This is a genomic window from Prevotella sp. P2-180 (genome assembly GCF_002251435.1).
Lineage (GTDB): Bacteria > Bacteroidota > Bacteroidia > Bacteroidales > Bacteroidaceae > Prevotella.
Genome location: NZ_NPJI01000029.1, coordinates 1 through 57671 on the forward strand (window position 1 = coordinate 1; position 57671 = coordinate 57671).

The window sequence follows — 57671 nt, forward strand, 5'->3', positions numbered from 1 at the left end:
GAGAGGTCAGACTCCAAGGTTATGTCTATGCACAAAGAGTTGAGTGTGAAGAGCCGTGTGAGGGGAGACTTTCACGCACGGTTCTGTGAGAGGGTGAGGGTGAAACTCCCTCGCTCTACTCGACCTACGACCCTCTTTTTTATATTATTAATTGGAGTTTTGGACGTAATATTCGTCCTGAAAGGTAGGGCGCAATAAGACAAACGTAACTTGAATTGGAAAAATAAAAAGTTGCAAAACGTCTGTCACTGTCACCTTGATTTTTTAAACTCTTGTTTATCAGTGTGCTGACTTTCCGTTGTGGTGACAGACGTTTCGAAAAAGGGGCTAAGACCGCATCGTTATAGGGCTTTTTGGTGACGATGATTATGCTTTTTTTGCCCTTTTTCTTGCATTTCCGCTGTTTTTGGGGACTATTTTCAAGGAAAAAGACTCTATAACCTATGGAAAATAAGGAATATCAGAAACGCATTACTGCAGTGTTCCGAAAGTATGGCTATGACAAAGACAATCTTTTCGACGAATACGTCCTTGGTTATTAATCCGCAAGGAACGCAGTTGAGACGGCCGTTCCATAACTGTTGAGACGGCTGTTCCATAATTGTTGAGACGGCTGTTCCATAACTGTGGAACACTCGTGACCATAATTATGGAACGGTTGTCTCATACAGTATGGAACAACCGTGATATTGACTATGGAACAAGTGTCCCATTCCTTTCCTATGTTATTGTACAACCGCAAACGTAATTGGTTGACTTGCGAAGTCCGGGTGCTTCCTACTATGTGAATGGCATCAAGGAAAGGTGACAGAGGAAATCGTCTGTCACCTTTCTGTCACTACATCAAACTACTGTATATCAAGTTATTATACCGATATGGTGACAGATGACAGATAAAACAAAACATTTCACGCAATAAAAGAGTTTCGGAAGTTACTTTCTCGTTTATTGCTATCGTATTTCTTGACAAGCCCCTGAAGAGGTCAGTAGAAAGGAGATCGCACAATAGTGAGAAAATGACAGTAGTGCCAATAGAAGTTACATGATAAGGTATTTCATTTACTGATAATTCCAAGTTTTTGCCTTAAGGCATTGTTATTTTGAAAAAATATAGTAACTTTGCATCAGGAATAAACAAATAACAACTTAACGGCGTGATATGCAGATAAAAACGAAGGCGATAGTGCTTCATTCATTCAAGTATAACGACAATCGTATTATAGTCGATTTCTACACTCTCGACTGCGGAAGATTGTCGGTTGCCGTTACTGTGTCGAACAGCAGGAAGGCGAAGTTTCGAAAGACACTGTTCTCACCGCTCACACTATTAAATATTGAGGTCGATGTGCGCCAGCGGGCTGGACTGCAGAAACTCATCGACGCTTCCATTCTCTGCCCCATGTCGTCCATTCCATTCCAACCGGAGAAGACGGCAATAGCCCTCTTCGTGGCGGAGTTTCTGTCCCATGCCCTGAAGGGCGAGCAGGCAAACATGCCTCTTTTCGACTATATTGCTGACGGAATACAGTTTCTCGACCTTGCCGACGACGGCTTTGCAAACTTCCATATCGTATTCCTGCTTCGCCTGCCTCTCTTCCTTGGCTTTATGCCAAATCTCGACGACTACACCGAAGGCGACATCTTCGACCTTCGCGGCAGCACCTTCGTCAGCGTTGTTCCTTCCCACAAGGACTTCCTCAACGTGAGCGAGTCGGCACTGATAGGAACAATGATGCGAATGAATTTCCGCACCATGCGTCTCTTTCGTCTCTCCCATGCCGACCGCAACAGGCTTCTCGACATCATTGTAGTCTATTTCCGTTGCCATCTTCCCGACTTCCCCGACCTCAATTCCCTTCCGGTGCTACGGGAGTTGTATAGAGTTTAGGACTCAACTTTAGTATTTAAAGAAGTTTCTTTTTCACTCTGTCAGGTTGCGTTTGACAAATTCTGACGGGGGCATTCCGAACTCTTCTTTGAAACACTGCCGGAAATAGGCTGGTGTGCTGTAGCCAAGGCGGAAGGCTATTTCAGAGATGCTCAGCTTGCCTTGGATGAGCATTTCTTCTGCCTGTTTCATTTTCACCTTGTTGATAAACTCGTTTGGTCCCATTCCCGTCAGCGATTTCATCTTGCGGTAGAGCGACGAAGTGCTCATGTTCATCTCGCCGGCGATGAAGGAAATGTCGAGACGACCCGACGACAGGTTGTCGCTGATGATGGTGGCGACCTGACGAATGAACGAGTTTTCGTTCTCCTGCAGGTATTCCTGCGCCAGTCGCCGTTTCTCCTCGTTTTCGTCGCGCGCTTCCTTTTCCGCAAGTTTGTCGCGTGCCTCCCGTTCGGCGTTGATGTAGAACTGCAGCTTTTCTTGGTTAAGAGCCATCTCGTGCTGCTGTTTTGCTGCCTTCATGCGGTATTCGTGGCGGCGAATCATGCGTCGGCGATAGACAATGAAATTATATGCCACGATGGCTATGAGCAGGACAACATAGATTGTCACAGCCCACCATGACCGCCACAAGGGTGGCGCCACCGTGATGTGCAATGTGGCTGTCTGCTTGCTCCATTCACCGCCCTTCAGTCGGCATCGCACCTCAAGTGTGTAGCTGCCCGGTGAGAGGTTGCGGAAAGTCACCTGGCTTCCGGCAGTGACATCAAACCAGTGGGCGCCCAGTTCGCGAAGCCTGTAAGAGTATGCCACCTCGCTTTCCAAGGCGAAGTCGCGGGTGTTGAAACCTATGGAAAAGGTGTTTTGCGTGTAGTCGAGACTTACCTCTGTGGTGTTGACTATAGGAATCATGATGTCTTTCGTGGAGACGCCGCCTGCCGACACCGATGTCTCGCCGTAGATGGTCAGCGAGGTGAACTGAAGCAACAGGTCGGGATGAGGTTTGGTAATGTCGATGGGGTTGAATTTGCATATTCCGCCATTATATCCGAAATAGAGATTTCCGTTGCCGTCGGTGGTCACGGCACCGTTGCTGAACTCTCCGTAGCCGATGTAGTCGTTGTTCGGGAAGTTCATCACGCGGCGTGTCTTGTAGTCGATGTATGCCAGTCCCTTGTTGGTGCTTAGCCAGAGCAGTTGGTTGCTGTCGATGGCTATTGCCCTTATTTGTTGGTTTACAAGTCCGTCACGTTTGGTGAATGTGGTGGTTTTTCCGTTGTCGAACACCACGAGTCCTGCCGACGTCGCCACTGCCATGATGCCTCGTCCCACATGCAGGATGTGGTTGATGGCATTTGAGCAGAATCCGTTGTTGGTATGGTAGTTTTTTATCCGTTTCATCGCTGGCGAGAGAATGGACAGTCCTTGTCCGAAGGTGCCAATCCAGTAGTTGCCCTGACTGTCCCGCGAGATGCTGTGTACGTTGTCTTCCCCGATGCCGGAGTTGCGTGTGTCGTAGTGGCGTGTGAGTTGTCCCTCCTTGTCAATCACATATATTCCCGACCCTGTGCCTATGAGCATGTTGCCGTTGATGTCCTCGAAGAAGCAGCGCACATCGGCGTGTGTGTTTCCGTTTTGCGGTTCGAGTTTTATTGCCCTGAACTGCAGCGTGTTCTCGTCAGCCATGGCGACCCATCCTCCATAGCTTCCAAACCACAGTTTTCCGTCAGAACTTCTGTATGCGGTGTCGAAGGTGTTGTCGGAAGTGCCGAGTTGTTCGGTGCTCAGTGTTGCCTTGCGTTGTCCGTTCTCAATCATCACCACTCCACCTCCGTCCATTGCCGCCCAAAGCCTGTTGTGGCTGTCGAAACAGAGTCCGAGAACAGTCTTGTCGGTAAGGCTTCTTGTGTTTGACACATTGGGGTCGAAGGGGAAAGTGCTGAACATCGACGGACGGTGGCTGATGAAGTTCAGTCCTCCGCTCCATGTGCCGAGCCAGATGTTGCCGTATCTGTCTTTGAAGATGCTGCGTACTGAAGGTGACGAGAGGTCTTCCGACCGATACCAATAGCCTATGTGTTCAATCTTTGGGTGCAGGAGATTTTGGGTGTCGATGACATACACTCCGCACAGTTCCACCGCCACCCACATCTGCCTGTCAATATATGCGAGAGTGGAGATATTGCCCGATTTCAACGGTGTGGGCACGTCGTCGATGGCGTCGAACCGAAGCAGTCTGTTCTCTTGCGGGTAATATACGGCGAGTCCGTTGTTGGTGGCTGTCCACACCCGACCGTCGTCGTCAATCACTATTTTGTTCACTCCTGCCCCTGGCAGGCATTTGTCGCCATCACCTTTCTTAATATTAACAGCGTGTCGCGATCCGATGTCGATGATGCTCATTCCCTTGCTATTATGTCCCACATAGAGGTGTCCGTGGCTATCGTCGGCAATGCTCCAGACGCGGTTTTCGGGCAGTCCGCTCACGGTGGCGGTGTTGAAATGCCTGCAACTGCCGGTAGTCTTGTCAAGAAGTTCCACTCCTTGCCAAAAGGTGCTTACCCATATCTTGGTGCTGTCGGCAGTCGGGGCTATTGACGTTATGTCGTTGGTGGCAATGCTGTTAGGGTCTTTGGGATTGTGGCGATAGTAGGTGAGTTTTCCGCTTTCCACATTGTATGAAGCCAGTCCGTCGCGTTGTGCCCCAATCCACACGAGCGGTTCCTTGGCATCGGAAAAGACCACGTTGAGTGCCACGCCTTTGGTGCTATCGCGGTTGCTGTTGACATAGAAAGTGCGGAAATTGCTTCCGTCCAACGACGAGAGTCCCTCTTCGGTGGCGAACCAAAGGAATCCATGCTTGTCTTGGGTGATGCCGTTGACATAGTTGCTCGAAAGCCCGTCGCGTATATCAAATTTCTGTATGTTCCTTTGTGCCCTGCTTTTGATGCAGAACAGTGAGATGAGAATGATGGTTAGGTATTTCATAATGCGTACTGCTTGTTTCTTCTGCAAAGATAACAAAAGAAACGAAAAAACAACACATTATGGGGTAAAAATCTTGCATTTGAACGAAAAACCATTCTATTTGCACGATTTTTATACCATTATGAATTAAAAACAATAATAATTTTGCAGCCGAATCAAACGACAATGGACCAAATTTGGAAATAATGACTAACAATAATAATAATAATTAAAAACAATGAGAAAATCGAATCATTCCCTATTGGCGGCATTGCTTGCCATGACAGCTGTGACTTTTGCCACGAGCTGTAGTGATGACGACAACTTCAGCGATGTTGACGGTAAGGCTCCTACCATTGCGTTGGAGACCGACCACATACAGACTGAGGCTGGACGACAGTTTACCATTGCGGGTCAGGTGAAGGATGCCGACGGTATTCGCAGCATCCGACTCCAGAACAGCGACATGCTGCTCGACAAGACCATCAATCTGCTTGAACTTTATGGCGACTCGCTTATCTACGACTATAAGCTCGCCTATAAGTACACCTCTAAGAAAGACTGGACCGACAGCAGTTCATTTCCTGTAAACATAACAGTGGAGGACATTGGCGGACGCACCACTTCTGCCACACTTACTGTTAGTGCCGACGGCGACTTTACAAATCCGGAGTTTGCCGTTGCACCGTCGGGTGAGCTGACAGTGCTGGTGCAGAATCCTAAGCTGACTCTCGGTTTCACCGTGAAGGACAACAAACGGCTGGATTATGTCCAGGTGGAATGTCCTGCACTGGGCATCAACGACCGCATCGACGCTGCAGGACAGGCTGAGATGCAGATAAAGAAGGTTTATGACGTGCCGAGCGAGAAGCAGAGCTGCCTGCTTACGGTGACAGCCTACGACAAGTTTAACAATAAGGTGATGGCTCAGAGCACAGTGAACGTTGACGAGATGCCGGACTTCGAGAAGATGTATCTTGCCGACGTGGAATCTGCCAAGGACCTCACAAGCGACGTCTATGGCGTGCCAATGGTTATTGACCATACAGGACCATACGAATACACCGCACACTACTACAACCAGAAGGCAGGCACTAAGGTGCGCTTCATACCACAGATGACCGACTTTGAGCCAATCTGCTTCGGTGTTGACCCAAGCGACAACAGTGTGCTCATCAACGACGCGTCTTCCGCCCTCGGCATTGAGCTTAACGAGGTAGCCTACTACGAGATAAAGCTGAACATCGTGACCGGCGCATATAGCGTGAAGACCTACGAGCCGACAACAGAGAAGATGACCCTCGACGGTTCCACCACTATCGACTTCGGCGACGGTTCAGGCGCGCAACCGGCACAGATTTGTCTTGCGGGAGGTGGTCTGCCAGGCACTCCAAGCTGGACAACCAACCAGAACAACGACGCCTTCATCTTGAGTCAGGACGCCGCAAACAAGTATCTGCTCTACCGCGAGTGCGAACTTGAGGCAGGCACCGAGATAGAATATACCATTAGCCAGACACACTGGTGGGGCTGGTGGCCAGAGCCATATTGGCGCTTCGACGGTTCGGAGTTCAACGAGAAGAACGTGAAGAACGGTGGTGAAAACATGAAAAAGAGCAAGGTGCCGGCAACAGGCAAGTACCGCATAGAGTTTGACTACCACCTGCTCCGGTCAAGAATCATTCCGGTGAAGTAACACATTTTCATAATTAACAAAAACGCTAAGAACGTATGAAAAGATATATTTTGACATTCGTTGTCGCTTTGTTAGCGCTGATAGCCAATGCGCAAAAAGTGACAGTAACGGGACAGGTGACATCGTCGCTCGACAAGGAGCCACTCATTGGCGTCACCGTGTTGATAAAAGGTACTGGAACAGGTGCAGTGACCGACTTCGACGGCAACTATACCATCCAGGCGGAGAAAAACTCCACATTGGTATTCTCAATGATTGGCTACAAGACCAAGGAATACAAGGTGGGAACAACAAACACCACGTTCAACGTGGCTCTCGACGACACGAGCAACGACCTCAACGAGGTGGTGGTAATCGGTTACGGTGTAGCAAAGAAAGGCGACCTAACCAGTTCCATCTCTGCCATCAAGGGCGACAAGCTCGACAAGATGTCAACAGGTAACGTGATGAGCGCGTTGCAGGGACAGGTGAACGGTGTGCAGGTGTCAACGGCAGGTGGTCCGGGATCATCGCCACGCGTCATCATCCGTGGTATCTCAACAGTGAACGGCAGCGACCCTCTCTACGTTGTTGACGGAATGCCGGTGGGCACCAACATCAACTTCCTCAACCAGAACGACATCGAGAGCATGCAGGTGCTGAAGGACGCGTCGGCGTCTGCCATCTACGGTACACGAGCCTCCAATGGTGTGGTTCTCATCACCACAAAGAAGGGCGCACTGGGCGCGACAAAGTTCACCGCCTCGGTAAGTGTAGGTTTCCAGACTCTCGCAAAGCCTGAGATAGCGTCGGCAGAGGAATATGAAAAGGTGTATAACGCACGCTACACCAACGACGGACAGAAGTCGCCATTCACCAATGGAGGCGCAAAGACCGACTGGTGGGACGAGTGTCTCAACAGCGTGGCACTGCAGCAGAACTACAACTTCGGTTTCTCAGGAGGCAACGACAAGTTGCTCTACTCAGCCAACATCGGCTACTACCGCCAGGAATCACAGTATAAGGTGGGCGAATGGCAGAAACTCTCGGCACGCTTCTCAATGGAGTATAAGTTCAACAACATTGTGAAGGCAGGTATCGACATGACACCGCGCTACGAGCAGTGGGCAGACACCCCAAGCCTTATGGGAGCAATGATGTCGATGGACCCGACAACGCCTATCATGCGTCCTGAGAGCGAGTGGACAAGCAACCCATACAGCAACTACGCCCGTTCGGCAAACAACCAGGAGTGGAACCCAGTGGCAAACATGTACCGCATGGACACCAACTCTGACGAGTACGGACTCCTTGCCACACCATTCATCAGCATCACCCCGATAGAAGGTCTTACCTTCCGTTCGCAGTTTGGCATCAACGCACACTTCCGCATGTCAGACGTCTTTACGCCAAACTTCTTCATCGACAACCTTGAGCAGGTGGAGAAGAACAAGGCAGAGCGCAAAATGGATAACTGGGTTGACTGGAACTGGACAAACACACTGACCTACATGAAGCAGTTCAACAAGAAGCACAACCTCAACGTTATGGCAGGCTACACCATGGAACGCTTCCAGTACTACTATCTGAACGGTTCGCGCGAGCTTATCCCGTCGAATGTTGAGGACATGCGCTACGTCAGCGCCGGTACGGACAACATGCAGGTTTCGGGCTCAAACACCTACTCTTCGCTGATCTCATATCTCGGACGTGTGATGTACAACTACGACGAGCGTTACTATCTCACTGCATCAATCCGTGTGGATGGTTCGTCGAAGTTCCCTACAGGCAACAAATACGCAACCTTCCCTGCTGTCAGCCTTGCATGGCGCATCACAGGCGAGGAATTCATGAAGAAGCAGAACGTGGTTGACGACCTCAAGCTCCGTCTCGGTTGGGGTAAGGTGGGTAACCAGAACATCGACAACTCAGCCTACGTTAGCTCCATCGGCACCATGCGCTACGTGTTCGGCAACCAGATTGGCATCGGTTCGCAAATAAGCTCCATCGGCAACAGCGGCATACAGTGGGAGACCGTTGAGGACTACAACGTGGGTCTCGACATGGCATTCCTCGGCAGCCGCCTGCGCGTCACCGCAGACTGGTTTATGAAGAAGAGCCACGACATGCTCCTGAAGAAAGACAACCTGCTGATTCTCGGCTACCCGATGTGGAACGGACAGATGTGGGAGAACATCGGTGAGATGAAGGCAACTGGTTGGGAACTCGGCATCAACTGGAACGACCGTGCCGGCGACTTCAACTACGGTGTGGGCGTGAACCTCTCTTCCGTAAAGAACAAGGCAGTGACACTCAACGGTGACTACATCTACACCGGATCTCACAGCGGCGACTACATCATCCGCAACGAGGCAGGCGAGCTGCTCAGCCAGTTCTATGGCTACACCGTTGACGGCATCTTCCAGAACGAGACAGAGGTGAACTCATACACAAGCCAGTATGGCGACCTGATGCAGCCAAACGCCAAGCCAGGCGACTTCCGCTACAAAGACCTCAACCAGGACGGCACCATCGACGAGAAGGACAAGTCGTATATCGGCAATCCGTTCCCAGACCTCATGGTGGGTGTTAACCTCAACGCCTCATGGAAGAACTTCGACATCCTCGCCAACTTCTACGGCACCATAGGCAACGACATCTACAACCTGAACAAGGACCGCTACTTCGGCACCAACGGACAGAACGTGATAGCAGGCACCTACGACAAGGCATGGCGTCCGGACAACACCAACACCGACGTGCCACGCCTCTCGGTGAACGATGCCAACGGCAACCACAACAAGCCATCGACATTCTTCGTGGAGGACGGCAGCTACATGCGTCTGAAACTCTTGCAGATAGGTTACACCCTGCCAAAGAAGGTGTTCAACGACAAGCTGACGATGCGTCTCTCGCTTTCGGCACAGAACCTCTTCACCATCAGCGGATACTCAGGCATGGACCCGGAAACAGCTTCCATGGGTGGAGCCACAGAGTCGGGTATCGACTGGACAGGCTATCCTAACCCACGCACATTCCTGCTTGGTGTGAACTTGAATTTCTAATGAACGAATAACATATAAAGAAGAAATTTATGAAGAACTCAATATTGAAACTGACCATTGTGGCAGGTCTGGGAATGACAATGTCAAGCTGCTCCGACTTCCTCAACGAGCCGATACTCGGACAGCAGGACTTGACAAACTATTTCGCCACTGAAGAAGAGTGTGAGAAACACATCACTGGTTGCTACTCCTACTTAGGATGCGACGACTGGTGGCAGATATACAAGCACTACAACTCGATGAACATCTGCACCGACGACCAGTGGATGGGCAACACCACACAGGATCCGGGCGACTATCTTCACCTGGCACACTACACAGGAAACACAGTGAGTGCAGGAAACGCCGTGCAGAACTTCTGGCAGTATCGCTACAAGGGAATACTGCAGTGCAACATCGCTATAGAGAAGATTCCTAACGTGCAGTTCAACGACGAGAAACTGAAGAACCGTCTCGTAGGAGAGGCAAAGTTTATGCGTGCCTTCGAATATTTCGAACTCGCCTACAACTTCGGCGGACTGCCATTGGTAACAGGAATGCTTATGCCGGCGGAGGTTCAGGGCATAGAGCGCGCCTCGCTTGCCGACACCTACGCCCAGATAGAGCAAGACCTGAAGGACGCCATAGAGGTGCTGCCGCTCCGCTCACAGTATTCTGATTCCGACATGGGACGCATCACCAAGGGTGCCGCCCAGGGAATGCTCGGAAAGGTTTATCTCGCACAGGGGAAATATGCCGAGGCTGCCACAGTGCTGAAGGCTGTGATAGACAGCAAGGAGTATCGCCTGCTCGACGATTTCTCTAAGGTGTGGAACATGGATTACAACAACAGCGAGGAGAGCCTGTTTGAGTTCCAGACAATGTACAGCGCAAGCTACAACCTCGGAGAACGCTGGTCGGTGATATGCGGATCACGTGACGACAACGGATGGTCGTGGGGATTGCCTACAAGCAACCTGGAGAAGGCGTTCAAGGATGCCGGCGACGATGTGCGCCTGCGTTACACCATACTCCACGACGGACAAACCGACGTGCCCGGCGACCCGACATGGAACGAAGACAATCCTTACGTCATCTCTGCCAGCAAGCACAAGAGCCAGCGTTGCAACATGAAGCTCTTCATTCCTGTTGAGAAACGTCCGTCGCCATACGACGCACCGAAGATTCCTCTCAACATCCGCATCCTGCGCTATGCCGACGTGCTGCTGATGTATGCCGAGGCTTGCAACGAACAGGGCAACGACGCACAGGCACGCGAGGCACTCAACCAGGTGCGCGACCGCGTAAACCTCGACCCGGTGACCTCAAGCGGCAAGACACTACGTGACGCCATCCGCTTGGAGCGTCGTCTTGAACTCGCCTTCGAGCCTGGAATCCGCCTCTTCGACCTCCGTCGTTGGAAGGACGACAACGGCAAGCTCGCAATACAGAACGTCATGGGTCCTAACGGTTCGTTTGTGAAGTACAACCTTGAGGAGTCGGAGGACGAGTGTGAGCGAAACAACCAAAACGAGAACTCCAACAAGGGCTACACCTTCAAGGAGGGACGCGACGAGTTGTTCCCAATTCCTAACTCGGAGATAACCATGTCCAACGGATCTATAAAGCAGAACCCTGGTTATTAAACATCATACAACTCAGTTATTAGCATAAATTGATTAGGTAGTAGATTGTATTTCAGGATAACACTTTTCAACAAATAACTTGTCAACTCGTCAACTTGTCAACTCGTCAACAAAAAAAAATATGAATAAACGAATAATAACAATCCTAACCATACTGATTACGGCGGTGGGTGCAGGCGCACAGACACTCCTCGCCGACTTTGAGGACGGAACCATAGGCACAAGCCTGAAGATAAACAAGGACTACACGGGAGGTTTGTTCAGCAAGAAACCTGCCGTGATGGACAATCCGAAGAAGGACAACGTCAACCCTTCGAACAAATGTCTTGGCGCAATAAACGTAGCCGATGCCGACTGGTACAAGAACTTCCTCATACTGGAATTCACCACGCCTTTCGTAGTGGATGACTCCAACCGCATACTCACGCTGAAGGCCTACAGAAGCATTCAGCCAAAGGAAATGCGCATAGCGGTGAATGGCTACGAGGACGACAACGAGGTGTATCGTGGCATGCTCAAGGAGGACGGGAAATGGGAGACAATAACCATCGACCTCGCCGAGAAATACTACGACCGACGCGTGGAGAAAATCTATATCGTCTTGAGCTGTAACTGGAGCGACCCACGAAAAGGATGGGGCGAGGCGACATACTGCTTCGACGACATCGCGCTCTCAAATGGCGGCGAGATGCCCGTACAGGTGGTGAGCATCGATGCCACAACAAAACTGCAGACAATGAAAGACTTCGGCGCGAGCGACTGCTGGACAGCCGACTTCGTGGGAAAATATTTCAGCCAGGAGGCGAAGGCTAACGCCGCACGATGGCTTTTCAGCCGTGAGATGGACTCTGAGGGCAATCCCGAAGGCATAGGACTCTCGTGCTGGAGGGTGAACATCGGAGCTGGCAGCGCAACACAAGGAGAGGCAAGCAACATCGAAGACGAGACACGACGCGCGGAGTGTTTCCAAAACGCCGACGGCAGCTATGACTGGACACGACAGGCAGGACAGCAATATTTCATGGACGAGGCAAAACGCTACGGCGTGGAAAATTACGTATTGTTTTCTAACTCAGCACCAATATACTACACAAAGAACGGAAAGGCTAACGCCAACGGAAGCTCCATAAGCTGTAACCTGAAGGACGACTGCTACGACGACTTTGCCGACTTCCTCGTCGCCACTGCCTCACACTTCAAGAACGAAGGCTATAACGTGACATACATCGACCCCGTGAACGAGCCGCAGTTTGACTGGAAGGACGGTCAGGAAGGATCGCCATGGGAAAACCAGAATATAGCGAAACTTGCCAAGGAACTGGACAAGAGCATGGCTGCGCACAACATGGGAACAACACGTGTGCTCATTCCAGAGGCCTCATCGCTCGATTGTCTCTATGGTGGCAGCGGCAGGGCAACAAACCAGATATTCAGTTTCTTCAACACGTCGAGCGCAAACTATATCGGCAACCTTACATATATAGATAAGGTGGTGGCAGGACACAGCTACTGGACCTACTCCACCGACAGCGACCTGAAGACCGTGCGCCAAAAGACAGCCGAGGCGGCACAGGAGGCAGGCATCGACGTGATGCAGACAGAATGGTCAATGCTTGGCGATGCGCCAAAAACATCCACAGGCTTCCCGTCAAGCTACGATGCAGCCACAAAAATGGACATGGCTCTATTCATGGCAAAGGTGATATATGCCGATATTGCAATAGGCAACATGACGGCTTGGTCGTACTGGACAGCAATGGCACAGGAACGATGGAGCCAGAAAAACCGCTTCTATCTCATTCGCCTAAACTCTCTCGACGACACTGGCGACGAGAGCTACGCCGACCTTAAAAACGGCGGAAAGACAACAGCCGACAAGAATCTCTGGGCATTGGGCAACTACAGCCGCTTCGTGCGTCCGGGCTATCAGCGTGTGGCTGTGGATGGTGCCGACGACCTTACAGGACTTATGTCAACCGCCTATCTATCGCCCGACGGCAAGCAGATGGTTGTGGTGATGGTGAACATGAGCCGTGCCCGCCGCACTGCCAACCTCTCGATAACAGGCTTCGAGGCAAAGGACTTCAAGAAATATGTCACCGACAAGGACCACGACCTGAGCCTCGACAGCAGCGACAACGCCGTTAGCTCCATAGCCATTCCAAGCCGTTCGGTGACAACAGTGGTGATAAATGCCGACGGATCTTCCGACATTGAGGGCATAACCATTGTTGATAAAGAGCAACAACCCTCGCGCACCTACAACCTGAAAGGAATGGAAGTGAAGAACAATGGAAAGGGAATAGTAATAATGAACGGAAAGAAAGTAATAATCAATAATTGATTTTTATGAAAACACATCTGACGATATGCCTGACATTGGCTATGGGTTGCAATGCCGCCCTTGCAGAAGGTGAATTGAAAGCAACAATACAGACTGACAAACCACAGCAAAAGGTGCTGCACTTCGGAGCGTCAGACGCATGGAGCATGCAGTTCATAGGCAACTGGGACGAAAAGGAACAGGAGAAGGTTGCCGACTGGCTCTTCTCTACCGACAACGACAAGGACGGCAACCCACGCGGCATAGGACTTTCGGTTTGGAGGTTCAACCTCGGCGCGGGAAGTGCCGAACAGGGCGACGAGGCGCAGATAAACTTCTCGACAAGAACGGAGTGTCTGATGCGTCCCGACGGGACATTCGACTGGACAAAACAGGCAGCACAGCGCAAATTCCTGAAAATGGCAAAGGAAAGAGGAGTGCCACGCATATTGGCTTTCCTCAACTCGCCACCAGTATATTTCACACAAAACGGACTTGCCACAAACACCGGACGTGGAGGAACATACAACCTGCGTGACGACAGCTACGAGAAGTTTGCACGCTTCATGGCAGACGCCGTTCGGGGCATTGAAGAGCACGACGGCGTACACATCGACTATCTCTGCCCGGTGAACGAACCCGACGGACACTGGAACTGGACAGGTCCCAAGCAGGAAGGCACTCCAGCCACCAACAGGGAGATAGCACGCATAATACGCGCCACGGGCAAGGAGATGAAGAGACAGAAACTCACCACACAGGTGATGGCTGACGAGTCGAGCGACCTCCGCTGCCTGCTCGGCACCCATGAGACAGCATGGGACCGCGGCTACAGCCTATACTCGTTCTTCACCAAAGACAGCACCGACACTTATATCGGTGCCACACCTAACGTGCCACGCCTGATGCTTGCGCACAGCTATTGGACAAACACTCCCGTTCCTTATATGAAGGAGATACGCCTTAAACTGCGCGAAGAGATGCAGCGCATGGGAGTAGGATTCTGGCAGACGGAAATCTGCATCATGGGCAACGACGAGGAGATAGGCGGTGGACACGAGTACGACTTCTCGATGAAGACAGCTCTCTATGTGGCACGCGTCATACACCACGACCTTGTGTATGCCAATGCCGAAAGCTGGTCGTGGTGGAGAGCCGTGGGAGGAAACTACCGCGACGGACTGCTCCGCGCCTATAGCGACGAGAAGCACACCACGGGCTATGTGATCGACTCCAAACTGCTGTGGTCGCTTGGCAACTACAGCCGTTTCGTGCGTCCTGAGGCAGTGCGCCACGATGTTGTCACCTCCATGGCGGAAGACCCTTACGGAGTGATGTGCTCGGCTTTCCGCAATGCCGACGGCAGATGGGTTGCCGTGGTCATAAACTACGGCGAACAGCAACGTGACTTCAGCCTTTCCACGAGCGACGGCAAGGCACGCCGATGGACGATGTACCGCACGTCGGACATCTCGTCGGAAAGTCTCAGTAAAATAGGCACGGCTGAAGGCAAAACAAGGCTCGCCCCACGATCCATAACAACATTTGTTGAGGAAATGTAATGGCGTTTATTAAAATTTTTGTACTTTCGCACAGTGATAATAAACATTGCTCAAAAAAATACAACTTATTATGAACAAAATCCTAAAGACACTCTGCCTTGCCGCACTCATGGCGACAGCAACCACCACGGCACAAGCAGTCGAGGCGCAACACACGTTTGAGGTGGGCAAGGGCAGTTTCATGCTCGACGGCAAACCTTTTGTGGTTAAGGCAGCCGAGGTACACTATCCACGTATTCCTCGCCCATACTGGGAGCATCGCATAAAGATGTGCAAGGCTCTTGGCATGAACACCCTCTGTCTCTACGTGTTCTGGAACATCCACGAGCAGCGCGAGGGAGAATACGATTTCACAGGACAGAACGACGTGGCGGAATTCTGCCGACTGGCACAGAAAAACGGTATGTTCGTGATTGTGCGTCCCGGTCCTTATGTGTGTGCAGAATGGGAGATGGGAGGACTGCCTTGGTGGCTGCTGAAGAAGAAAGACATCAAGCTGCGTGAGCGCGACCCGTACTTCATGGAGCGCGTGCGCCTGTTTGAGAAAGAGGTGGGAAAACAGCTGTCTTCACTCACAGTGGAGAATGGAGGTCCGATAATAATGGTGCAGGTGGAAAACGAATACGGTTCTTACGGCATCGACAAACCCTACGTTTCCAAAATCCGTGACATCGTCAAGCAGTCTGGCTTCGACAAGGTAGCTCTGTTCCAGTGCGACTGGTCGAGCAACTTCATCAATAATGGACTCGACGACCTCACATGGACAATGAACTTCGGCACTGGAGCCAACATAGACGAGCAGTTCCGCCGCCTGAAACAACTGCGTCCTGAGGCGCCTCTGATGTGTTCAGAGTTCTGGAGCGGATGGTTCGACAAGTGGGGAGCACGCCACGAGACACGTCCTGCCGACGACATGGTGGCAGGCATCGACGAGATGCTCTCAAAAGGCATCAGTTTCTCACTCTATATGACCCACGGCGGAACATCGTTCGGCCATTGGGCTGGAGCCAACAGTCCCGGTTTCGCACCCGACGTGACAAGCTACGACTACGACGCACCTATCAACGAGTGGGGATTGCCTACAGGGAAATATTGGATTCTGCGCCAAACAATGGCAAAATATAACGACGGCAAGAAGCTGCCTTCCGTTCCGAAAGCCCCTATGGGCATTGTTGCCATACCGCAGTTTGAACTCACCGACTATGCACCGCTCTATGCCGGCATCAGCAAGACGGAAGAAAGCCGTAATGTAAAGACAATGGAGGAACTCGACATGGGTTGGGGTTCAATGGTGTATCAGACAACACTGCCTGCCATAGCAGCAAACACCGTCCTGAACATCAACGATGCGCACGACTTTGCACAGGTGTATGTCGATGGCAAATATGTGGGCAAGATAGACCGCGTGAAGAACGAGAAAAGCCTTCTTTTGCCTGCTTCGGCTAAGGGCGCAAAGCTGACCATTGTGATAGAGGCGATGGGAAGAATAAACTTCGGACGTGCCATAAAGGACTTTAAGGGCATCACGCAGAGCGTCACACTGACATCGGAGGTTGACGGACACGAACAAATCATCGACCTGAAAAACTGGACCATAGCCACCTTGCCCGACGACTACGCAACGGCACAGGAAGCCCTCCAGAACAAATCCGTCAACTCAAATCTCTCCACTCTCACATCCCAGTCGGGCTACTATCGTGGCACATTCAACCTGAAGAAAGTGGGCGACACCTTCCTTAATACGGAGGCTTTCGGCAAGGGACAGGTTTATGTAAACGGTCATGCCATAGGACGTTTCTGGAGCATTGGCCCTCAGCAGACACTCTATGTGCCGGGATGCTGGCTGAAGAAGGGAAAGAACGAGGTGGTGGTGCTCGATGTGGTTGGACCAAAGGGCAAGCCAACAATGTTCGGACAGACGACACCTGAACTGGACAAGCTGAACCTTGAGAAGAGCAACAAACACAACAATCCGGGCGACCGTCCCGACCTCAATTCCGCCACTCCCGTAGCCCAAGGCACGTTTGCGGCAGGAAACGGTTGGCAGACAGTGAAGTTCGGTGCTGTGGCAAAGGGACGTTATGTGGCAATAGAATGTCGATCCACCCACGCCGCCGACCAGGCTGCCATAGCTGAAATCTATGTAAAGGGCACCGACGGCAATCGTCTGAGCCGTGAGCCATGGACAGTGAAATACGCCGACAGCGAGAACGAAATGGGCAACCACACCGGCGACAAGGTGTTTGACCTCCAGGAGTCAACCTATTGGCAAACACAGCGCGGCAGCGACTTCCCGCATCTGCTTGTCATCGACCTTGGCAGCGAGCAACAAATGACAGCTCTCGACTACCTGCCACGAGCAGAGCAAGGTGCACCTGGAAACGTGAAGGAGTATCAGGTGTATATCTATTGATAAGGAGTTAAGGAGTTTAAGGAGTTAAGACATATGATAAGGAGTTAAGGGCGGATCCTTAACTCCTTTTTGTTTGTTGCAGTTTAGCGCTTGGACTATCAACTTGTCAAGAACAATTAATTTGATTTTCTCAGACCCATTCTTGCCTCTACGACATTAATGACATAGTCGCCGAGCTTTTCGCATTCGCTTACGATGTCCATATACATGGTTCCGATAGCGTAAGAGTATTCGTGGTCGTTTACGTCGTTGATGTTTTCCGTACGTAGCTGATTGCGGTAGTTGTTGATCTCGTTCTCGATGTTGAAAGAGCGGTTGATGTCGAAGTTGTCCTTTCGTCCAAGCAGCAGGACATTCATCTGAGTCAGCGAGTCGTCGGTAAGCTCCATCATCTGATGCAAGTGTTCGTACTGGCTTTCTGTAAAGTCTTCCTTGCCAGCTGCCTTTCTGTTTATGGTTCGTGCAATGTTGTAGCAGCTGTCGCCGATGCTTTCCAATTCAGAAATCTCGCGTAGCATAGAGCGTATCTTTGCCTTTGTGTCGTCAGAAAGGTGTGCGTCGCTCACGCCGTCGAGATATTTTGCAATCTCTATCTCCATGTTGTCTGTAATGCTTTCATACTTTTCTATGCGTGAGAACAGCTTGTTGAAGGCAGAGGAGTCGGTGGTGCCGAGCAGTTCGCGTACGAAATTGTACATCTTGTGAACTCGTTCGGCAAAGAGCTGTATTTCCTTCTGGGCTTCCAATACCGAGAGCTCCGGAGTCTTCATGATGGTGTTGCCACCGATATACTGAAGGCGGAACTCCTCTTCGTCTTCTTGGGTCTTTGGCTTTATGATCCGGCATACCAGTTTCTCTATTTGTGGAATAAACCAGATGAGCACAAACGTGTTGGTCACGTTGAAGGCTGTGTGGAATGCCGCAAGTACGATAGGAAGACGCGTTGCCAACTGTTGTGGAGTGAGGCTGTGGTCGTCAGGATTATAGTCAACAAACTGGCATACCGTATTGACAAACGGGTAGAACAAGCATAGAACCCAGATGACACCGATAACGTTGAACACCAAGTGGGCCAATGCCGCGCGTCGTGCCTGTGCGTTGGCACCGAGGGCAGCAAGGTTGGCAGTGGCGGTGGTTCCGATGTTCTCGCCCATGACGAGTGCAATGCCAAGATAAATAGGCAGCACACCTGTGGAGCATAGGAGAATGGTGATGGCCATTACGGCAGCCGACGACTGTACGATGCAAGTTATCAAGGTGCCAATGAGCAGGAAGATGATGATGGTGAGATGGCTGCCAGTGTCGAAGGAACTGAAAAATTCAATTACTGCGGGATTATGTTCAAGATCGAGTTCTTTTCCGGCACCGCTGAGTAGTACAAGCGAGAAAAACAAGAAAGCTATACCAAAAAGGAAGTCGCCGATATATCGTTTGCTTTTTGAGTAGATTAGCATGATGCCTAAGAAGAAGGCGGGGAAGATGACTGTCGTAAGGTCTACATTGAATCCTAAACTCATGATCCAGGCAGTGAGAGTGGTTCCGATGTTTGCTCCCATAATGACAGAGATGGCTTGTGCAAGGGTTAGCAGTCCGGCGTTGACAAACGAAACGGTCATCACCGTGGTGGCTGAAGATGACTGCACGGAGCAGGTTACGAACATACCGGTCAGCATGCCAGTGAACCGGTTTTTGGTCATTGTCGCGAGAATGTGGCGAAGGTGCGAGCCAGCCATTTTCTGCAATGCCTCACTCATCACTTTCATACCATAGATCAACAGTGCGAGTGATCCGATAATCTTAAAAAAAATCCAAATCGACATATTTTTACTTAATTTAGTTATGCTTTCTTTGATATGTCATTTTTTTTACGTAATTTTACAGCCGTAAACCCATAAAAAAGACATAGAAATGAAACAAGAGTTACAAATCCGTTGCAAAAATAATAAAAAAACGGAAAATATCAGCATCGGAAGCTCACTTTCTGAGATTTTTGATGAAATTAATTTGAAAATGGACTTCGGACCTGTCAGTGCAAAGGTAAATAACAAGGTGGAAGGACTGAATTATCGTGTTTACCATAACAAAGACGTGGAGTTTCTCGACTTGTATTCATCATCGGGTATGAGAGCCTATACGCGTACATTATTTTTTATATTATGCAAAGCAGCCAACGATATATTCAAAAATGTCGGTATGGTGATTGACATTCCTGTGTCGAATGGATACTACTGCGACTTGCAGCTGGGAAGACCCTTGGCTGAAGATGAGGTGAAAGCCATAAAGGAAAGGATGCAGCAGGTGATTGACGCTGCAATGCCTATAAGAAGAAGAGAATGTACGACTGAAGAAGCTGTAAGAGTGTTTAACGAGGTAGGCGACAAGGAAAAGGTGAAACTGCTCAGCAGCACTGGAAGGCTGTACACCGTTTATTACGACCTCGATGGATACAAGGACTATTATTATGGCACACTGCTCACCAACACCTCGCAGATTCATCTCTTCGACCTTGTGAAGTATTATGATGGCATGCTACTGCGTATTCCACTGAGTAGCGACCCATCGAAACTTGGAGAACTGATACGTCAGGACAAGCTATTCGAAATATTTACCGAACACCATAAATGGCAGGACATCATCGGAATACGCACTATAGGCGACCTGAACAAGGTGGTGGACGATGGAAATGCCATGGGACTGATAAACGTGGCTGAGGCATTACAAGAAAAAAAGATTTCTCACATCGCTGAAATGATTGCAGAAAGGAAAAACGTCAGGGTGGTGCTTATAGCTGGACCTTCGTCGAGCGGAAAGACTACCACATGCAAGAGACTGTCGATACAGTTGATAGTGAACGGACTGAAACCAGTGGGAATATCTCTCGACGACTATTTCGTTGACCGCGAAAAGACTCCACGCGACGAAAATGGAAATATGGACTACGAGCATGTAGAAGCACTGAACATTCCTTTGCTTAACCAACAACTCAACGCTCTGATGGCAGGAGAAGAAGTGGAACTGCCGAAATATAACTTCCAGACCGGAAAGAGCGAGAAGAGCGGGCGAAAGCTGAGACTGAAGGGTAACGAGGTGCTTGTGGTGGAGGGCATTCACGCTCTTAACCCGATGCTCACGGCTCAGATACCCGAAGAGAGCAAGTTCCGCGTTTATGCCTCTGCGCTAACCACCATACTGCTCGACAACCATAATTATGTCCCAACCACCGACAACCGTTTGCTTCGCCGCATAATACGCGACTACAAGTATCGTGGTGTAAGCGCACAGGAAACCATCCGCCGTTGGCCTTCGGTAAGGGCTGGTGAAAACAAGTGGATATTCCCGTTCCAGGAGAATGCAGACGTGATGTTCAACACTGCCATGCTGTTTGAACTTGGAGTGATAAAGAGTCAGGCAGAGCCGCTGCTCGAACTGGTGCCGGAAGACTGTGATGAATACAGCGAGGCATATCGCCTGTTGAAATTCCTGAGATATATCCGTCCGATACCCAACCGACAAGTGCCTCCATCATCTTTATTGAGAGAGTTTCTCGGCGGAAGCTCGTTCAAGTATTGATGTCAGTTCCTCGACAGTGGTTGCCCTTAGCATGGCAATTCTTGTATCGCGGAAGTTTGGAATGCCTTTGAATATGGGGGTTGCGGCAAGGTGGCGGCGTGTGTGTAGAATGCCACGATATTCGTCGATGCGTTCAACGTTGATGCGCAGTTGTTCTTTCAGCACCTCCAGTTTCCATTGTGTGTCCATTATAGGGTCAGGGTCGCGGCCTTCAAGATAGTCGCGTATCTCTTTGAAAATCCAAGGCCGTCCGAATGTGGCGCGGCCTATCATCACTGCATCAACTCCATATTCGTCGAACGCACGTTTGGTGTCTTCGGGCGAACAGATGTCGCCATTGCCTATTATGGGTATGGAGATTCGCGGATTACGTTTCACCTCGGCTATCGGATTCCAGTCTGCAACACCTGTATACATCTGCGAACGGGTCCTGCCATGAATTGTTAGGGCGGATATTCCGCAGTCTTGAAGTTGTTCGGCGAGAGTTGGTATTATGATGTTGTCTTGTGTCCAGCCTAATCGGGTTTTTACCGTTACGGGCAGTTTAACGGCTTTCACCACTTCTCGTGTAATGTTGAGCAAGAGTGGGATATTCTGCAGCATGCCGGCGCCAGCCCCTTTTCCAGCTACTTTTTTCACGGGGCATCCGAAATTGATGTCGATAATGTCCGGTTTTGCCTCTTCCACAATCTTTGCCGCTTCCACCATGTCTTCCACGCTGCGTCCATAAATTTGTATTCCCACCGGACGTTCTTCTTCGCTTATGGTCAGTTTGTTGATAGTAGATTTCACCGACCTAACCAAAGCCTCTGCGCTCACAAACTCTGTGTATACCATTGAAGCACCATAGCGTTTGCAAAGCAGTCGGAATCCAATGTCGGTCACGTCTTCCATTGGAGCCAGGAACACTGGTTTCTGTCCAAATTCGATATTGCCTATTTTCATGTTTTTACAATAGTTCTTTTACACCTTATATATATAAATAGATGAATCTTATTTTATCAAATGATAATTACCGCCAGCCATTGGTCTTACAATGCCGTTCATTTCCATTTCGAAGAGAAGTTGGTTTAGCTTGCCAATGGTAAATCCTGTCTTAATCATAAGAATGTTAAGCTGAAGGTCGCCAAATTTTTCGAGAGTATTGGCTATGGTTTGTTGTTCGTCTGTCAGTTCAGGGAAGAGCGAAAGCTCAATGCCTCTTGATTTTGCCTCTTCAAGGATTTTATCGTTTTCCCATCCCATTGACAAGACGAAGTCTTCTGCCGAAAGCAATAGGCTGGCTTGGTTGTCGTGTATGAGTGAGTTGCATCCTTGAGAGTAGTGGTCGCTGGTTCTTCCAGGCACTGCAAACACATCTCTACCGTAGTCTTGCGATATTCTTGCCGTGATGAGTCCTCCTCCATGTTTTGCTGATTCGACGAGTATGCAAGCATCAGAAATGCCAGCCACTATTCTGTTTCGTCGTATGAAGTTTTGCTTGTCAATTCTAGTGTTCGACATATATTCTGTCAGCAGCCCTCCTTGTTCAATCATTTTTGTAGCCGTTTCCCTGTGCATGGAAGGATATAAGGTGTCGAGTCCGTGTGCGAGCACTCCCACGGTGTTGAATCCATTGTCGAGGGCATACTTGTGAGCGTTGATGTCTACACCGTATGCCAGTCCGCTGACGATGAGCACTTCAGGGCATAGCTTTTTCAGGTCGGAAATGAACCTGCATATCACGTCAGAGCCGTAGTTGGTGCAGTGGCGAGTGCCTATAATGTTTATTACGTGATGGCAGTTGAGATTGGCGTTGCCTTTGTAATACAGTACTACAGGAGCGTCTGGACATTCGTTTAGTCGTTGCGGATAGTCGTTGTCGCCATAGCAGAGTATGGAGATATTGTTTTTCTGACAGAATTCCATTTCGCTTTTAGCGTAGGCTATTGCGTCGTTCCAGTTGCCGCCGATAATGTCTTTTAGTCTTTTTGAAGATTCGGGCAATAACTCTTCAAGATGATCACGTGTTTCATACACTGTCTTTCCGCTGCCGGTTTGTTGTATAATCCGTAGCAGTACGTCAGGACTGATATATCCCAATTTTGTGAGTGCAATGGTGTAGAGAATATCGTCGTTGCTCATAAGTGAGTGTTGTTGAGTTGTTTATTGCAGCAATGCCCTGTCGTAGTCTTCGCTTGCCGCCAGTTTTCCGTTAACAAGACAAACGATGACTATTTCCCCTTGGAAACAAAGTTTTTCGTCGCTTGCTCTGTATATGTCTTGTAAGAATACATATTTCAGTCCTTCTTTTCTTATGGCGAGTCGTGATATGAACTCATCGTCGCATTGCAGTGGAGTTTTGAATCTCAGGTTCATTTTCGCCACCACGGCGTCGACACCTTTCCTGTGCATCTCAGCAAAGCTAAGCCCTCTTTCCTTTATGAAGAGGTGGCGTGTATGTTCTGCATAATGCAGATAGTTGGCATTGTTTACTATACCTTCGATGTCGCACTCATAGTCGCGAACCATCATTCTTGTTTCAAATATATATTTCATGTTTTTACTGGTTTTGTTGTAAATTATGACCTTCTACCCTCTTCAAATACTCATACCCAATTCTGCATCTCAGACATTCCCTTTTGTCGCAGTATTCCTTTTTCAGTTGTATCAGGGCTTGTGTGTCGCCGGCGTTTGTCACTTCCAGTCCACATTCTCTCCACATTCTTATTATATGGTTGTTTTCAGCTTTCAGTTGGTCGAGTATGTCGAAGGCCCGTTCGCAAAGAAGCTCGTTTTGGATGTGTCTGCCGTAGGCAAAAAGCATCGGCACGGCGGTGTTGATGAGTAGCAGGTTGATGGAGAAAGGTGACATGCTTTTGCTGTTTTGTAGACTCTCTGCGCCGAAAATGTAATGATTGCCCCAATATGGAGTGACATGTGTGGCAAACAGAGATGCCATCTCTTGTGCAGTCTTGCATTCCACAAGTCGGCTCAGCGACATACGCCTTTCGTAGTATAGAGTGGCGAGTTGTGATATTCTTATGTGGGGAAAGTTCTGGGGACGAAGTCGTAGAAACTTCCACATCTTGAAGTCGATGGGCGTGAGCTTGAACTTATGCGCCAGATAGCGGTATTCGTTGGCCATCTTCGTGTAGTAGCTGTCGTTGATGGCGTTTTGCTGATGTTTCTTAGGCACTGAGTTGATGTCGAGAAGTCCTGCCTGACCCATGAACATCGTCTCTACCTGAAACAAGTCGTCGCGGTGATGAGCCACGCAGTTCAGTTGAAGATTGGTGGCCCACTGCTCGAATGCGTCGCCATTGATGCCGAAGCCGTAGTTGCGTGCCAAGGTAACAAAAAGTGCGTCCTCCCACGAGCCGTTGAGCCTTTCTACACGTCGTCTGATAGATTCGGTTTTCTGCTCCAGTCGTTCGGTTTCCAAACACGACATCCATGAGTGTATCGTGAGTTTGGTGAGAGAAGGCACTATCTTGTAGCATGGCGGATAGCAGTCGGTCTTCATCAGTATGGAATAGTTGTCGGTCACATGTTGTGGAACGGTCAGCATCAGCTGCGGCAGAGTCTCGCCTTTTGAGTTTCTTACCTCGCAGTCTATACATTCCGCCACATGTAGCACCACATTGTCGTATGCCGGGTTTTGGTCGTGACCGTGTAGATACCAGTCTTTCGACTTGTCGTGTATCTCGACGTTTCCCACCCATGTCTGGCCGTCAATTTTCACCTTGGCATTGAAGAAATCAGGTCCTGCGTTCCTGTTGTGGAGTCCAGGATCGATAATCTCTACGAGTCGTCCGTCTGTTGTGGTGAGTTCTCCAAGAGGCGTCATCTTGTGTTTCCACACATAGTGCAACAATTGTTCCATGTTTTTTCCAAATTAGTATAGGAATAGTCCTTAATCTGCAACAAAAGTAATCAAAAAAAATGCAAAAAACGCATATAAAGTGTTTTTGTTCTGATTTTTTAACTGAAAACCAATTGATTATGCACAAAATTCAGTAACTTTGCACAAAATTTTAATAAGAACAATATGAAAATAGCATTAATAGGTTACGGAAAGATGGGTAAAATGATAGAAGAAATAGCCATCAGCCGTGGACATGAGATTGTAAGTATCATAGATATCGACAACCAGGAAGACTTCGACAGTCCTGCTTTCGCATCTGCCGATGTGGCTATAGAATTCACTGCTCCGCATGTGGCCTATGGCAACTATTTGCGCGCCTTCAGCCACAATGTAAAAGTGGTCAGCGGGTCTACTGGTTGGATGGACGACCATAAAGCCGACGTGGAGCGCCTTTGTCGCGAGCAGGGGCAGACATTGTTTTGGGCGTCAAACTTCTCTATCGGTGTAGCCATCTTCTCGGCTGCTAACCGTTATCTTGCAAAAATCATGAACCAGTTTCCACAGTATGATGTGGAGATGGAAGAGGTTCACCACATACATAAACTCGACGCGCCAAGCGGCACAGCCATCACGCTTGCCGAGGAGATAGTGGCCGAGATAGACCGAAAGGATGGCTGGACCAAAGGCACGCTGCTTGCTCCCGACGGCACCCTCTCTGGGGAAAGGAATGCCGATGCCGATAAGTTGCGCATCGACTCCATCCGACGCGACGAGGTGCCTGGAATACACACCATAAAATACGACTCGGAAGCAGACTGCATCACCATTACCCACGATGCACACTCACGCAAAGGCTTTGCCCTCGGAGCCGTTCTTGCTGCTGAATATACCAAAGACCATAGCGGTCTGCTCACAATCAGTGACATGTTTAAGTTTTAGGCAATGGAAGATTTAAAGAAGAGAAAACTGAATATGAAAGTGCAATGGGCTAAGTTTGCCGTTGTACTCGCACTGTATATAGCATTCCTCGTTTGGGTGAAAAGCTGGTTGGGAGTAGTGGTCATACCTTTTATATATGACATCTACATCACAAAGAAGATAAAATGGCAATGGTGGAAAGAAGCGGAAAAACCAGTGAAGTTTGTCATGTCGTGGGTCGACGCACTCGTCTTCGCCCTCGTGGCAGTGTATTTCATCAACCTGTTTTTCTTCCAAAACTATGTCATTCCTTCGAGTTCGCTCGAGAAGTCGCTGCTCACAGGCGACTACCTCTTTGTAAGTAAGGTGAGCTACGGACCACGCATTCCAGAGACACCGCTCACCATGCCCCTCACACAACACACACTGCCTGTGGTGGAGTGTAAGTCATACATCGAGTGGCCCCATTGGGACTATCGCCGCGTGAAAGGACTTGGTAAGGTGGAGCTGAACGACATCGTGGTATTTAACTATCCTGCTGGCGACACCCTCTGCTCTGCACCACAATACCAAAGCTACGACTACTACGGCATGTGCTACAGCATAGGCTATCAACTTTATCCACAACGGCCTAATCCAGACTCACTGTCTGCCAACGACCGTATAAAGTATTTCAACACCTTGTATGAGACAGGACGAGAGGAACTGCGACGCAACGAGGCAGAGTACGGAAAAATAATCACCCGCCCCACCGACCGTCGTGAGAACTATGTGAAACGATGTGTGGGACTGCCAGGACAGACCTTGCAGATAAAAAACCGCATTGTCTATCTCGATGGAAAGGCAAACAAGGAACCGGAAGAAGTGCAGTACACATATTATGTAAAGTTGAAACAGCACATACCGGATGAAATGCTGAAAGACCTTGGCATATCCATGGAAGACCTCGTGAGCCTTAACACAGCAGGCTACATGCCACTTACAAAAAGGGCGGTGGCTACTCTCTCAAAAAGAAAAGACCTTGTGGAAAGCATACGGATTAACACCGACGCTTCAGAACACGACATCTATCCTCTTAATGGTAACATGCACTGGACGCGTGACAACTATGGACCGATATGGATTCCGGCAAAGGGAAAGAGTATCAACTTGACACTCGACAATATTGCAGTATACGAACGACCGATAAAAGTATACGAACATAACGACCTGCAAATAAAGGAAGGAAAGATATACATCAATGGAAAAGAAGCTGACAGCTACACTTTCAAGATGGACTACTACTGGATGATGGGAGACAACCGGCATAACTCAGCAGACTCCCGATACTGGGGATTCGTGCCTGAAGACCATGTGGTGGGAAAACCAATCTTCATCTGGTGGTCAAGCGATCCCGACCGAAGCGGATTCGGAGGTATACGCTGGCAACGGCTCTTCAGGTTTGTAGACAACATAAAGTAACGGGAGAACAACTGAAGATGTGAAAAAATATGCAGTCGCCATAATATTAGCTTCCGTGGCTCTCTTTGCCTTCAGGGCTTTGGTGTTGACAATATACACCATAGAGGGCAACGCTCTTGAACCAATGTTTAAGAGCGGCGACCGAATTATGGTTAACCGGTGGAGCTACGGCCTCAGAGCCGGAGAAATAAACGGCATATTCGGATATGGGCGACTGGGGGCATCGATGCCGGAGAAAGGCGACATCATTGCTTTCGACAATAATGTCCCTAATCCTAATGGTGTGTTCGTGGGAGTAGTAAAGGCACTTCCTGGTGACACTCTTAACACAAAAGAAGGTCCTTTCCTCGTACCTGGTGAGGTGACGTGCGACAAGCAGAACTACTACGTGGTGGAAATGGGAAAGAAACACTCACTATGCACCATTCCCGAGTCAAGCATAATTGGCAGGGTGGTGCTGATAGTTTACAACCACGACGATTCGCTCCCGTTCTACACTGGTTTCGACAAGACACGCCGTTGTCTGTTGCCGCAATAAACATAAACAACAATGAATCTTCTCTCAACAACATATTTCGGCCCGGTGCAATGGTATCAGAAACTCAACAGCGGCGACATCACCCTTATTGAGGCACATGAAAACTACTGCAAGCAAACCTACAGAAACAGATGTGTCATTGCTACTGCAAATGGCACTCAGTCGCTTACCGTACCAGTGGAACGGCCAACGAATGTCGACCTCAACCGCTGTCCCGTTCGCGATATACGCATAAGCGATCATGGTCGTTGGAGACAGCTACATTGGAATGCACTGCAAAGCGCATACAGCGAGTCGCCCTTCTTTGAGTATTATGCTGACGACCTGCATCCCTTTTTTGAGAGCCGCTACGATTTTCTCTTCGACTTCAACATGGAAATATGCCGTAAGGTGTGCGAGCTACTTGACCTTCGTCCTGACTTGTGCCTCACCGACCAATACCTGAAACGCGACATGTTGCCTGAGACAACGGTGGACTATCGTGAAGCTATAGTGCCCAAACACCCTTTGCCTGACAGTAGCTTCCAGCCTCGACAGTATTATCAAGTGTTTGCATCACGGACAGGATTCCAACCCAATCTCAGTATTCTCGACTTGCTGTTTAATATGGGACCAGAAGGCATCTTTTTCCTGTAGATATAGGACAACCCATTTACTCATATTAACTCATGAACAACAACGGCATAAAAGAATTAAGTCTTAGACTGACACAGGTGGCACATGACCACACCGACTTCATCGACGGCGACGTGCTTCTGGTCGACAGGTTGAATCGCGCCTTAATGCCAACAAGCCCCCACAGACTCACATTCATCCTCGTCGCCTTGTGTACAAAGGGAGAATGTCGTTTCACTATTGATACACAACAATTTACAATAAAGAAGAACGATCTCGTAATCATCTCCGACCGCCACATCGTCGACAGTTTCTCAGCCACCGATGATGCCGATGGACTTGTGATGATGCTTTCCGTAAACTTCTTTTACGAGATAGTGCGAAACGTGAGCGATGTATCTACACTCTTTTGTTTCTCAAGAAGCCATCCTGTGGTGTCGCTGGAAGACAGGGAAGTGGAGCTGTTCAGCAGCTACTTCTACTTTCTGAAGGAAAAAATAGGCGATCCAGCCAACAAGTTCCGCCGCAACATCGTAGGCACATTGATATTGGTAATGTTCTACGACCTTAGCAATGTGATACTAAGGGTGCAGGAAGAAACGCATAATAAGAAGCAAACCCGAGCTGAATCCATTTTCACTAAGTTTATACGTCTTGTCGAACTTCATTTTCGTCATGAGCGTAAGGTGGGATGGTATGCTTTGCAACTTGGCATTACGCCAAAATATCTTTCCGAAACAGTAAAAAGCGTCAGCAGTCGTACTCCCAACGAGTGGATAGACAGTTATGTCACACTCGAGTTGAGAGTGATGCTGAAAACGTCGACAAAGAGTATAAAGGAGATATCCGACGAGATGCACTTCCCCAACCAGTCGTTTCTCGGAAAATTCTTCCGCGAACATGTTGGAGTCACTCCCACTGCCTATAGGAAGAAATAAGGTTATTCCGACTTTTGAGATGTGTCGAGATCGCTAATTTGAGCACATTCTTCAAGCATTTTATACCATTCTTCGCCAAAACGTCTAACGAGAGGATCCTTCAGAAACTTATATATCGGGATATCAAGCTCTCTGCCTTTCTTCACAGCCTCCTTGCACACATCCCATCGATGATAGTTAAGGCCTACAAGACCATTTTTCAGATGCACCTCGCGAATAGGGTATAGGGCGCAGCTTATGGGCTTGCAAAACTTCGTCTTTCCAGCACGGTAAGCCTTTTCAAGAGCACAGAAGCAACACCCGTTTTCATGACAGGTGAACACGCAGTCTTTGCCGCCTACGATGCTTGTAACCAGGTCGCCTTCCTGGTCAGTGTAAGCCACGCCTTGTCTGTCGATGATAGTTTGTGCCGATGCATTAAGGCTGTCCCACACAGAATCTATGGCATCCTCTATGGCAGCCACCTCGTCAAGAGTGACAGGTGCACCTGCATCGCCCTCAACACAACATTCACCTTTGCATGCGTCGAGGTCGCAGCAAAACTTCTCCGTTATTATTTCTGTGCTGATGAGTACGTTGTCAATTTGAAAAAACATATTCCTAAATCATTATTTTCTTATCTCATTTGCTCAACTATTCACATTACCACTCTATTTCCTCAATCCCCCACTGTCTCAAATACGCATTAGCGAGCGAGAAATGGTGGTTGCCAAACCATCCTCCCCTATTAGCCGACAGGGGTGAAGGATGAACCGACTGAAGCACTAGATGTCGCGATTGGTCAATTAGTTTCGCTTTGCTTCTGGCATATCCGCCCCACAAGATGAAAACCAAGTGTTCGCGCTGGTCGCTGAGAGCCTTTATGGCAGCGTCTGTAAACGTCTCCCATCCCCTGCGTTGGTGGCTTGCAGCCTGATGAGCCCTTACGGTGAGCGTGGCGTTCAGCAGAAGCACACCCTGCTTCTCCCAACGGGTAAGGTCGCCACTGGTAGGCATTGGCTTACCCAAGTCGTCGCATATCTCCTTGAAGATATTGACAAGCGAAGGAGGAAACGGAACACCCTCGTTTACAGAGAAACTCAATCCGTGAGCTTGTCCAGGTTCGTGATACGGGTCTTGTCCGATTATCACCACTTTCACCTTGTCGAACGGACAAAGGTTGAATGCGTTGAAAATCTGATGTCCTGGAGGAAAACACGTGTTTGTGGCGTACTCCTTTTTCACAAAGTCGACAAGTTCTGTGAAGTACTGCTTGGAGAACTCATTTTGAAGCAATTTTTGCCACGAGCTTTCAATTTTTACATTCATTATTTCACTTTAATATAATTTTTTATGCAAAAATACTCTTTTTCCTCCTTTTCTGCAAATGATTTTGCCAAAACTTACTTTTTTTAACGTCATAATGCCCCAATAGCTCAGAAAAAATACGTATCTTTGCCGCAAACTAAAATATACGACAACAACAAAACCGCAGTAAAGGATGAAAAAATCAATATTGGCATTCATGTATGCCGCCGTAACATCACTCATAATATCTTCGTGTTCTGCCGACTATTTCAACGAAGAAAGATACGAAGATCTTATCAAGGATGTGTTCCCTGTGTCTGGTTTCGACACCAATCACTCATGGAACCTCATGCAGACTGTAAACGCTATTGTAGACCTCAACGCATCGCCGGAGGGTGAGTATGCCGTAGACATATACGACGGCAATCCCATGTCTAACACGACCAGAAAACTGGCCACAGGTATTGTAAAAGGCACAACCGTGTTTAAATTCAGTATGCCAAAAGACGTAAATCCCTCTACGCTATATGTCGTGGCATATAAAGGCAAGACGGTAGTTGTCGACGGTACATTCCCCTTTGTCAACAGTACACTGACTGTCAAGTCGAAGGCTGGTGACGAAAAGGAGGTCAACACAGTGCAGACTGCCATGAGTCAGGAATTCACCTACTGCTTTGAAGAGACATATCCTGAAGGTGGAGACTTCGATTTCAACGATGTCGTAATGGGCGTATCGATGAGAAAATCTCCCAAAATAGTCAACGACAGTGCAAACATTGTTGATATCGATGTGAGATTGAGGGCAGTGGGAGCTGTAAAAGGCCTGGCCGCTTCTATGCATATCAATGGCGTCACCCCCGACGATATAGCACCGTATTTCACTATGCCAGTGAAAGGATGGAACTACTACATTTATCCAAGCATAAGTCTTTCTGACCCTAAGGGCAAGGTAGGGACTACTCACTATGGCGATGTGTGTATCGACCTGTTCAACGATGCTCACTATGCTATCAGCGGAGGATTACTCGACCAGACAGGAACACAGGTGCCAAGAGTGTTTTTCAATACCAAGACTGACTCCCTCGGCCTTGACTGGCTGTCAGTGACACCCACTATCACCACCTACAGGCTGAAGTTCAATGATGTGGAAAAGTTTAACTCAATAACTATCGAGGACCTTGACATATTCATTATATCCTCATACAATGGAAACAACTTCGAAATACATACCCCAGGATATATCAAGGAACGTTCCAAATACGACTATCCAGTAAACAATATCAACGTGCCATGGGCACTGGTCATACCGGCAATATTCCGCTATCCATACGAAGGAGTGGAGATAGGGCGATACGATGCGGATTACGACAGCTATGAAGGCGCATACCAACTACAAAAATATTCGTTTGTAGAATGGGCACGCAACAGAAACAACCTCAATGCACAAAAATGGTATCGCTATCCAACAGAGGAAAGGGTCTATCCGGAAAACTGACATCACCCCAACCTATACTAATACCTGTTAACTTAAGATAAATGCTGAAAGACAGTTCTTCATTCATACCATATAACGCTACTACTGTAAAGAATTCAACCGTATACACTACCTATTGCCAACTGTCCAGACAACAATTAGCTGACGGAAAGGTGATAATGGTCAAGCGCCTGCGACCGGAATATCTCGACAACGAGAAGTTGCGCTCATGTCTCGCAAAAGAATACGAGATAGGACGCAGAGTGTCTGCCAAAACACATTATGTGGTGAAATACAACAACTTTGTCAGCAACGACGAGGAGGTAGAGCTGATAATGGACTTCGTGGATGGCGACACCCTCGACAAATTCGTGGAGGAACATCCAGATTACTTTCGCAACAAAGCTAACCTTTGTAGGTTTCTCCTTCAGTTGCTTGAAGGAATTAGGTCTATTCACCATGCTAACGCCGTTCATCTCGACATCAAGCCCTCCAATCTGATGATGACACATGTCAATCGCGATGTCTGCATTATCGACCTTGGATTCTGTCATGCCGACTCTTGGCCAGGACTGTTAGGCACTACTGCCGATTTTGCGGCTCCCGAACTGCTTGCTCATAACTACGACATCGACGCAAGAACCGATATCTATGCCATAGGAAAAATACTGCTTTATATCGAGCAACAACTGCAGGTTACCTTTAGAGGCTATAGACTGCCCAAAAACCTTCAGGGTTTTGTACAGCGATGCATAAGGCAAAACAAGCAGGAACGATGGAACTCAGTGGATGAAGCGCTCGGCTTTATGGACAGTAGTAGAAAAAAACTCGTAAAATGGCGTATTGCCGCCGTGACTGCGTCAACAGCTCTCTTGGTGCTGACAGTATTGTTCTGCTTGCGCAATATCTCAGAAGACCCAAAACTATTTGTAGGCGAAAACAATATCGTCTACGAAGTGCTGTCAGAAGATTCTGCAATATGCCAAGTGGTAGGAAGCGACTCTACACAGATATTTAAGCATATCTACATTCGCTCAAGCGTGTCTCACAACAACAAACAATACACAGTGACAGGCATAGCCGACAACGCCTTCAAATACAACGGCCTTGAGTCGCTCAGCCTTCCGCAGACCCTTCAGACCATTGGCAACAACGCCTTTTTAGGCTGTCAGAAACTTCAGTTTGTCGATATTCCCGACTGCGTGACCACTATAGGCTCTCAATCCTTCTGGCTATGCCGCAGTATGTCGAGTCTTCGCTTGCCTTCTGGCATCAAAGAAATACCCTCTGGGGCATTCAGCTTTACCAATATGGAGAATGTGGTGGTGCCTGAAGGAGTGACCACCATCGGTTGCGATGCCTTCGCTGCCAACGAGCGACTTGTCAACGTCAGTCTTCCAAAGTCGTTGCAATCGCTGGAACGTGGAGTGTTTTGGAAATGTAAGGCTCTGAAAACCATTACAATTCCTGAAAATGTAAGAGAAATAGGCATTCTCGCCTTCTACGATTGCACATCGCTTACCGACATCTACAACCTTTCGCCTGTTCCGCAGAATGTGAGCAAGATATTCAGTCCCGACATGCATGTCACTGTCCACGTTCCCCGTGGCAGTGCCGAACTATATCGCAAGCATTATGTGTGGAAATCAACGACTATAGTAGAGAAAACCTATTGATTATGGACAAGAACTCACCCACATGTCAATACTTCTCGTGCTGCATGTTATTGTATTCCTCAAACAGTTTTAGGCACTCTTCGCGACCAATTTCTTCCATATAGTCGCCGAGTTTGTCGCGACCGCCGAAAATCTCGTTAAATTTGCCGTCGCGGAATCCTATGATGCTATTGTCTTCAATAGTGCAGCCATAGTAAATCTTACTGATATTTGCCCACATGCAGGCACATAGGCACATGTGGCACGGTTCGCCAGTGGTGTATAATTCGCATCCTGAGAGGTCGAAAGTTTTGAGATTCTTGCCAGCATCGCGTATGGCAGCCACCTCTCCATGACATGTCGGATCGTTGTGAGACAGCACACAGTTGTGTCCGCGTCCTACAATCTTCCCGTTTTTCACAATCACAGATCCAAAAGGTCCGCCATGTCCCGCACGAATGCCCTCACGAGCCTCAGCAATAGCTATGCGCATAAGTTCCATTCTGCCAAGTGTGTCTGAAGAAACAACGTCGGCACCTGACGATGGCTCTTTCTTATTCTGAGAATGTGCGGAAAGTGAGAAAGATACAAAGGAAATCATAATAATAAATATCTTAAATTATCTCATATTTGCTTTTTCAAAAAAGACAGGGATGGAACATCTCTGCTTCCATCCCCGATTAGTATTATTCCTCCATCAACTTACGGTAGCGGCCTTTCTTAATTTCCTCATTGCCGAGGCGGCGGGCCTTGTTTATCTCATAGTCGGAGTAGCTGCCTTCGAAGTAGAACACTTCGCCGTTGCCTTCAAAGGCAAGGATGTGAGTACAGATGCGGTCGAGGAACCAACGGTCGTGGCTGATCACTACCGCACAGCCAGCAAAGGCTTCAAGACCTTCCTCAAGGGCGCGGAGCGTATTGACGTCGATGTCGTTGGTTGGCTCGTCGAGAAGCAACACGTTGCCTTCCTGCTTCAGGGCAAGGGCTAACTGAAGGCGGTTGCGCTCACCGCCTGAGAGCACACTACACTGCTTGCTTTGGTCGGTGCCGGAGAAGTTGAAGCGGGAGATATAGGCACGAGCATTGACGTCGCGACCTCCCATACGTATGGTCTCGTTGCCTTGGGAAATGACTTCGTAGACTGTCTTTGAAGGGTCGATATCCTTATGCTGCTGATCTACGTAGGCCAGTTTCACTGTTTCACCCACCTCGAACGATCCGCCGTCGGCTTTCTCCAATCCCATGATGAGACGGAAGAGTGTGGTCTTGCCGGCTCCGTTTGGACCGATTACTCCTACTATGCCGTTGGGCGGGAGCGTGAAGTTCAGGTCGTTGAACAGCACTTTTTCGCCAAATGCCTTTTTTACGTGCTGAGCCTCTATCACCTTGTTGCCAAGACGAGGTCCGTTGGGTATGAATATCTCGAGTTTCTCCTCACGCTCTTTCTGCTCCTGGTTGAGCATCTGCTCGTAGCTGTTTAGACGAGCCTTGCCCTTTGCCTGTCGTGCTTTTGGAGCCATGCGCACCCATTCCAGCTCTCTTTCGAGTGTCTTCCTGCGTTTGGATGCCGACTTCTCTTCCTGTTCCATGCGTTTGGTCTTTTGGTCGAGCCACGAAGAGTAGTTGCCTTTCCATGGGATGCCTTCTCCGCGGTCGAGCTCGAGAATCCATTCGCTCACGTCGTCGAGGAAGTATCTGTCGTGGGTGACGGCAATCACAGTGCCCTCATACTGCTGTAGGTGCTGTTCGAGCCAGTCGATGCTTTCGGCGTCGAGGTGGTTTGTAGGTTCGTCGAGCAGCAGCACGTCAGGCTTTTGCAGCAGAAGGCGGCAGAGAGCCACGCGGCGACGTTCACCTCCTGAGAGGTTTGTCACTGGCCAATCGCCAGCAGGGCATCGCAGTGCGTCCATGGCGCGTTCAAGCTTTGAGTCGATGTTCCATGCGTCGGTAGAGTCGATGATGTCTTGCACTTCAGCCTGTCGTTGCATAAGCTTGTCCATCTTGTCTGGGTCGCCATAGTATTCCTCAAGGCCAAACTTTTGGTTGATGTCTTCGTATTCGGCAAGAGCGTCGTAGATATGCTGCACACCTTCCATCACGTTTTCCTTCACGGTTTTTGTCTCGTCGAGTGGAGGGTCTTGCGGCAGGTATCCCACGGTGTAGCCAGGGCTCCATACCACTTCGCCTTGAGTGGGCTGTTCAAGTCCGGCAATGATTTTCATCAGTGTAGACTTTCCGGCGCCGTTAAGACCGATGATACCTATTTTTGCTCCGTAGAAGAACGAGAGGTAGATGTTCTTCAGGATTTGCTTTTGATTTTGTGGGATGATTTTCGATACTCCCACCATTGAAAAAATTACTTTCTTGTCGTCTACTGTTGCCATATTTTTATATTATTTATAATTCAAACTTTCCGCTTACGTGAAGCATAGAGAGGAAGTATACCATGCCTTCATAGTAGCGGTATTTGCCTGTTGGGGGCTCTGCGTCCCACAGGCGTTGTACTATCTCGCGTGCCAGACATTGATGTTCTGGGGTGGAGTGGGCGAGTGCGAATGCTGCCACGGCGTTAGCTCCTGCCATGCCTCGTGAGTAGTCGCCAAAGGCTTTCTTGCCGTCAAGAGTGAAATGGGCGTGCTTATAGCCGTCGGCTTTGAAGGTTGCTAACAGTCGAGCCATCGTCTCTGTCTGGCGTTTCTTGTCTTTGCCGCAGAGGTAGTAGTCCATTCCTACGTTCATGGCGCAGCGTATTGCGTCGTACATATATATAGATGTGTCGTAAGCTGCGTGTGGCCATCGGTAGGCTGTTCCGTCGTAGTTGCTGTAGTCAGGATAGAGGCCTGTGACGGGGTCGGCAGAGTCTATGAGATGGTTTCGTGCCGCCTTGGCTGCCTTTTTCCAAAACTTACGGTCTTTCTCTGCCACCTTCGCCCAATAGTCGAGGAAGGCAGGCAGTTGGTATGAGGGGTCTGTGAAGCCATGCCCGGCATGGTCTGGCACGAAAGTGACGAGGCAGTTGTCGCGATTGTAGAGGTTGTATACGCCGGTTTTTGTGCCGTCGTTGTCCATAGTTCGCTGTAGTATCTCGTTAGCCTCTTTTGCATATCGTGGCTCGTTCCATTTTTTTGCCGCCACAAACAATGCGGTGGCGTAGTATATCTCGCCGTCGGAGGCGTTGCTGCCTCCAAACTTTGTGCCGTCGGTGTGGCATTGCCAGCAGAAGAATCCGTCCCATGGCGATTCTTTTGGGTAAGCCATGTGTCGTTTCGACCATTCCCAGAGTTTGTCAAACTCCTCCCTGTGTCCCAGTTGTACGCTAATCATCATACCGTATGACATGCCTTCTGTGCGCACGTCGTTGCTACCAGTATCCATTACGAATGCCAGACCGTCTGGTGAGTTGTAGTACACAGTTTTCTGTCCGTCGGCTTCATATAGGCTCAAGTCACCAGGAGTGAAGAAGTGCCCCCAGATGTTTTCAATTTTTCTGTCCACTTCCGCGTCGGTTTTCCCAAGCAGAGTCTTGAACAGATTTTCAGCGTTGGCGGTTGTTGTTGTAGCCGCCATAATTGCAAGTGTCAGCAATGTTTTTTTCATATCAACAATAATAATTTGGTAATAGTAACTTTGCAAAGTTACGTAAATAATGTCAAATAACAATGAAAAACCCATATTTTTTGACTTTTATTTTGTTCTTCCCCCAATAATCATTACCTTTGTAGGCAGAAAATTGCAATTTTTTAAAATATGAACATCAGAAAGCTATTATCTGCGACTGCCATCGTGGCAGTTGCACTTGCCTTTGCGGCATGCCAAGAGAAGAAGTTTCATGTGGAGGGTTCTATTGCCAATGCGAAGGACTCTACGCTCTATTTCGAGAATATGAGTCTTCAGGGACCTGTTACGGTCGACTCTGTGAAGCTCGACGAGGATGGGGCGTTCAGTTTTTCAGACAAATGTCCTGAGGCTCCCGAGTTCTATCGCCTGCGTATTGCAGGGCAGATAATCAATGTGTCAATAGACTCTACAGAGACAGTGAGCGTGAAGGCTTCCATGCCCGATATGGCAAAAAACTACCAGGTGAGTGGTTCGGAGCAGTGTGCAAAGATCCGTACTCTTGCGCTGAAGCAGATTGAACTTCAAAACCGAGCTATCGCCATTGAGCGCGACATGACCATTGGCACTCAGGCTGCCGCAGACAGCATTAACAAGTTAATGAATGCATATAAAGAGGAGGTAAAGCGCGACTTCATATTCCAAGAGCCGAAGGCGGCATCGTCATATTTTGCCTTGTTTCAGGCCATAGGACCGTACTTGCTTTTCAACCCGCGTACAAACAAGGCCGACATAAAGGTGTTTGCTGCCGTTGCCACCAGTTGGGACACTTTCTATCCAGGGGCTGAACGTGGTGAGAACCTGCACAACATTGCCATTGAGGGAATGAAGAATGAGCGTATCGTGGCGGCTGAGCAGAATGCCACGATCGACGCAAGCAAGGTGACGGAAGCTGGCATCATTGACATAAAGTTGCGCGACAACAAGGGAGTGGAGCGTTCGCTGACGGCACTGAAGGGAAAGGTGGTATTGCTCGATTTCCACGTGTTTGCCATGGAGGAGTCGCCAAAGCGCATACTCATGCTTCGCGAACTATATAACAAATATCATGCTCAAGGTTTTGAAATCTATCAGGTATCGCTTGATACCGACGAGCATTTCTGGAAGCAGCAGACTTCGGCTCTGCCGTGGATCAGTGTTATCGATCCGTCGAGTGTGAATTCCCAGACTCTTGTGCTTTACAATGTTCAGTCAGTGCCCGACTTTTTCATCATCGACCGCACCAACACGCTTGTGAAGCGTGCCTCTGGTGTAAAGGACCTGGATGCGGAAATTGGAGCGCTGATGTGATTTCCTCATTTAATTACCAACCTCGTAAGTAGCTCGGGATCAAATATATCTTGGGCTACTTTTTGTATTTGACTGGCTGTGAGAGCGTCGATACGTTTGAAGAGGGAGGTGATGTCTTTCTCACGACCATAGTGGAGAAAGCACCGGCCGAAATCGATGGCAAAGCTCTCTCGGTTGTCGCACGCTACGGCTATCTGTCCCTTAATCTGCCGCTTGGCGGCATTCAGTTGGGTCGTGGTCAGTGGCTTGTCTATCACACGCTGTAACTCTTTCGTCACCAGTCTTTCGCACTTTTCCACGTCGTGAGGGTCACAACCGAAATATACGCACCACACGCCCGTGTCGCTATAGCTTGTCATAGAGCTTTCCACGGTGTAGACAAGGCCATTGCGTTCGCGAAGCGACATGTTTAGACGTGCGTTCATGGCTGGCCCGCCGAGAATGTTGTTGAGCAGATATAGAGCCATACGTCGGTCGTCGTGAACGCTATAGGCGCGGTTGCCTATCATCACGTGGGCTTGATGTGTGCCTTTGGTTATCACTCTTTTCTGCATGCGATAAGGAGGCAGGGTAGAGGATGTGGATGTAAGACCCATTACGGGTTGCGAACCAGGCAAATCCCTTGTTGCACGTTTCAGGAGGTTAACAAGACGTCTGAAGTCTACATCGCCGTAAGCGAAGAATACGGCATTCTCCGGCTTGTAGTATCTGCTTGTGAATGCCTTTGCCGTTTCTGTCGTGTATTTTCTCAGCTTGCTTGCTTCTCCGAGCACGTTGTGCCCTAAGGGATGTCCCTCGAAGAGCATGTTCTCAAATATGTCGTAGATGAGTTCTGCCGGCGAGTCGTTATAGCTCTCTATTTCGTCGCATATCACCTCAATCTCCTTGTCGATTTCTGCTTGTGGATAGAGACTGTGGAAAACGATGTCAGACAGCAGGTCTACGGCCTTTGCCGTATGGTCTTTGAGTATGGCGGAATAATATACGGTGTCTTCCTTGTTGGTGAAGGCATTTATGTCTCCTCCGAATGTTTCAAGGCCATTGATGATGTGCCATGCGCGCCTGCGTTCTGTACCTTTGAATGTAGTGTGTTCGCAAAAATGGGCCACGCCCTCTTCTCCATCAAGTTCGTTGCGTGTTCCGGCATTGATGCCGAAACCGCAATAAACCACTGGTGAAGAGGATGGTAAGTGGATGATGCGCAGCCCGTTAGATAATGTTGCAGTGTTGTATTCCACTTTTTTACTCCTCTGTTATAGCTTTAGCCATGCTTCGTCCGAGTTCTTCGCATTGCTTGTAAGTCTCTTCGTTGAGGCTTTGGCAGATGTCTACGGGTGTGCCCACTGGTGTGAAATGCAGTCGTGTGTCGTTCCATTCCTGTATTTTTGCAACAGCCTTGCTTGCCCAACCATAGCTGCCAAACCATCCGAGATAGTGGTTTTTGATATCCTTGTTTGACAGTTCTGCCAGCAGCACGTCCATCTCGTGGTAAAGCCCGGCGTTGTAGGTTGGTGCCCCAACGATGAGTGCGTTGTATCGGAACACGTCGCGTATGATGTAAGAATGGTGGGTTTTCGACACGTTATACATCACGATGTTCTTTACTCCAGCCTCTGATGCTGCGCGAGCGATGACTTCAGCTGCACGTTCGGTGTTGCCATACATAGTGCCGTAGCAAATCACCAGTCCCGGTTCGGTTTTGTAAAGCGACATGGAGTTGTAGAGGTCTATCACTTTGCTGATGTGTTCGTGCCATACTGGTCCGTGTGTAGAACAGATGTAGTCGAGTTTCACATTGGCAAGTTTCTTTAGCGCGTTTTGAACAGGCGTGCCGTACTTTCCCACAATGTTTGAGTAGTAGCGTACCATCTCGAGCCAGAATGTGTCGCAATTGATTTGCGAGTCGATAATACCTCCGTTGAGAGCTCCGAAGCATCCGAAGGCGTCGCCAGAGAATAGTACGTTTGATGTGGTGTCGAGTGTTACCATTGTCTCGGGCCAGTGCACCATAGGTGTGAGTACAAACTGCAGTGTGTGTTGTCCGAGGCAGAGCGTGTCGCCGTTTTTCACTTCGAGCGTGTTCTTGTCTATGCCGTAGAAGCCTTTCATCATGCAGAAGGTCTTTTTGTTGCCCACGATGGTGATGTCGGGATAGTACTTGCGTATGAGTTCTATTGCTCCGCTATGGTCGGGTTCCATATGGTTTATTACGAGATAGTCAATCTTTCGGTCGCCAATTACTTCCTGAATATTTTTGATGTAGGGAATAAAGAAATCAACCTCAACAGTGTCTATGAGACAGATTTTCTCATCGTCGATGATGTAAGAGTTGTATGACACTCCGTTTGGCAATGGCCAAAGACCCTCAAACAGGTTTTTGTTGCGGTCGTTTACGCCAACATAATGAATCTTGTTTGTAATTTCCATCTTTGTTGTATTTATTTTGTATTGTCTTTATATCTTGCATTAAGTTTCTATTGTGTTCAGCTCCTTACACCTTCTATATAGTTATAAATGCTTTTGCAGCATTCGCCGGCAAATTGTTGAGCCGAGGCGATGAGCTTGTCCCAAAGTGCCTCTGGCATACCGTAGGCAATCTGTTGCTTTGTAACATTGTTTTTGATCATTCCGTATACTAAGCCTGCGTTGAAGTTGTCGCCTGCTCCAATGGTGCTTACTGTTTCCATCCTTTCCACCAGATAACTCTTGCTTATGCCGTTGGCTCTAAGTTCCACAGACTTTGCTCCTTGTGTGAGAATGAAGTTGCGTGTGTAGAAAGAGATGTCGTTACGGTATATCTTGTCGGCATCGCTATGTCCGAATAGCACCTCGAAGTCGTCTACGCTGCCACGCACAATGTCGCAGTATTCAAGATTCTCAAGCAAGTTGGCTCTGATTTTTATAACGTCGTTGCGGTGGGAGGCACGGTAGTTTACGTCGTAGTAGATTATGGCGCCATGGCTTTTTGCATAGTCGAGAAAAGCGGCTACCTGACTTCGTATAACCGGATTGACTGCATAGAAGGAGCCGAACATAACAATGTCGTCATTGTTGATTTCCGGATAAGAGAAATCAAGATTGTCGTGAGGGTGATCTTTATAAAAGATGTATTCAGCATCGTTGTTGTCGTCAAGGAATGCCAGTGATAATGGCGACTTGCTGTCTTTGTGTACGCAGACGTTAGATGCGTCTACTCCATTTTCCTCTAAGAAACTTATGATGCGGCGGCCTATCCGGTCGTTGCCGGTTTCGCTTATGAATGTAGTTTTCACGCCAGAGCGTCCCAGTGATATCAGTCCGTTGAACACGGAACCGCCAGGTACCGCATTTATTGGTGTGTCGCCTTTGAAAATAATGTCGAGAACTGTTTCTCCTATACCAATTACTTTGCGCATTTGTCGTATATATACTATTTATGTGTGCAAAATTACACATTATTATATATTTGTAGTTACCCTGTTGTTTTTTTTTGTGGATACGAAAGGCTTATTTAACGCAATTTAACCTTACTTCCTCCAAATTCGTAGCCACTTTGATATGTTCTCTCCATTGTCCTCTTATCATCCCCTTTTCGGTAAGGTCGTCAAGCATGGCTATCATGCTATCCCAAAAACCATTGATATTATAAAGCACCAAAGGCTTGTTGTGGTAGCCTATGGTGGCAGACGCCACAACGGTGAATATTTCATCGAGAGTGCCAATTCCTCCAGGCAGGGCGACAAACACGTCGCTCTGCAGCATTAGAAGCTGCTTGCGGTCGGTAAGGTCGGAACATGGTATATGCACATCGAGCCATGAGCTCACTTTTCCGCGTTCTTCCACCTTTGTAGGCACCACACCTATGGTCATGCCCTTATTGGATTTTGCGGCTTTTGACACACATTCCATCAATCCCATATTGCATCCGCCGAACACGATGACGTGTCCGTTCTGTGCTGCCCACTGTCCTAGCTCTTCTGTTCTTTTGAAGTACTCTGCATCGATATTGTCGTTTGCAGAACAAAAAATACCTATTTTCATGCTGCAAAAGTAATAAAAAAGATAACAAAAATGCCAAATAATAGCATAATTAACATTTTGTTCCCCAAAATTCACAATAATTTGCTTGTCGTTTAAAAAAAAATGACTAACTTTGCAGCGTCATTTTGATAACAGTTCATTGAAAAGTAGAAATTAAGTATTACCTCTTTGGAGGTTTACGATTATGTAGTAATTAAAGGTTACATTGGTTTAGATTTTTTTGGTAAGCAGAAAGAATTAGTGATTTAAGGTTAGTTATTTTAGGTAATGAACTAAGCCCTCGTCGTGAGACGGGGGCTTATTTTTTTTTCGGCTTTTTAATAGCTCTTGAGACGATAACGCTTGAACAGAAGTGTCTGTACTATTCCTCTTGCCACGAGGTAGAATGTCAGGGCAAGCCAAAGAGCATGGTTTTCAAGCATGGGGAACAGTAGCGTGTATGTGGCGAAAAATACTATTGCTCCTGCAAATGTAGAGGCAAGCATGCCTCGCGTGGCTGTCATGCCAATATAAAGTCCGTCCCAATAGAATGCTCCCATGCCAGATAGGGGAATGGCTACTGCCCAAAGCATATACTCTTTTGATGCCGACACCACATCAGGCTCGTCGGTAAGAAGGCGGAGGAATGGCCTGCCGCCAAAGAGATATACTAAGGTGTATAATGCCGTAAGCAGCAATGCCCAGACGAAGAGTCTTCTTACTATGTCGTCGAATGCCCTTACATTTCCTGCGCCATAGTATTTTCCGCCTATGGCTTCACCTGCATAGGCAAATCCGTCCATTACGTATGAATAAAGTGTGAAAAGTTGAAAAAGTAGCGTATTCACCGATAATATCACTGCTCCCTGCTTAGCTCCGGCAGCAGTGAAAAACAGGTTTACAGCCACAAGAAACACAGTGCGAAGGAATATGTCGCGGTTAACCGTAAAAAATCTCATCATGGCTTTTGTGTCTCTCATGGCTTTTACAGATATGTATCGCATCAGTCTGCCGTATCTGTTGCAAAGCATTACTAAAGCTAAGGCAAATCCAGCATACTGTGCCACAAGGGTGCCTATGGCCACACCTTCCACTTTCATACCGAAAACGCTTACGAGAGTTATGCTTGCAGCGATGTTTATAATGTTCTGTACTATAGAGATGACCATGGGAGTGCGAGTGTTCTGCATGCCTATATACCAACCAGTCAGACTGTAAAGGCCTAATACAGCCGGTGCTCCCCAAATGCAGATGTCGAAATATGCGCTTGTGTATGCCTTGATGTCATCAGTGGGTTGCATGGCTGCCATGGCTGCAAACTTTACAACGGGCTGAGCTAAAACGAATAGTATGCCCACGCCCACTCCCAACGCCATTGCGCGGACGAGCATGTCTACTGCCTCGTCGAGCCTTCTACGACCGTATGCCTGCGAGGTCATGCCGCTGGTGCCCATCCTCAGAAATCCGAATATCCAGTATATCACATTGAATATCATGCTGCCCACTGCTATTGCACCAATATATGCCGCACTTCCCATGTGTCCCACGATAGTCACGTCAACAAGCCCTAACAGTGGCACTGTGATGTTTGATACTATCGATGGAATGGCGATTTTCAGTATGTCTTTGTCCTTTTCGCTCATTTCTCTTGATTCTATTGTTTGTGCAAAGGTACATATAATATTTGGTAAAACAAAAAAATATTGCCTTTGACTTCATTATTCTGATAATTATTATTATCTTTGCAGAAAATTTGTTACTTACATTATTAATATGAGATATTCAACAATGTTTCTATCTGTTTTGATTAGTATGGCCACTTCTTTCGTTTCATGTACAATGGAAGACAATGGCAGTGGTAAAGAAACCTCGTGTCCAGAGCTTGTAGCATGGACAGCGGGAGCAACAGTGACTGACGATGAAATCGCTGATTTTGGTATTCAGCGATGCTTTGTGAGTGAACTTATTTCCGACAGCGTGTTTCAGGTGATGAAGGGTAAGTCTTATAAGGATAATTGTACCGTTCCACGTGGCGACCTAAGATACGTAAAGGTGCTTCACCGCAACCTGAAAGGCGAGAACGTGCTTGGCGAACTGGTCTGCAATAAGGAGATAGCTTCCGATTTGCTCGACATCTTCCGTGAGCTTTACGATGCCCGCTATCCGATAGAACGCATGGTGCTGATAGACAATTACAATGCAGAGGACGACCCATCGATGATTGCCAACAACTCCTCCTGCTTCAATTTCCGTTTTGTTGCCGGCACCACAACGCTCTCAAACCACAGTATGGGCAAGGCCATCGACATCAATCCGCTCTATAATCCTTACGTGAAAAAGCGCGCAGACGGTAGTTATTATGTCAGTCCTGAAGAAGGTCGTCCCTACGCCGACAGGTCCAAGAATTTTGACTATAAGATAGATCACAACGACCTTTGCTACAAACTATTCAAAAAGCATGGTTTCACTTGGGGTGGCGACTGGATAAGCCTAAAAGACTACCAGCATTTTGAGAAGTAGTGCGAATTATCATTTGCTTCGGAGCGTAGGGCAATAGCCATTTCCAGTTCCGCGTTCGTAAAGAAGTACAACCTTCCATCTGCCAGTTCGGCTGTATCTGCCATAAAGGGTCTTGTTGAAAAGGATTTCGTCACCCACGAAAAGAATGAATACTACGTCTATGACCTTTTCTTCCAGCTATGGATAGAAAAATGTTATTTAGGATAGATTATTGAAGTTCATATTGTATAATCATTGTGTTTTCATGATATAATTGAAAGGTGCAGCCTCAGCAATCGGGGCTGCACCTTATAAGTTTTAGTAGTTCATACCCACAATCCATAGGGGCAGTTTCTTGCCTACGGGATATTCCATATCATCAGCAAGGATATATGAGTCGGGAATATCGGCAATTTGATCGAACGATTTCTTACTGCCGCCCACTTCCAGTATCACTTTCCCGTCAATTCTGAAGTCACCCTCATCCTTGGAGTACTCCACTGTGTGGTTGACGCTCAGTTGGTTAACCACAAAACATTCCCTTATAGTACCTGTTACAAGGCGGCTCGATAAAGCATAAAGCATATTGGTGTTGTGAATGAATATCTTGTCGGGTTTCTGCATCTTTGTCACCGACTTGTTGTCGGAATAAACAAGATGCAGCAATTCTGCCCGCTGCATGGCATTCAGATAATTCACTACAGTATTCTTGTTTATTTCAAGATAAGAAGCTAGTTTTGATATGTTCACCTCATAAGGCAGATTATCAGCCAGAAAAAGCAACATTGCCTTCAGTTTTCGTGTGAATGCAGGGTCAACTCCGCAGAATGTGGTAATTTCCTGGTCGATGATAAAATTGGCCACATTCTCTATCCTGCTGTAATATTCCGTTTCCACACCATCATAGAATGGATAATACCCTACCCTAAGATACTCTTCAAACATTTTCACAGGTCGGCATTTCGCATTTACTTCAGCACATATATTGTCTGCATTGCCGAGTATCTCTTCAAGTGAATATTTGGGTAATTGTATCCCTTTGTAGAAATGAAGGAATTCCCTGAAAGACAGCCCTTCCATCGTATATGACAACACCCTGCGCGAGAGGTCCGCATCAGCATTTAGGATCTGAATAAGCGACGAACCGGTGAAAGTGATTCTCAACTGCGGATAAAGGTCTATGATTTCCTTTATCTCAATGCTCCACTTGGGATATTTATGTACTTCATCCAGAAAGAGGTGCTCACCTCCCATTAGTGCAAACCGCTCGGCAAGTTCCAAAAGCGTGTGTGTAGTGAAATACATACTGTCAACAACGCAATACAGCGCCTTGCCGGCCGTCGTGCCGTAAGTCTTGCGAATATACTGGCGCATAAGTGTTGTTTTGCCCACTCCACGCGATCCTTTGATGGCTACGAGTTGGCGTTCCCAATTTATATCATTTATTATTTCCCTTATGATATCCATCTTCACCTGGGAAATAAACATTTGGTGCTTTCTGAACAGTGTTTCCATATATGCCAATGATTAAAATTCTTTTCGCTGCAAAAGTATAGAAACTTGCCGAGATAACCAAAAATAATCTCAAAAAGCTTATTGGAATAAGCGATTTTTAACCAAAACCGCTTATTCTGATAAGCAACGTAATTTATTTTTATCCATTGCTTCGGAGCGTATGGCAAAAGCCAAAAGCATTTTGATTCTTTTTTCCATAAATCTCTCTCTAAATTATTATTTTTCAAAAATCGCTGCAAAAATATACTAAATTAATATAATGTTTATACACGTATTTGCACAATGAATAATTTATGATTATCTTTGCAATATATATAGCACCTAAGAATACAAAATAATACAACTTATCGCAATGAAGACATTCAATACAACAGGTAAATGCATACCGTCACTTCATTATATGGTTGACATTAGTCATCAGGTGGAGGCTGCGGCTCAATTAGTGCGTGGCGGCAATTATTTCTGCATTAATCGTGGGCGTCAGTTTGGTAAGACCACCACTCTGTCTGTATTGAAGAACAAGCTCGACAATGAGGGATACTCGGTGTTCTCCCTAAGTTTTGAGGGACTTGACGACGAGGTTTTCTCTTCTCTTTCGCGTCTGTTGTATGTTTCCATGTATATGATGCAGTCATGCGTCGAATGGGGTAATGTGCATAATCTTTCCGAAGAGTCTGCAGCTGTGCTCAGGGAATTTAAGGACAGTGATTCGGGAGAACTGTCATCCATGAAATATTCCAAACTAATCGGTACATTGTGTATGACGAGCAAAGTTGTTGTTTTTATTGATGAGGTTGACTATGCCGGCAATCATCAGGAGTTTGTACAATTCCTCGGTTTATTAAGGGAAAACTTTCTCAATCGCGACAATCGTCCCGCATATCAGTCGGTAGTGCTTGCGGGGGTGTATGATGTGAAGAACCTTAAGCTCAAACTGCGTCCGGACGACCAGCATATGTATAATTCTCCATGGAATATCGCAGTGCCTTTTGACACCGACATGTGCTTGCCTGCACAAGGTATAGCCGATATGCTCAGTGAGTATATGTCCGACCACAAACTGCAATTTGACAATATCTCAGTGGCGCGCATGATATTTGACTATACCTCGGGTTATCCATTCTTGGTAAGTCGCATTTGCCAGATTATCGACACCTGTAATTATTCATGGGATAAGGATGGCGTACTTCGGGCGACTCATGATCTGCTTGTAGAGCGCAACACCTTGTTCGACGACATGGTGAAGAAACTAAATGAATATCCACAGCTTAAGGATTTACTCAAGGCTATACTCTTTGAGGGCAAGAAACGCTCATTCTATACCGACGAAAAATACCTGCAGATAGGTGTGATGTTCAACTTCATAAAGAATGATTATGGTAATGTAGCCATTGTTTGCCGACTGGTAGAGACAAGGTTATACAATCTGTTTATAGGAGAGAATGAGACTGCACGTATATTTGATATGGGACAACAAGACAAAAACAGTTTCATATGTGACGGACATATCGACATGCGCTTATTGCTTGAACGTTTCTGTTGGCATTTCAATGAGATATACAATCCCGAGAAGGATGAGGAATTCCTTGAGCGTAATGGCAGGATGATTTTCCTCACATACCTTCGCCCGATAATTAATGGTGTCGGCAACTATTATTGCGAGGCGCAGACGCGTGATATGACACGCACCGATGTAATAATTGACTATCTTGGAAAACAGTATGTCGTTGAATTGAAGATATGGCGTGGCAATGCTTATAATGAGCGAGGAGAAAAACAACTGAGTGATTATCTGGATTATTATAACCTTAACACAGGTTATATGATTAGCTTCTGTTTCAACAAGAATAAAAAGTCAGGCATTAATGAGGTTGTCATTGGTGACAAAATAATCATAGAAGCAATTGTATAGTAGGTATAATTATTAGTGTTTTCAGACATTAACCCCAAAGGTGCAGCCCCGGCAATCGGGGCTGCACCTTAATTTATTATACTCAACTTTCGCTTCTAACAATCTCCCTTACTTCCGAAACTTAAACATGTCAACTATATCTTATTCATTCTGATAGCTCGTTGGCTTTCGACTTCCAATAGAAGCCTGCTTCGCTATAACTCTACACTCTACATTAATTGAAGATAAACGATTTGTTTTCAGATAGTTACAGAATGTAGAGCTGAGAGGCACTCTACATTCGCTAACCTGTTGATTGTCAGCACGAAATTGCCAAATGATGTAGAGTGTAGGGTTGTAGCGGAGCAGGCTTATATACGAGCGAACAGAAACTTCAATAAGCAACAAGCAAGATGACTTCGGCCACTCTGTCACAGTTATGACAGTCGGCTGCCACAGTTATGACAGGCAACTGTCGTAAGGTGACAGTCGGTGTAACATAAGGCTACGTCGATTGGTTTGAGTGCTATAATCCGCAAGAACAATTAAATATCATTTAAATTTCCCTGATGATATCCATCTCCACTTGGGAAATAAACATTTGGTTCTTTTAAACAGTATTTCCATAAAACCGCTTATTCTAATAAGCAATATATGTAACGACTGAATAATCAATCAAAGAAATATGGCTAAAAACACAAAAAAGTGCTTGAAATATTTGGAGGGAAATTGTATAATTACTATCTTCGCACCCGATAATCTTGTTTTGGTGTATAAAAGCCATATACGATAATTGTGTTTTGGTGTATATATACTACATACAATAATCTTGTTTTGGTGTATATATAATATGAAACGTAAGATTTACAACCAGTTACTGGAATGGAAGCAAACATCACAAGCCGTCATAACATTTGTCCAGTCGAAGTGAAATCAACGCAAAGATACACCACTTCCTCACTAAACAAATTCTGCAGGAAGTTTGACACATATCTGCATACACCATACATCATTCATAGTGGTGACCTAAAGGTGGAGGGAAACACATTGTTCATTCCGCTTTATATGACACCGCTCTTATAATCATCATGATTTCCTGATGTAATAGAAAGGTGCAGCCTCGACAATCGGGGCTGCACCTTTTGCATTTTGTTTTATTAAATTGTCGTATTGATTACGGAATAGTGATAAATAATAATAATAATTAATGTTAATCCCTTGGAATTTTTCACTAAATGACTTATCTTTGCATTCCATAAAATATGGAACATAAAATATGGAACGACTGAATAATCCATTCGTCATCTATGGATACAAAGGTGCCGAATACTTCTGCGACAGGCAGAAGGAGACCGAGACAATAATGAGGGCTCTGCACAATGAACGCAACGTTGCGCTCATATCTCCGCGACGCATAGGCAAGACGGGGCTTATTCATCATGCTTTTGCCCAAATTACCAATGAACATCCAGATATAAGATGTTTTTATATGGATATCAATGCAACGCGTAACCTTCAACAGTTTGTTGAACTATTCGCCAAGACTGTTATTGGTAAACTGGATACCCCATCACAATCTGTCTTGCGAAAGATAACAACACTCTTTTCATCGTATAAGCCAGTGTTGTCAATTGATGAACTGACAGGGATGCCCTCATTTTCAATAACAGTTTCTAATGATCAAAAAGAGGAGTCGCTAAAGCATGTGCTTGATTATCTCAAAGATTCTGACAAGAGGATATATGTGGCAATAGATGAATTCCAACAAATATCAGAATATCCTGAAAAGAATGTTGAGGCATTGCTTCGTTCACACATACAATTCATTCCCAATGTGGTTTTTGTATTTGCAGGAAGCAAGCAACATATTATGGCAGAGATGTTTACTTCTGCCAAACGTCCTTTCTATCAAAGTTCTCAGATGCTTTCACTTTCACCTATTGACAAAAAGGTGTATTGTGAATTTGCCAATAACCTGATGGAGAAGAAATGTATGAAGTTAAGCGAGGATGTATTTGGATATGTTTATGACGTAGTTGATGGTCAGACATGGTATGTTCAGCATATACTAAATCGTTTATATGATATTGGTGGGGAGATTGACATTCGGCATGTGAATGATACTATAATGACATCGGTAATGGAGCAAGAGGTGGCATTTCTGAATTATTACGAGTCGCTCACATATAATCAGTCGCAATTGCTGCTTGCTATAGCAAGAGACAAGGCAGTGGAGTCGGTATTATCTCAAGATTTCATCCATCGTCATGGCTTACCAGCCTCAAGCAGTGTAAGCCTAGCCCTAAAGGCATTGATTGAAAGGGAGTTCGTATATAAATTCGATGGAAAGTATATTGTTTACGACCGATTCTTCGCAATTTGGCTAAGAAATTTGTGAAATTAAAGGTGCAGCCCCGGCAATCGGGGCTGCACCTTAATTTATTATACTCAACTTTCGCTTCTAACAATCTCCCTTACTTACGAAACTTAAACTTGTCAACTATAGCTTATTCATTCTGATAGCTCGTTGGCTTTCGGCTTCCAATAGAAGCCTGCTTCGCTATAACCCTACACCCTACATTAATTGAAGATAAACGATTTGTTTTCAGATAGTTACAGAATGTAGGGTGCCTCCTGACCCTTCATTCACCCTACATTCGCCCTACATTATTGCTTTTTCGGCGCTTTTTCGGCTTGATGTAGGGTGAATGTAGGGATGATGTAGGGCTGAGAGGTACCCTACATTCACTAACCTGTTGATTGTCAGCACGAAATTGCCAAATGATGTAGGGTGTAGGGTTGTAGCGGAGCTGGCTTATATACGAGCGAACAGAAACTTCAATAAGCAACAAGCAAGATGACTTCGGCCACTCTGTCACGGTTATGACAGTCGGCTGCCACAGTTATGACAGGCAACTGTCGTAAGGTGACAGTCGGTGTAACATAAGGCTACGTCGATTGGTTTGAGTGCTATAATCCGCAAGAACAATTAAGAGTGAATAGCCAAGAGTTATGATTACTCTTCTTTCATGGCGCAATTAGACAAAATAAACTTAACGTTTTTAACTTCCTAAAGTTGAATCTGCGGTTGAATCCGCGCGCTTATATAATCATTGTGTTTTCCTAATATAATAGAAAGGTGCAGCCTCGGTAATCGGGGCTGCACCTTAATTATATAATAGAATGAGGGAGACTACGTTTATTGGGCCATAACCTTGCGAACATTGTTTCCTTGTTTGAGGATGACAATATTGCGTGATGAGGGTGAAGAAAGGCGTTGGCCGGAGAGATTGAAGTATGAAGTAGAAGATTTCAACATATCATCCACTGTCACTTGGGATATACCTGATGTCACAGGCTCCTTGTCAATCGTGACCTTTCCGTCAGCCACCACTAAGTGTAGATAATTATTCATCTTGCCACCTTCAACCCTTGGCTCTACAAAATCGCCATTATATTTAAAAAACATCTTTACGATATATTCACCATCTTGAATATCAGAAGGCAACGAACAAACAAAAGCCAAATTTTGACGATAATAATAAGGCTCTAGAGTGATATAGAAATTACCCTTTTGTATTTTCTGTATAAAGTTGCCATTGTTGTCGTATAATCCAATGCCGTATGACCATTTGGCTGATATGGGATTAAAGTTGAAGATCTTTCCTACAGTGATATTAAAACTTTCATATCCAGTGCCGCTGCTTGCCAACTCAGTTGCATCCGTCTCAATGGGGGCTATAGCTGGCAAAGGCAGATAGTCGCCATCAATTCCGTCGTTGTTGGGAACAATACCATAAATAGCTGTCTGGCTATCCGTGAAGGCATAAGCTCCTGGATCAAGGCGGAAGATGTCGTAGTAGCCGTCATCATTGCCTCCCCAACCCCAGTTTACATGCACACGGTCTTTTTCGTCATATCCTGAAATGACAAATGCATGTCCTGCAGCATCCTGGCCTCCTCCTTTGGGTGAAGATGCACTATAATAAATGGGACGACCATCTACTATCTCCTGCTTCATTTTCACTAACCATTCCTCCTTAGACGAATAATAATCAGGACTGTCATACACCAAAGTGGTATGCTTATATCCAAAGAAATTGAACAATGCCAAAGGTACATTTTCATTAAATGCGCTACTTCCATTCTTGGAATAATTCATTTTCAAAGCTATTCCACAGTCGAACAGCAACTTTGCCACGGCATCTGCAGCTTCCTCGTCTTCTTTAAGTTCTTTCGTGGTGTTTTTCATCAAGTCCCATCTGTATTCACTCTTTGAGAAATCCACGCTTATGGCTTTACCATTGTATGTGGTAAATGATGCTCCCGTTCCTACATTAGGCCATTTGTGATAGTTCATGATTTGGCCCATAGCCACAGCCACACAACCCGCCGGACAATCATCGGGACAATACTTGTTGTAGGGGGCAGGCTGGTTCCATTGTGTCTTCACAATAGGTTCTACTTCGGCAGGAAGATCGCTTGAGCGAGTAGCTGAGTAATCACTTGCTACGGCAATGCCATTTCTGATATCCTCAACATATTGCGAATAAGAATCAAGAAAAAGTTTGAGTGCATCAGGCATTGACTGACTGTCAATGTGCCCTGTGGCTGAATAACCTATTATCTCTGGCAATTCGTCCTCTGCTGCCACTATGGCAAATCCCTTGCCGTCGGTGGAATTGAATATGTAATACCCCGCTTCACTAACTACCGACCTTGTTGATACGTATGGATTGCATATCATCACGTCTGTGTTGATATGTCGTTTACTTGTCAGAAAGTCAATAGCGATTTTCTTTGCCTTCTCTTCATTGATGGTTATGGCTGAAGCTGCCGAAGCTATCAAGAAGAATGATAACAGTAATAAAATCCCTTTTCTCATAATACAGATGATATTTATGATGGTTATTAGAAACAAACAAGAGGAATGGCTACTAATGCCATCCCTCTTGCCTTAAGATAATATTTTTGGTGGCACTCTAATTGTTATTAGAATCCCAACTCTGAAGCCAAATCATAGCCAGGGAATGCGAGGTAGAGGTTGTGAATACCAAAACCACCTAAACCTCCTACATACCAATACGGGGCGATTGTCAAGTATTGAATATTTCCCTCATCATCGTATGTTGCCACACTCTGGGCATCGTCTCCTGCAAAATCCGGACTAAGTTGTGATGGAAGGTGACCGAGGATGTCAATACCGGTATCCTGATATGAAGTGTTTATGCACAATGGAGTATCCCATGTTACATATCCATCCTTGGATACCTTAAATACGAAATAGTCCTTGTATGTACCAAGTGCACTGCCTGATGATGTTACGACATCATCGGTGTATAAACTCTTCACACGATAGTATTCTGGCTTGTCATCTCTCTGCTGGATTTCTATTTCATCCCAGAAACCATACCAGAAGTCATCAATCCACTGTCCTGTGCCAATACTGTTCCACTTCACGCGCACAGCCTTGAAGGTAAATGATTTCCTTGTAGAAGACTTATAAGGATTAACCACTTCCTCGTCAAGGGCAACCTCGAATGAATAGGTCTTGCCAACCTCTGCATTGTTGAATGTAGCCTTAACATTAGCCTCCTTGGCACCTGCTGCAAAATCAACAGTTGCGGGCACAACAAACACATCGTCGGTGTTGCTGAGCACTGTCAGGTTGTAGCTGGCAGCTGCATCAGCCTTTTCGCGGGTAACGGTGAATGTTACCTCTGTTGGATCGGCTGGGTCGAGCTCAAGAGACTGTCCCGACTCCTCTGCCACGAATGAAACGGCAGGACAATCGGCACTAACGGGCTCACCAGGAGTGTAGTCATTGTCATCGTCGCTACATGAACTCATTGCAAAGCCCAGCATTGAGATGCCTGCAAGCATAAATATCTTATTCAGTTTCATATATTTCTTTTATTATATTAATAATGTTATCACTAATTAGTCGGTTACACCATCGCGCAGATTTGGGTTCTGACCTGCTACAGGCAGCGAACCTTCAGTGTTGTCCACGATAGCCGAATTGTTGTCTTTCTCCGACTGTGGGAAGCGCATGTTCAACCAACCATCGTCAGCGGCGATATTAAACTGGAATGCATCTGCATAGTTGGTGGTGTTAGGACCATGGAAACGAACGATAGGCTTGTTAAGACGGCGGGCGTCGCTGACAGCGAAACCTTCACCCCAAAGCTCAACACGACGCTGGAACCAAATCTCGTCACGAAGTGTGCGTCCGGAAGGAATAGTGTAGTTGGGGTCACGATATGTCTTCACAAAGTTTGTGAGGATTTCCTTTGCCTTAGCCTCGTTGCCGCTGATGGCATAACCCTCAGCCTGGATAAGAATCATCTCCTCAACACGCATCAAGGGCCAGTCATTGTTATTCAATGTAGAACCAACGCCCGACTTCATGCCGAACTTAATGTTTGTATAAGGAGGAAGTTCTACCTTTGAACCATCGTCCAATACTAGGTTTGCAATCTCGTCACCTTTGGCAGTACCCCATGTGAGGTCAGCCCAGTTGGGAGAATGGAGGTTCTCGTCAATCCACCATCCCTTGCGCACGTCAGTTGCAGGAATCTTATCCCACAGAAGCTTGTTGATCATTGCAGTAGTACCGCAGGCAGCTCCATAGCCATCGCCGCACAATGAAGAAAGCCATGATGGAGCAGTGGCATATGGGAAGTAGTTGGCCTGATCATCGGTAATGTCGATAGCCCAAATCCAGTTGTGCTCTTCCATATCACAGAATGTAGGAACGCTAACCTCTGCGATAGATGCAGGCTCATAGCCCTGCATAGCCTTCTCGGCATCAGCGGCAGCCTCGGCACCCTTACCCATTGCGAGATAAGCGCGGGCACGCAGACCGTAAGCAACATTGGCATTCACGTATGCCTTGGAAGAACGTGTCTCGTCGAGATGGTCGATAGCCCATGTGAGGTCTTCAACTATTACATTATAAACTTGCTCAACAGTGGCGCGAGGGTTGTTTGTCACGTCAACCGTGTCGCTAAGCACAGGCACGCAAGGCTTGTCCTTGCTTGTCTCATAGCTGCCCTGGAAATAAGGAGCCAACGACAGATAGCTGTATGCCCTGAGAGTCTTTGCCTGAGCCTTCATGTTGATGAGGCTTGCATCCTCGGTATCCTCGGGTATAGTGGCAAGAATGTCTTTCACCATACCGATGAGAGTGTAAGGAGTCACATAGCGGATGTAAGGATTGGCGTAGCTGGGAGTACGTGATGAGTATTCACAAGCTGCAGAGAACCAGTTATATCCGTTGTCGGCACCAATCATGTCGGCACCCTCGAAATCCTGTGACAATGCCATCATAATAAAACCGAAATCGTCGGCACGTTGACTTGAGAAACGGGTTTCATAGTTCTGTGCAGGATTACCCATAAAGGTGAACATACCATTGAATGTAGCCTCTACACGGGTAGGAATGGCATTGACGATATCCTGAGACTGTTCCTTACTGAAGGCACCGCCACTATATATCTGTTCGTCGATGTCGGAGCAAGATGCAAGCATCAATCCTCCGAGCACCATTGTTGAAATTTTATATATCTTCATATTCATTTCTGTATTTTTGCGATGTTAACCAATTAGAAATTGAGGCTGATACCTGCTGTGATGGCACGTGTACCACTATAGCTACCTGATGCCTTACCCGAACCAGAAGTCATACCACCGATACCATAGTTGTAACGTGGGTCAAGACCCTTGCGCTTGGTGAGCAGGAAGAGGTTCTCGCCTGATACATATATACGTACGTTGGTAAGCTGCAGAGGAGAGATAATACTCTTGGGCAGTGTGTATCCAAGTGTCAGGTTGTTCAGACACAGATAGTTAGAGCTTGTGAGGAAGCGATCCTGAGGTGACTGTGACTCAATTCCTGGGTCATCAGCAGCAGCAGTGCTCAGACGTGGAACATCGCTGTTGGGGTTCTCAGGACTCCATGCGTTGAGAAGATCCTTGTGCATGGCATTACCCTGGCTCTGACCATTGTGCATCAACGTCTGGTATGTACCGTCGTAGATCTTACCTCCAAGCTGGAATGAGAACTGTGCTGCCAAGTCAAATCCGTAGGCGTTGAATGTAGTACCGAAACCACCATAGAAGTCTGGCAGAGTTGTGCCACAGTCATACTTAGTGGCCTTTGTGATGTCCTTAGTGGTTGTAGTCTCAGTGTGGTCGTAGTTGGCATCCTTGACAGAAGCTACCTCCTTGCCATCCTTGCCGATAAATGTATCCTTGTACCAAGTAGCCTTACCGTCGGTCTTGTCAACTCCGGCATACTTGTAGAGATATGCCTGATAAACAGTACCGCCTACCTTGATGATGCTGGTAGAATACTTCATTCCGTCCTCTGCGATTGAGGGATCGAGCTCTGTAATCTTGTTCTTGTTGTGTGTTACGTTGAAGTTTACGTCCCAGTTGATGTCACGACTGCGGATGATAGTTCCGTTCAATGTCAACTCAATACCTTGGTTACGCATAGAACCAACATTCACAGGATAAGAGCTTACTACCGAACCAGATGAAAGAGGAAGGTCCTTGAAGTAGAGCATATCAGAAGAGTTGCGGGTGTAGTACTCGAGAGTACCTGACAAACGGCTCTTGAACAATTCGAAGTCAATACCGAAGTTCCAAGACTTGATCTTCTCCCATGTAAGGTCAGGATTACCCATCTGAACCATTGTCACACCGTATGACTTGGTGTCCTCGTTGTACGTAGCTGAATACATGTCAGCATAAGCGTGACGTTTGTATGAGATACTTGAAAGGTTGTCATTACCTGTTAGACCGTAGCTCACCTTGAGCTTCAACTGGTCAATCCACTTCACATTCTCAAGGAAATTTTCCTTGTTCATCTGCCAAGCAACACCGAATGAACCGAAGTTACCCCAACGCTTGCCAGGAGCAAACACTGAAGATGCGTCACGACGATAAGATACTGTTGCGAAATACTTGTCATCATAGTCATACTGTACACGACCGAGGAAACCCTCTGTCATATAATCATCAGTATATGA

At 47.1% G+C, this 57671-nt stretch carries 43 protein-coding genes (1 of these 43 running past the window's edge); 21 read left to right on the forward strand and 22 right to left on the reverse strand.

From position 1 onward, the window contains the following. Both CIK98_RS18490 and CIK98_RS04210 read left to right on the forward strand, forming a co-directional pair. Positions 1–198 (forward strand): hypothetical protein (locus CIK98_RS18490; protein ID WP_216358954.1); only part of this gene is annotated, 198 nt, incomplete at its 5' end. Positions 199–1159: 961 nt separating this feature from the next. Then, positions 1160–1888, forward strand: coding sequence for a DNA repair protein RecO (locus CIK98_RS04210; protein WP_094383033.1), 729 nt, complete (start codon positions 1160–1162; stop codon positions 1886–1888). A gap of 33 nt (positions 1889–1921) precedes the next feature. On the opposite strand, the gene CIK98_RS04215 is transcribed toward CIK98_RS04210, so the two are convergent. Next, a complete protein-coding gene (locus CIK98_RS04215) occupies positions 1922–4879 on the reverse strand; it encodes a two-component regulator propeller domain-containing protein (RefSeq protein ID WP_094383034.1) in 2958 nt (985 codons plus the stop codon). A gap of 217 nt (positions 4880–5096) precedes the next feature. Here CIK98_RS04215 and CIK98_RS04220 point away from each other — a divergent pair, with 217 nt between their 5' ends. From CIK98_RS04220 to CIK98_RS04245, 6 genes are all read left to right on the forward strand, one after another. After that, positions 5097–6554: a hypothetical protein gene (locus CIK98_RS04220; protein ID WP_253249641.1), complete on the forward strand. Its 1458-nt coding sequence runs from the start codon at positions 5097–5099 to the stop codon at positions 6552–6554. A gap of 35 nt (positions 6555–6589) precedes the next feature. Further along, positions 6590–9598, forward strand: a complete 3009-nt coding sequence (locus CIK98_RS04225) for a TonB-dependent receptor (RefSeq protein WP_094383036.1) — start codon at positions 6590–6592, stop codon at positions 9596–9598. 29 nt (positions 9599–9627) lie between these two features. Beyond that, positions 9628–11223 carry a RagB/SusD family nutrient uptake outer membrane protein gene (locus CIK98_RS04230; protein WP_094383037.1) on the forward strand — a complete coding sequence of 532 codons (1596 nt, stop codon included), beginning with the start codon at positions 9628–9630 and terminating at the stop codon, positions 11221–11223. A gap of 121 nt (positions 11224–11344) precedes the next feature. Beyond that, positions 11345–13567 (forward strand): glycoside hydrolase, encoded by a 2223-nt coding sequence (locus CIK98_RS04235; RefSeq protein ID WP_141210405.1) that lies wholly within the window; start codon positions 11345–11347, stop codon positions 13565–13567. 5 nt (positions 13568–13572) lie between these two features. Continuing rightward, complete coding sequence (locus tag CIK98_RS04240) at positions 13573–15108, forward strand: glycoside hydrolase (RefSeq protein ID WP_094383039.1); 1536 nt, start codon at positions 13573–13575, stop codon at positions 15106–15108. Between the two features lie 70 nt (positions 15109–15178). Continuing rightward, positions 15179–17521 (forward strand): beta-galactosidase, encoded by a 2343-nt coding sequence (locus CIK98_RS04245; RefSeq protein WP_094383040.1) that lies wholly within the window; start codon positions 15179–15181, stop codon positions 17519–17521. 116 nt (positions 17522–17637) lie between these two features. Here the strand turns inward: CIK98_RS04245 and CIK98_RS04250 are convergent, their stop codons facing one another. After that, complete coding sequence (locus CIK98_RS04250) at positions 17638–19341, reverse strand: Na/Pi cotransporter family protein (protein WP_094383041.1); 1704 nt, start codon at positions 19339–19341, stop codon at positions 17638–17640. A gap of 88 nt (positions 19342–19429) precedes the next feature. Here CIK98_RS04250 and CIK98_RS04255 point away from each other — a divergent pair, with 88 nt between their 5' ends. After that, entirely contained in the window at positions 19430–21091 is a 1662-nt protein-coding gene (locus CIK98_RS04255) for a nucleoside kinase (RefSeq protein WP_094383042.1), read from the forward strand. Here CIK98_RS04255 and dusB read toward each other — a convergent pair. From dusB to CIK98_RS04275, 4 genes are read right to left on the reverse strand one after another with little or no spacing between them, the layout of a single operon-like run. Further along, on the reverse strand, positions 21050–22036 hold the full coding sequence (dusB, locus tag CIK98_RS04260; protein ID WP_094383043.1) for a tRNA dihydrouridine synthase DusB: 987 nt from the start codon (positions 22034–22036) through the stop codon (positions 21050–21052). The genes CIK98_RS04255 and dusB overlap by 42 nt on opposite strands. 48 nt (positions 22037–22084) lie before the next feature. Next, positions 22085–23215 (reverse strand): DNA-processing protein DprA, encoded by a 1131-nt coding sequence (dprA, locus tag CIK98_RS04265; protein WP_094383044.1) that lies wholly within the window; start codon positions 23213–23215, stop codon positions 22085–22087. Positions 23216–23236: 21 nt separating this feature from the next. Then, positions 23237–23629 carry a thioesterase family protein gene (locus CIK98_RS04270; RefSeq protein ID WP_094383045.1) on the reverse strand — a complete coding sequence of 131 codons (393 nt, stop codon included), beginning with the start codon at positions 23627–23629 and terminating at the stop codon, positions 23237–23239. A 4-nt stretch (positions 23630–23633) separates the two neighbouring features. After that, positions 23634–24956 (reverse strand): DUF2851 family protein, encoded by a 1323-nt coding sequence (locus CIK98_RS04275; RefSeq protein WP_094383046.1) that lies wholly within the window; start codon positions 24954–24956, stop codon positions 23634–23636. 165 nt (positions 24957–25121) lie between these two features. On the opposite strand from CIK98_RS04275, the gene dapB reads away from it, so the two are divergent. From dapB to CIK98_RS04300, 5 genes are read left to right on the forward strand one after another with little or no spacing between them, the layout of a single operon-like run. Then, positions 25122–25877, forward strand: coding sequence for a 4-hydroxy-tetrahydrodipicolinate reductase (gene dapB, locus CIK98_RS04280; protein WP_094383047.1), 756 nt, complete (start codon positions 25122–25124; stop codon positions 25875–25877). Positions 25878–25880: 3 nt separating this feature from the next. Continuing rightward, a complete protein-coding gene (gene lepB, locus CIK98_RS04285; RefSeq protein ID WP_094383048.1) occupies positions 25881–27317 on the forward strand; it encodes a signal peptidase I in 1437 nt (478 codons plus the stop codon). A gap of 19 nt (positions 27318–27336) precedes the next feature. Beyond that, complete coding sequence (gene lepB, locus CIK98_RS04290) at positions 27337–27855, forward strand: signal peptidase I (protein ID WP_141210406.1); 519 nt, start codon at positions 27337–27339, stop codon at positions 27853–27855. Between the two features lie 12 nt (positions 27856–27867). Further along, entirely contained in the window at positions 27868–28491 is a 624-nt protein-coding gene (locus CIK98_RS04295; RefSeq protein WP_094383050.1) for a WbqC family protein, read from the forward strand. Between the two features lie 32 nt (positions 28492–28523). Then, positions 28524–29408, forward strand: a complete 885-nt coding sequence (locus CIK98_RS04300) for a helix-turn-helix transcriptional regulator (protein WP_094383051.1) — start codon at positions 28524–28526, stop codon at positions 29406–29408. 2 nt (positions 29409–29410) lie between these two features. Here the strand turns inward: CIK98_RS04300 and CIK98_RS04305 are convergent, their stop codons facing one another. Together CIK98_RS04305 and ung are read right to left on the reverse strand one after the other, a co-directional pair. After that, positions 29411–30004, reverse strand: a complete 594-nt coding sequence (locus tag CIK98_RS04305) for a DUF3109 family protein (protein WP_094383052.1) — start codon at positions 30002–30004, stop codon at positions 29411–29413. Between the two features lie 46 nt (positions 30005–30050). Further along, the gene (ung, locus tag CIK98_RS04310; protein WP_094383053.1) at positions 30051–30716 is read right to left on the reverse strand and encodes a uracil-DNA glycosylase; all 666 of its coding nucleotides are present in this window, start codon (positions 30714–30716) and stop codon (positions 30051–30053) included. Positions 30717–30888: 172 nt separating this feature from the next. Here ung and CIK98_RS04315 point away from each other — a divergent pair, with 172 nt between their 5' ends. Then, the gene (locus CIK98_RS04315; RefSeq protein WP_094383054.1) at positions 30889–32190 is read left to right on the forward strand and encodes an LruC domain-containing protein; all 1302 of its coding nucleotides are present in this window, start codon (positions 30889–30891) and stop codon (positions 32188–32190) included. A gap of 41 nt (positions 32191–32231) precedes the next feature. After that, the gene (locus CIK98_RS04320; RefSeq protein ID WP_094383055.1) at positions 32232–33845 is read left to right on the forward strand and encodes a leucine-rich repeat protein; all 1614 of its coding nucleotides are present in this window, start codon (positions 32232–32234) and stop codon (positions 33843–33845) included. Between the two features lie 25 nt (positions 33846–33870). Here CIK98_RS04320 and CIK98_RS04325 read toward each other — a convergent pair whose 3' ends face one another. From CIK98_RS04325 to CIK98_RS04335, 3 genes are all read right to left on the reverse strand, one after another. Next, entirely contained in the window at positions 33871–34425 is a 555-nt protein-coding gene (locus CIK98_RS04325) for a nucleoside deaminase (protein ID WP_253249642.1), read from the reverse strand. Between the two features lie 85 nt (positions 34426–34510). After that, complete coding sequence (gene ettA, locus CIK98_RS04330; RefSeq protein WP_094383056.1) at positions 34511–36208, reverse strand: energy-dependent translational throttle protein EttA; 1698 nt, start codon at positions 36206–36208, stop codon at positions 34511–34513. 13 nt (positions 36209–36221) lie between these two features. Continuing rightward, on the reverse strand, positions 36222–37421 hold the full coding sequence (locus tag CIK98_RS04335; RefSeq protein WP_172409815.1) for a glycosyl hydrolase family 8: 1200 nt from the start codon (positions 37419–37421) through the stop codon (positions 36222–36224). Positions 37422–37571: 150 nt separating this feature from the next. Between CIK98_RS04335 and CIK98_RS04340 the strand changes: the two genes are divergently transcribed. Beyond that, positions 37572–38729 carry a TlpA disulfide reductase family protein gene (locus tag CIK98_RS04340; RefSeq protein ID WP_094383058.1) on the forward strand — a complete coding sequence of 386 codons (1158 nt, stop codon included), beginning with the start codon at positions 37572–37574 and terminating at the stop codon, positions 38727–38729. A gap of 5 nt (positions 38730–38734) precedes the next feature. On the opposite strand, the gene CIK98_RS04345 is transcribed toward CIK98_RS04340, so the two are convergent. From CIK98_RS04345 to CIK98_RS04365, 5 genes are all read right to left on the reverse strand, one after another. Continuing rightward, positions 38735–39967 carry a pitrilysin family protein gene (locus tag CIK98_RS04345; protein WP_094383059.1) on the reverse strand — a complete coding sequence of 411 codons (1233 nt, stop codon included), beginning with the start codon at positions 39965–39967 and terminating at the stop codon, positions 38735–38737. 4 nt (positions 39968–39971) lie between these two features. Beyond that, positions 39972–41156 carry an FprA family A-type flavoprotein gene (locus CIK98_RS04350; protein ID WP_094383060.1) on the reverse strand — a complete coding sequence of 395 codons (1185 nt, stop codon included), beginning with the start codon at positions 41154–41156 and terminating at the stop codon, positions 39972–39974. Positions 41157–41212: 56 nt separating this feature from the next. Beyond that, positions 41213–42124, reverse strand: a complete 912-nt coding sequence (locus CIK98_RS04355; protein WP_094383061.1) for a carbohydrate kinase — start codon at positions 42122–42124, stop codon at positions 41213–41215. Between the two features lie 91 nt (positions 42125–42215). Then, a complete protein-coding gene (locus CIK98_RS04360) occupies positions 42216–42749 on the reverse strand; it encodes a TIGR00730 family Rossman fold protein (protein WP_094383062.1) in 534 nt (177 codons plus the stop codon). A gap of 317 nt (positions 42750–43066) precedes the next feature. Further along, positions 43067–44371, reverse strand: coding sequence for an MATE family efflux transporter (locus CIK98_RS04365; protein WP_094383063.1), 1305 nt, complete (start codon positions 44369–44371; stop codon positions 43067–43069). 130 nt (positions 44372–44501) lie between these two features. Between CIK98_RS04365 and CIK98_RS04370 the strand changes: the two genes are divergently transcribed. Beyond that, positions 44502–45248, forward strand: coding sequence for a M15 family metallopeptidase (locus CIK98_RS04370; protein WP_253249643.1), 747 nt, complete (start codon positions 44502–44504; stop codon positions 45246–45248). Here CIK98_RS04370 and CIK98_RS18890 read toward each other — a convergent pair. Beyond that, positions 45227–45352: a hypothetical protein gene (locus CIK98_RS18890; RefSeq protein ID WP_256387755.1), complete on the reverse strand. Its 126-nt coding sequence runs from the start codon at positions 45350–45352 to the stop codon at positions 45227–45229. The genes CIK98_RS04370 and CIK98_RS18890 overlap by 22 nt on opposite strands. Before the next feature lie 193 nt (positions 45353–45545). After that, a complete protein-coding gene (locus tag CIK98_RS04375; protein ID WP_094383065.1) occupies positions 45546–46742 on the reverse strand; it encodes an ATP-binding protein in 1197 nt (398 codons plus the stop codon). Positions 46743–47094: 352 nt separating this feature from the next. On the opposite strand from CIK98_RS04375, the gene CIK98_RS04380 reads away from it, so the two are divergent. From CIK98_RS04380 to CIK98_RS04390, 3 genes are all read left to right on the forward strand, one after another. Next, the gene (locus CIK98_RS04380) at positions 47095–48654 is read left to right on the forward strand and encodes an AAA-like domain-containing protein (protein ID WP_094383066.1); all 1560 of its coding nucleotides are present in this window, start codon (positions 47095–47097) and stop codon (positions 48652–48654) included. A gap of 861 nt (positions 48655–49515) precedes the next feature. Beyond that, positions 49516–49716, forward strand: a complete 201-nt coding sequence (locus CIK98_RS04385) for a hypothetical protein (protein WP_094383067.1) — start codon at positions 49516–49518, stop codon at positions 49714–49716. Between the two features lie 193 nt (positions 49717–49909). Further along, positions 49910–51031 (forward strand): ATP-binding protein, encoded by a 1122-nt coding sequence (locus CIK98_RS04390; RefSeq protein WP_094383068.1) that lies wholly within the window; start codon positions 49910–49912, stop codon positions 51029–51031. 801 nt (positions 51032–51832) lie between these two features. On the opposite strand, the gene CIK98_RS04395 is transcribed toward CIK98_RS04390, so the two are convergent. The 4 genes from CIK98_RS04395 to CIK98_RS04410 all read right to left on the reverse strand — a co-directional run. Then, positions 51833–53518, reverse strand: coding sequence for a C10 family peptidase (locus CIK98_RS04395; RefSeq protein ID WP_094383069.1), 1686 nt, complete (start codon positions 53516–53518; stop codon positions 51833–51835). A 107-nt stretch (positions 53519–53625) separates the two neighbouring features. Next, positions 53626–54537, reverse strand: a complete 912-nt coding sequence (locus CIK98_RS04400) for a hypothetical protein (RefSeq protein ID WP_094383070.1) — start codon at positions 54535–54537, stop codon at positions 53626–53628. A 36-nt stretch (positions 54538–54573) separates the two neighbouring features. Then, the gene (locus CIK98_RS04405) at positions 54574–56208 is read right to left on the reverse strand and encodes a RagB/SusD family nutrient uptake outer membrane protein (RefSeq protein WP_094383174.1); all 1635 of its coding nucleotides are present in this window, start codon (positions 56206–56208) and stop codon (positions 54574–54576) included. Between the two features lie 32 nt (positions 56209–56240). Beyond that, positions 56241–57671 carry the 3' portion of a TonB-dependent receptor gene (locus CIK98_RS04410; protein WP_094383071.1) on the reverse strand. It continues 1821 nt past the right edge of the window, so 1431 of the gene's 3252 nt are visible here — the last part of the coding sequence; its start codon lies off the right edge, out of view; the stop codon is at positions 56241–56243.

Coding starts and splice junctions, on each gene's coding strand:
- CIK98_RS04210 (WP_094383033.1), top strand. CDS start 1,160: ATGCAGATAAAAACGAAGGCGATAGTGCTTCATTCATTCAAGTATAAC.
- CIK98_RS04215 (WP_094383034.1), bottom strand. CDS start 4,879: ATGAAATACCTAACCATCATTCTCATCTCACTGTTCTGCATCAAAAGC.
- CIK98_RS04220 (WP_253249641.1), top strand. CDS start 5,097: ATGAGAAAATCGAATCATTCCCTATTGGCGGCATTGCTTGCCATGACA.
- CIK98_RS04225 (WP_094383036.1), top strand. CDS start 6,590: ATGAAAAGATATATTTTGACATTCGTTGTCGCTTTGTTAGCGCTGATA.
- CIK98_RS04230 (WP_094383037.1), top strand. CDS start 9,628: ATGAAGAACTCAATATTGAAACTGACCATTGTGGCAGGTCTGGGAATG.
- CIK98_RS04235 (WP_141210405.1), top strand. CDS start 11,345: ATGAATAAACGAATAATAACAATCCTAACCATACTGATTACGGCGGTG.
- CIK98_RS04240 (WP_094383039.1), top strand. CDS start 13,573: ATGAAAACACATCTGACGATATGCCTGACATTGGCTATGGGTTGCAAT.
- CIK98_RS04245 (WP_094383040.1), top strand. CDS start 15,179: ATGAACAAAATCCTAAAGACACTCTGCCTTGCCGCACTCATGGCGACA.
- CIK98_RS04250 (WP_094383041.1), bottom strand. CDS start 19,341: ATGTCGATTTGGATTTTTTTTAAGATTATCGGATCACTCGCACTGTTG.
- CIK98_RS04255 (WP_094383042.1), top strand. CDS start 19,430: ATGAAACAAGAGTTACAAATCCGTTGCAAAAATAATAAAAAAACGGAA.
- dusB (WP_094383043.1), bottom strand. CDS start 22,036: ATGAAAATAGGCAATATCGAATTTGGACAGAAACCAGTGTTCCTGGCT.
- dprA (WP_094383044.1), bottom strand. CDS start 23,215: ATGAGCAACGACGATATTCTCTACACCATTGCACTCACAAAATTGGGA.
- CIK98_RS04270 (WP_094383045.1), bottom strand. CDS start 23,629: ATGAAATATATATTTGAAACAAGAATGATGGTTCGCGACTATGAGTGC.
- CIK98_RS04275 (WP_094383046.1), bottom strand. CDS start 24,956: ATGGAACAATTGTTGCACTATGTGTGGAAACACAAGATGACGCCTCTT.
- dapB (WP_094383047.1), top strand. CDS start 25,122: ATGAAAATAGCATTAATAGGTTACGGAAAGATGGGTAAAATGATAGAA.
- lepB (WP_094383048.1), top strand. CDS start 25,881: ATGGAAGATTTAAAGAAGAGAAAACTGAATATGAAAGTGCAATGGGCT.
- CIK98_RS04295 (WP_094383050.1), top strand. CDS start 27,868: ATGAATCTTCTCTCAACAACATATTTCGGCCCGGTGCAATGGTATCAG.
- CIK98_RS04300 (WP_094383051.1), top strand. CDS start 28,524: ATGAACAACAACGGCATAAAAGAATTAAGTCTTAGACTGACACAGGTG.
- CIK98_RS04305 (WP_094383052.1), bottom strand. CDS start 30,004: ATGTTTTTTCAAATTGACAACGTACTCATCAGCACAGAAATAATAACG.
- ung (WP_094383053.1), bottom strand. CDS start 30,716: ATGAATGTAAAAATTGAAAGCTCGTGGCAAAAATTGCTTCAAAATGAG.
- CIK98_RS04315 (WP_094383054.1), top strand. CDS start 30,889: ATGAAAAAATCAATATTGGCATTCATGTATGCCGCCGTAACATCACTC.
- CIK98_RS04320 (WP_094383055.1), top strand. CDS start 32,232: ATGCTGAAAGACAGTTCTTCATTCATACCATATAACGCTACTACTGTA.
- CIK98_RS04325 (WP_253249642.1), bottom strand. CDS start 34,425: ATGATTTCCTTTGTATCTTTCTCACTTTCCGCACATTCTCAGAATAAG.
- ettA (WP_094383056.1), bottom strand. CDS start 36,208: ATGGCAACAGTAGACGACAAGAAAGTAATTTTTTCAATGGTGGGAGTA.
- CIK98_RS04335 (WP_172409815.1), bottom strand. CDS start 37,421: ATGAAAAAAACATTGCTGACACTTGCAATTATGGCGGCTACAACAACA.
- CIK98_RS04340 (WP_094383058.1), top strand. CDS start 37,572: ATGAACATCAGAAAGCTATTATCTGCGACTGCCATCGTGGCAGTTGCA.
- CIK98_RS04350 (WP_094383060.1), bottom strand. CDS start 41,156: ATGGAAATTACAAACAAGATTCATTATGTTGGCGTAAACGACCGCAAC.
- CIK98_RS04355 (WP_094383061.1), bottom strand. CDS start 42,124: ATGCGCAAAGTAATTGGTATAGGAGAAACAGTTCTCGACATTATTTTC.
- CIK98_RS04360 (WP_094383062.1), bottom strand. CDS start 42,749: ATGAAAATAGGTATTTTTTGTTCTGCAAACGACAATATCGATGCAGAG.
- CIK98_RS04365 (WP_094383063.1), bottom strand. CDS start 44,371: ATGAGCGAAAAGGACAAAGACATACTGAAAATCGCCATTCCATCGATA.
- CIK98_RS04370 (WP_253249643.1), top strand. CDS start 44,502: ATGAGATATTCAACAATGTTTCTATCTGTTTTGATTAGTATGGCCACT.
- CIK98_RS18890 (WP_256387755.1), bottom strand. CDS start 45,352: ATGGCAGATACAGCCGAACTGGCAGATGGAAGGTTGTACTTCTTTACG.
- CIK98_RS04375 (WP_094383065.1), bottom strand. CDS start 46,742: ATGGAAACACTGTTCAGAAAGCACCAAATGTTTATTTCCCAGGTGAAG.
- CIK98_RS04380 (WP_094383066.1), top strand. CDS start 47,095: ATGAAGACATTCAATACAACAGGTAAATGCATACCGTCACTTCATTAT.
- CIK98_RS04385 (WP_094383067.1), top strand. CDS start 49,516: ATGGAAGCAAACATCACAAGCCGTCATAACATTTGTCCAGTCGAAGTG.
- CIK98_RS04390 (WP_094383068.1), top strand. CDS start 49,910: ATGGAACGACTGAATAATCCATTCGTCATCTATGGATACAAAGGTGCC.
- CIK98_RS04395 (WP_094383069.1), bottom strand. CDS start 53,518: ATGAGAAAAGGGATTTTATTACTGTTATCATTCTTCTTGATAGCTTCG.
- CIK98_RS04400 (WP_094383070.1), bottom strand. CDS start 54,537: ATGAAACTGAATAAGATATTTATGCTTGCAGGCATCTCAATGCTGGGC.
- CIK98_RS04405 (WP_094383174.1), bottom strand. CDS start 56,208: ATGAAGATATATAAAATTTCAACAATGGTGCTCGGAGGATTGATGCTT.